Here is a 56,237-nt window from a genome sequence, read left to right on the forward strand (position 1 = left end):
CGCTGGCCAGGACCGGGAACATCACTCCCCAGGCGAGCACGGCGAGCAGCGGGTAGGCGGCGGCGCGGGATCGCATCGTCAGCTCCAATGTTCGAGTATCGTCGAACCAACGGAACCGACAGTAGGAGCTTGTTCGATAATTGTCGAACAAGGGTTACACTGGTCACATGGAGCCGCACGAACCCGAACTGACCGCCGTACCGGTCACCGCCGTGCTGGCCGCACTCGCCGACGATGTGCGGTTGCAGATCGTCCGGGCGCTCGCCGAGGGCGGCGAGGCCGCCTGCGGCAGCTTCGACTTCGGCGTCTCCAAGGCGACCCGCAGCCACCACCTCAGGGTGCTGCGCGAGGCCGGCCTGACCCGCACCCGCGCCGCCGGCACCAGCCGCCTGGTCCGACTCCGCCGCGACGAGCTGAACAAGCTCTACCCCGGCCTCCTGGACGCGGTCCTCAGCCCTCGCCCGCCGGCCTGACCCCCGCCACCACCGTCGCCGAGCGCGTCGCCGGAGCCGCCTCGTCGAGGCCCCGGCGACGCGCGGCACACGTGCGGTCAGACAGCCACCGAGCTGGGTTCGACCGCCGAGGCGGGCGCTGGTGCCGACGGGGAGTCGGTGCGACGCCGGGCGAACAACGTGTCGAGCGCCCAGGCGCCGGGGCCGAGGGCCGCTATCAGCAGGAACGACCAGCAGAAGAGGGCGGACAGCTCGCCCCCGTTCTGCATGGGCAGCAGGTGATCCGGCTGGTGCACCACGAAGTAGGCGTACGCCATCGAGCCGGATGCCAGCAGAGCGGCGGGTCGGGTGAAGAGCCCGGCCAGCACCAGCACGCCGCAGACCAACTGGATCAGGGCGGCCCACCAGCCCGGCCAGGTGCCGAGCGGTACCGCCTTGCCGGTCATCGGGTTGCCGCCGAACAACCCGAAGACCGAGGTCAGGCCGTGCAACGTGAACAGCAGGCCGATCACGATGCGGAACAGGGACAGGGTCGGCCCGCCGAGCCGAGAGACGTTCATGGGACCTCCATTGAGGTGAATGGATGGATCCCGTCCATCGTGACGCATGGTTACATCGAAGTTAATAAATTCCTTGCTGGTGGGAAGATCCCCGGTTGAAATATGTCGGGGCCACGCCCGCCGGTGACGAGCAGGCGGGGCGGCGAACGCGTAGTGCCGAGGCTCTGAGCTGCGGCTGCGCGGGAAAACCGACCTCAGCACGGCGCTGGTCGCGCCATGGGAGCGCTCCCGAATGACGGTACAGCCCACCAGGCGGTGCGCGCAGCCCGCCGACCCTGCCGCCGTTGCAGACAACCGGCCGACCCCGATGATCGACTCGGCTTCCTTGAAGGCGCGGTATCCCGAGGCCAGGATGCCCGGGGTTCAGGGAAACCGAGTCGATCAAAGCGGCTCGGCGGCCGGGACGGGCAGGGTGGGCAGCGACGGGACGCCTCCGTGCGCGAGGATCGGTGGATGATCTCCCGGAAGATGGCAGCACGACGGGCCGGCCGGTCGCTCGCGGTGGTCGCGTCAGCGCTGGCGCTCGGCGCCTGCGTACCCGGCGATCATCGCGGCCAGTCCGGGGACCCCCCGAGCCCGCCGCCGAGCGCACCCGGTGTGTCGACGAGCCCGTCCGCGAGCACCGACCCGCTGGCCGAGTGCCCGGCGTCCGGCGTCCGGATCCGGTCGACCGGGTCGGACGCCGCGATGGGGCTTCGCGCCCTCGGCCTGGAGCTGGTCAACTGCGGCGACCGCCCCTACCAGCTCAACGGTTACCCGGTGCTGCACGTCTACGACGAGCAGCGCGAGCCGATCATGCTGCGCGTGGTCAACGGCGCCAAGGAGATCACCTCGGGCTTCGACCAGCCGCCCCGGAAGGTCGCTCTCGCCCCCGACGAGCGGGCCACCGCCGTGGTGCTCTGGCGCAACCTGGTCACCGACTCGACAGTGGTGGCCACCAACGGAGAGTTCCTGACGGTGGCCCCCGCGGCCGGCCAACCTCCCCACGAGGTCGACCCGGACGGGCCGGTCGACCTGGGCAACACCGGCCGGATCGGCGTCAGCGCCTGGAAGAAGGCCGACCCGTCCGCGCCGGTGCCGTCCCGGCCGGCCCCGCCGCCGGCACCGAGCGCGGTGCCGTCGTCGGTGAGTCCACCCGACAGTCGGCTGTGACCCCGGCCCGTCAGCTGGTGATGTCCTTGCGGGTGAAGCGCCAGAACGCCAACCCCCAGAACAGCGTCGCGTAGCTGATCGCCGAGATGCAGCCGCGTACCACGTCGTCGGTCTGCACCGGGGTCGAGAGCAACCCCAGCCAGGCGGTGCTGAAGTGGGTGGGCAGGAAGTCGCGTACCGCGCCCAGGGCGGTGATCTGGTCCAGGATGCTGGACAGGATCCACAGCAGCACCGCACCACCCACCGCGCCCAACGCGGCGTCCGTGGTCACCGACAGCAGGAACGCCAGCCCGGCCACCACCAGGAGTACGACCGCCAGATAGCCGAGCACCGCCAGCAACCGGAGCAGCCCCTCGGTGGGTTCCAGCTCGGCGGCGACAGTGCTGCGCAGCGGCGACCAGCCGTAGCGCAGGGTCCCTGCCAGCAGCGCGGTGCCGGCCAGCAGGATCAGGGCCAGCCCCGAGTACGCGAGCGCGACCACCAGCTTCACCGTCAGCAACCTGGCCCGGGGCACCGGGATCGCCAGCAGGTAGCGCAGGCTGCCCCAGCTCGCCTCACTGGCGACGGTGTCGCCGCAGAACAGCGCGACCACCACCACCAGCAGGAACGACGCCGAGACGAAGATCGAGAACAGGGTGAAGTTGAGGCCACCCGAGGTGGCCAGCTCGACCAGGCTGGAGAACTCGTTGCGACCGTTGTCGTCGTCGCCGCCCGAGTCGAACTGGAACGCGATCAGGATGATCAGCGGCAGCAGCACCATGAACCCGAGCGCCAGCTGGGTGCGCCGCCGGGACGCCTGCCGCCGGAACTCCGCCGCGAAGGGCATGGTGGCCGACGGCCGGTAACCGCGGGCCGCACCGGCCGGGTCGGTCACGCCCAGCGGCGTCTCGACGGAAGAGCCTGCCATCACCGGTCACCGCTTCCCCGAGAGTTCTCGCCCACCAGGGCGAGGAACGCGTCCTCCAGGCGCCGCCGGGGCACCACCCGGTCCACTCCGATGCCGGCGCGCACCAGCTCGGCCACCACCTCGCTGCGGGCCGTGCCGTTGGTGTCGACCACCAACTGGCCGTCGCTCTCCGGCAGGACCCGGACCCCGTGCAGCCGGTCCAGCACCGCGCGCGCCGCCACCGGGTCGGTGACGTCGAACAGCACGCTCGGCGACTCGCCCACGATCTCCTCCACCGGCCCGGACGCCACGATCCGGCCCTTGTTGACCACCACCGCGTGCGTGCAGGTCTGCTCCACCTCGGCCAGCAGGTGGCTGGAGACCAGCACCGCGCGCCCGTCCGTGGCGTAGCGCTGGAGCACCCGGCGCATCTCGGCGATCTGCGGCGGGTCGAGCCCGTCGGTCGGCTCGTCCAACACCAGCAGCTCGGGAAGACCGAGCATGGCCTGGGCGATGGCGAGGCGCTGACGCATCCCGTGGCTGTAGTTCTTGATCTTCCGGTGCACCGAGTCGCCCAGTCCGGCGATCTCCAACGCCGCGTCGAACTGCGCGTCCTCCCACGGCCGTCCGGTGGCCCGCCAGTACGCCTTGAGGTTGTCCAGACCCGACAGGTGCGGCAGGAAGCCGGGGCCCTCCACCAGCGCGCCGATCCGGGACAGCACCGGCGAGCCGGGCACCAACCGGCGACCGAAGACGTAGATCTCCCCGGCGGTCGGCTGGGTCAGCCCCATCAGCACCCGCAGGGTGGTGGTCTTGCCGGCGCCGTTCGGCCCGAGCAGACCCACCACCTGACCTGGGTGCACCTCGAAGTCCACGTTCGACACCGCGACGAAGCCGTCCGCGTACTCCTTGCGCAGTGCGCGCACGGCCAGCGGGGTGTCCGCGTACTCCGGGTGCACCGAGCGGTCCTGGCGACGGTGCCGGCGGCGGACCACGGCGACGACCACGACGAGCCCGACCGCGATGGCGGCGAGCAGGCCGGCGAGCACCCAGCGCCAGAGCGTCGCGGCGGTGGGGATCGGCTCGCCGCTGACCGTGGGCAGGGTGACAGCGCCGTCCACCGCCACCGTGTAGACGGTGGGCTGGGCGGGCGTGGTGTACGCCTGGTCGGAGGTGGCCACGACGAGGCGCAGCCGGTGGCCGGCCTCCACCCGTCGGACGATCCCGGGCAGCGTCACGGTGACCGGGCGGGCGTCCTGCACCTGCTGCGGCAGGCCGGTGAGCCGGATCGGGGCGACCAGCCCGTTCGGCAGGGTGGCCGCGCCGTCCGGGTCGACGTCGTAGAGCTTGACGAAGAGCACCGCCTCGCCGGTGGGCGACGCGGCCCGCACGGTGACGGTCGGCGCACCGGCAACGTCCACCGCCTCGGTCAGCGGCGTCGACTCGAACCGGGCGTGCTGGCCGGGCACGTCACCGGCCACGCCGTCCAGCAGCGAGGCGAGCCCGCCGGCGAACGGGATCGAGGAGATCGCGGCCGGGTTGCCGTTGGGCGGGTTGGCGATCGGCTGGGCCGGGCCGGCGACCGGGATCTCCCGGCGGGCGTTGCCGGTCAGGCCCGGGTAGTCGGCGCGGCGGAAGCCGGTGGCGACGAGACCCCTGTCGAGCGCGTCGAAGCCGGCGATCCGCGACCAGGTGAAGTCGTCGCCGGGCGCGTCGCCCTCGCCCTTGACGTAGTGGTCGAGCCACTGGACGGTCAGGAACTTCACCCGGTCTTCGTCCGAGCGGGGTCCACTGCCACCGTCGTGCCCGCCGGTGAACCAGGCGACCCGCACCGGGGTGCCGGCGGCGGCGATGCCGCGCGCGTTGGCGTCCGCCTCAGCGAGCGGGAAGAGGGTGTCCGCCTCACCCTGCACCAGCAGGGTGGGCGCCTTGATCCGGTCCAGGACACCCGCCGGGCTGGATCGGCGCAGCAGGTCCACGGCGGCCTGGTCGGCCTGACCGGTGGTGGCGATCCGCAGGTACGCGGCGCACACGGCGGCGGCGAACCGGCCGCAGGACGGGTCGGCGGCACCGGCCGGGGCGCCACCGGGACCGGTGCCCGGGCCAGCGCCCGGCCCGGGGCTGGGCGGACCGGCCGACTCCGGGGCTCCCTGCGGCTGGGCGGCGGTCGCACCGGACAGCCCGGCCGGCCCGGAACCCACGTTGCCGCCGCCACCGAAGAACAGACCGGCCCAGCCCTTCTTGAACACGCCCTCGGTCGGCGCTCCACCGGTGCTCTCCGGCAGGAAGGCACGCGACAGGTCATTCCAGGTGATCATGGGGACGATCGCGTCGACCCGACTGTCCTGGGCGGCCAGCAGCAGTGCCAACCCGCCGCCGTACGAGCCGCCGACCACACCGACCTGCGGGTCACCGGCGGCGTTGGTGCGCACCTCCGGCCGAGCCGCCAACCAGTCCAGCAGCCGCTGAGCGTCGCGCACCTCGTGGTCCGGGCTGTCCAGGTGGATCTCACCGCCGCTGCGGCCGAAGCCCCGGGCCGTCCAGGTGAGCACCGCATAGCCGCGCCCGGCGAACTCCTCCGCGTCGGAGCGCACCGACTCCTTCGTGCCGCCGAACCCGTGTGCCAACAGCACCGCCGGCACCTTCCGCCCGGACGACGCGTCGTCGGGCAGGTAGAAGGTCGTGTCCAGGTCCACCGGCTGGTCGCCGGACGGTCCGGAGCGGACGGTGAGCATCGCGCTTTCGGTGCGTACGCCCGGCCCCTGCGGCCACACCGCCCAGGTCACGGCGGCGGCCAGCAGGACGACGACCGCCGCTGCGGCGATCGCGCGACGGCGGGTGGGCAGGGCACGCCGGAACCACGCGGCCGGCGACGGCGATGTCATGCGGCACACGGTACGGCCCGCAGCCTGAGCGTTGGCTGAGATCCGCCGTACGTCCGTCCGGTTGCCCCGATCGGTGTCGAGATGGGTGCGAGCGCGCAACGTCGGACGCGGCACAGTGAGTTGACTTCGGATTCCGTGAATTCCGATCTATGCCGGATATCCACCTCGATCCCTCCATGTCACACCCATCGACGAAACAAAGTGGGCCGGAGGCGCGGACAAATGCTGACATTGCTCGAACTGACGCGAACCTGACTCGCCGACTGAGGTCTGACTGGTAGGCGGTTCGATTAGTTTTCCGGTCCGGTGCACGGGACTTTTCGGCTGACCCGAGACCGCGCCAATTCGCGCTTCCCCGCCGGAGGAGACACACATGACAGTCCCCGCGCCGCGGGCCCGTCGACGGCCGTCCACGCTGGGCCGACTGCTGCCGCTGCTGCTCGTCGGGGCACTACTGGCGCCCGTGGGTCTGCTCGTCACGTCTGCCTGGCAGCAGACCAGCGACGACCGGACCCTGGCCGCCCGCGAACGACTCGGCGTGCAGTACCTCGGTGCCCTGGCCGGGGTCACCGACGCCCTGGTCGAGGCCCAGTCGGCCGCGGTCAACGGTCGCCCCGTCGCCCGGGAGGCGTTGGACCAGGCGGTCGAGAAGGCCGCCGCCGTGGACGCCCGCATCGGCGTCGAGCTACTCAGCCAGGAGCGCTGGGCAGGGGTACGCGCCAAGCTGGAAGCACTGCGCGGCCGCAGCCCCGCCGACCCGGAGTCCGCCTACACCGCGTACGGCGAGGCCGCCGACCTGCTGCTGGCCCTGCACCGCAAGGTCCGGGAAAGCTCCGGGCTGGTACGCGACCCCGCAGTGGACTCCTTCTTCCTCCAGGACAGCGTCGGCGAGGAGCTGCCCGAGGCGGTGGTGGCCGCCGGCCGGCTCGCCGACCTGGGCACTCTGATCTCCCGCCGCCCCGCCGCCGAGCAACCCCGTGGCCTGATGGAGCTGACCGGCCTGCGGGTCACCGCCCTGGCGCCGGCCAACGACGTCGTGGACAACCTGCGCTCCGCCGTGGACGGCTCGGAGAGCACCGATCTCGGCGCGAACGTGCTGACCCCGCTCGACACCTACCAGCGCTCGGTGGAGGCGCTGGCTGCGTTCTCCACCCCCGGCCGCGGAGGCGTGGACCAGGGTCAGTTGGCTGCCGCCGGGCTCAACACGCACCGCGCGGCGCGCCAACTTCAGCCGGTCATCCTCGCCGAACTGGACGCCCTGCTGGTCGAGCGCATCGACGGGCTGGACCGGGACCGCTGGCTGACCATCGCCTCGGGGGTCGTCGCCGTGCTGTTGCTGGGCTGGCTCGCCGCACTGCTGATCGGTGCGGGTCGCCGGGCCCGACGCCGGGCCGCCCTGGCCACGACCCACACGGAAGCCCCCGACACCCCGTCCCGGGCAGACCCCTGGCAACCGGCCGCCTCCGAACCGCGAGAGCTGCAACCGACCGGCGCGCTCCGGGCCCCGGAGACCGCGCAGTGGGGGGCGTTCGATGCTGCTCGGTAGGCTCCGCATCCGCGGCAAGCTCGCGCTGCTCGTGGTGATCCCACTGCTCAGCATGGTCGGCCTGGCCGTGCCCGTGATGCTCGACCGGGTGGCCGCGGCACAGCGGGCCGGCGACACCGCCGACCGGGTACGACTCGCCAGTCGCGTCGGCAGCCTGGTCCAGGACCTCCAGCAGGAACGCATCCTCTCCGTCGGTTTCCTGCTCGGCCGGGTCGACCGGAGTGAGCTGATCCGCAAGTCCGCCGACGTGGACGACCGGGTGGCCGACCTGCGGGCCGACGGGAGTGACGCGCTGACCGACCGCGTCGACCGTGCCCTGGACGGTGTGTCCAGCCTCAGCGACCTGCGCACGGCAGTGCTGGCCCGGGCCGCGAACCCCGGGCAGGTGATGAACGCGTTCGGCCCGGTCAACGTGGGCATGATCGACTCGCTGCGGCTGGCGTTCGGTGTGGACACCGAGACGCAGGCGGGCCGTCAGGTGCTCGCCCTCGACGGGCTGCTCCGCGCCGACGAGGGCCTGGGCGCCTGCGCCACCCTGAGCGTGCTCGTCAAGGTCATCGGCAGCCCGGACACCAGCGCCGCCTACGTGGCGTGCATCGCCGCGCTCCAGGTCGACAGTCGGCGCTTCCGCGCCCTGATCACGCCCGAGCAGCTCGCGGTGGCCCAGCTCAACGACGCGGCGGTGGCCGCGCGTACCAGCCCCGACTTCCTGGTCACCAGCGCCCGGGACCCGGCCGGCGCGGTCCGCGACGTGCCGATCGAGGCGCTCTTCCCGGCCGTCCGCACGATGATCCGACTCGGCCAGTTCGTCGAGAAGAAACTGGTCGCCGACGTGCTCACCGAGGTGACCGCCGAGCAGCGCCGGGCGCTGACCGCCGCGTACCTGGTCGGTGCCGCGACGGTGCTGATCCTGATGCTGGTGGTGATGCTCAGTGCGGCGGTCGCACGGACGGTGGCCCGACCGCTGACCCGCCTCACCCGCTCGGCCGACCGCGTCGCCCGGGTCGCCGAGGCCGAGCTGGTCCGGGTCACCGACGACGAGACGGAGAGCCCACAAGCGGTCCGGCTGGAGCCGGTGGACGTCCGGGCCAACGACGAGATCGGCGACCTGGCGCGGGCCTTCGACCGGGTGCAGACCACCGCCGCGCGGCTGGTCGAGCGGCAGGTCGCCGGCCGACGCAACGTGGCGCAGATGTTCGGTCACGTCGGGCGGCGCACCCAGAACCTGGTGGGCCGGCAGATCGCCCTCATCGACCGGCTGGAGCAGCAGGAGGCCGACCCGGGCCGGCTGGAGCACCTGTACCGCCTCGACCACATCTCCAGCCGGCTGCGGCGCAACGCCGGCAGCCTGGTGGTGCTCTCCGGCGCGGCCGGGGCCGACGCGCACACCGCGCCGGTGCCGCTGGCCGACGTCGTCCGGTTGGCGCTGGGCGAGATCGAGGACTACACCCGGGTGGAGGTGCGGGTGCCGGCGGGCATCTCGGCCGCGCCGGCGGTGGTCGGTGACCTCATCCTGGCGCTGGCCGAGCTGATGGAGAACGCCACAGTCTTCTCCCCGCCGCACACCCGGGTGCTGGTTGCCGCCGAGGCGTCCGGCCTCGGCGCCCGGATCACCGTGGTGGACCACGGCATCGGCATGGGCGAGCAACGGCTGGCCGAGGAGAACGCCCGGCTCACCCGCCGGGAACGGCTCGACCTGGCACCGACCGAGGTGCTGGGCCTGTTCGTGGTGGGCCGGCTTGCCCGTCGCCACGGCTGGGAGGTGGGCCTGACCGCCACCGGCGGCGGTGGGGTGACCGCACACCTGGAGATCCCGTCGGCGTCACTGGTGCTGCGCCGCGCCGACCGGGCCGGGGCCGCCGTGGCCCGGGCTGCCGTGCCGGCACGGGACCGACGTACGGCCACCCCGGCGGTCGACGACCACGACACGCGGTCCCTCGCGACGGCCGTCGCCGCGCCGGCCCGCTTCGACTCGGACCTGCTCAGCCGAGCCACCCGCAGCCTGGAGGCCGGCCCGTCCTGGAACGCGTTCGGCCCCGGCCAGACGGAGCAGGTCGCTCCCGCACCCCAGGCGCCGGAGCCGTCGGGCACGCCGGCCGGGCCACGGGTCCGGCAGCGGGTGCCCGGGGCCAGCCTGCACGCCACCGCCGCGCCGACCCGGCCGGTGGACGCCACCGCCGCGGACCCCGCCGCCGCCCGCGCCCTGGTCGAGGCGTTCCAGGCCGGGGTACGCCGGGCCGAGGCCGCAGCCGGTGTCCGGTCGACCATGGCGGACCCGAGTGTGACCGTCGACCTGCCGAGCACACCGGGTGGCGCCGGCCCGACGGTGACGGACAACGCGGGACCGTCGGATGGCACGCCGGGTCGGGGCCGGCTGAGCCGGCGGGTGCCGGGGGCGAACCTGACCGCCATCCCGGCCTGCCAGCCGCCCAGTACGCACCTCGGTGACCCGGCCGAGGTCCGAGATCAGATCAGCGAGTTCGAGGAGGGCGTCGCCCGCGCTCTCCGCGAAGTCAGCCCAGACCACCGGAACGAAGAGGGATCATCACGGTGACCAGCCCCTTCCTGCACGACAACGTCGACCAGAGCCCGACCGGCGCCATCGGGGACCTCAGCCCGGAGGCTCGCACGTTCAACTGGCTGCTGGACTCCTTCACCTCCAGCACCGCCGGGGTCCTGGAGGCGATCGCGGTCTCCTCGGACGGCCTGCTGATGGCCATGTCGGCGATCAAGGATCGGTCCAACGCCGAGCGGTTGGCCGCCGTGGTCTCCGGAATGACCAGCCTCGCCGGTGGGGCGGCCAGTTGGTACGCGCTCGGCGGCCTGAACCGGGTGATCGTCGACATGGCCGACGGCTATCTGCTGATCAGCGCGATCAGCAGCGGTTCCGTGCTCGGGGTCGTCGCAGACCGGTCGGCCAACCTGGGCACCGTCGCGTACGAGATGACGCTCTTCGCCGGGCGGGCCGGTGGCGCCCTGACCCCGCGGTTGATCGTCGAGTTGAAGAACGCCGTCCAACAATGACCCCCGAGGTCGCCGGCGAGGATCCGGACCCGGACCCCCGGGTCCGGATCCGCCCGTACCTGCGCGCGTTCTCCCCGACCGGGGAGAGCGTGGCGGCCCCGGCGCTGCCCGAGCCGGAGGAGGGCGGCGGTGGGCCGGCCGGTCCCCGTCCATTCGTGCTCACCTCAGGGCGGGTGGCGGGTGCCGATCCGGCGATCGGGCTGGAGACGCAGGTGACGGTCCGCCCGGACAGCGGCTGGTGGAGCAGCCCTCCCGGGGTCCTGATGGCACCGGAGATCCAGGCGATCATCGCGCTCTGCGCCGAGCCGATCTCGGTGGCCGAGATCTCGGCCCGCACCCGGCTGCACTTCGGGGTGACGCGGGTCCTGGTCGGTGACCTCCGGGCGGCCGGGCACCTGGACGTGCACGTCACCGACACCGACGACGCTCTCGACCCCAACCTCATCCTGCGAGTGATTGATGGACTCCGTGCGATCTCCTGAATGGCCGGTCGCCCCGCTCGGCGGGGTCGCCGCGAACAGCGCCGCCGCCCGGTACGGCATGTCATCGGGCACCGGGCCGATCGTCGGGCGGGCCGGGCCGCCGTCGAGCGCACCGCCGCCGCCGTACCAGCCTCCGTCCGCTACGCGGGCGTCATCGCCGCCGGTCGGAAGACCCGCCGCGCCGCCGGTCCCGGTCAAGATTCTGGTTGCCGGCGGCTTCGGGGTGGGCAAAACGACCACAGTGGGCGCGATCTCGGAGATCGCGCCCCTGACCACCGAGGCCGAGATGACCACCGCCGGGATCGGCGTGGACGACCCGGGCGCCCGATCATCCAAGACCACCACCACGGTGGCCATGGACTTCGGCTGCGTGACCATCGACCGCAGCCTCAAGCTCTACCTGTTCGGCACGCCGGGGCAGTCCCGTTTCGGCTTCATGTGGGACGACCTCGCCCGGGGTGCGCTCGGCGCCCTGGTGGTGGTGGACAGCGCCCGGCTGGACGACTGCTTCCCTGCGATCGACTTCTTCGAGCGGGCCGGGTTGCCGTTCGTCGTCGGGGTCAACGCCTTCGACGGGCGGCTGGCCCTGGAACTCGGCGAGATCCGCTGGGCGCTGGCCATCGGCGACCACGTTCCCCTGGTGCAGTTCGACGCCCGGGACCGGCTCTCGGTGCGGGACGCCCTGCTGGTCGTCCTGGACCGTGCGCTGGACAGGGCTACGCGGGACCGGAGGGCCTGAGCTGACCGGCTCCGGCCGTGGCGGGAAGGAGGTCTGTGGTGAGGGGTGACCTGGACGAGACGCTGGCCCGACTGGCCCGGCGCGAGGAGGCACTACGCCGACGGGTCAACGACCGTGCCGACACCACACCGCCCTCGGGTCAGCCCGAGCTCGCGCGCGGCGACGAGCGCGATGCGGTGCCGGGCGGCCACGGTCCCCGCCACGCGGGGGCGGACCCCTCGGCCGACGTGACCGGTTGGGGGCCGGTCGAGGAGGTGGCCGAGGCGGTGCGTCAGATCGTCGGCGCCCACCCGGGGCTGGCGGTGACCGTGCACGTGGAGCACGCCGGGCGGACGTACCCGTTGCGGGTTTCCTGGGACGGGCCGGACGTCACGGTCGGGCCGGTGCCCCCGGCGGCACCGCCGGTGGCACCGGTGACACCTCCACCGACCTGGCCGCTGTCCGGCCGGACCGTTCCCGGCTGGGCACCCGGCCCGAACGGGTTGGCCCCGGACCCGGCGGCACGGCTGGCCGAGCTGATCCGACGGGACCCGTCGCTGTTGGACGAGCTGGATCCGCGGCGCTGACCGGCAAGGCTGGCTGTCGGCGGCTACGGTCGGGCAGTGGCGCAACCCGACCTGACCTTGACCGCGAGCCTTCGGCCGGCCGCGCTGGACGCCCGACGGGGCATCGTCCGGCTGCACCCGGAGGCGCTGACCGCGCTGGGGCTGCGCCCCGGCGACCCGGTCCGGCTTGTCGGCCGCCGAGAGACAGCCGGGATCGTGGCGGCGGCTGCGCCGGGCGCGAGCAGCGCCCTGCTGTACGCCGACGACCTGATCCTGGGCAACCTGGGCCTGCGCGACGGCGGTCAGGTGCTCCTCACTCCGGTGCCGCTGACCCCGGCGGGCCGGGTCGTCCTGGCCGGCCCGGTGGAGGTGGTCGCGGCGGTCAGCCCGGAGATGCTCCGGCTCGCCCTGCTGGGCAAGGTGCTCACCGCGGGCGACGACGTGTCGCTGCTGCCGCAGGACGTGCTGCCGGACGCGTCGGTGCGCAGCCTGGTCGAGGCGGCTCGACGCAGCCTGGCCAACACGGTCGGCTTCGCCTGGACCAGCACCCTGCTCACCGTGGTCGCGATCGAACCTTCGGCCGGCGCTCTGGTCACCATGAACACGGTGATCGCCTGGGAGCATGGCGCGACCACCCACGGCGGGCCCACCCCGGTCGACACCGAGCCTGGCCGGCCGCGCGGGGCGACCGACGCGACGCCGGCGGCCGACATGCCGGACGACGCGCCGGACGTGGACGAGCTGCCCGGGCTGCGGGCCCAGGCCGAGGAGCTGACCGAGCTGCTCGACCTCGGTTTCCACCACCGGGAGGTGCTGGGCCGGCTGGGCACCACCATCTCGTTGGGCGTGCTGCTCGTCGGCCCGGCGGGCTCGGGAAAGTCGGCGCTCGTCCACGCCGTTGCCGCCCGGGTGGGTGCCCGCGTCCATCCGCTCTGGGCGCCCGAGGTGGCCGCGTTGACCAACCAGGCCGCAGCCGACCGGTTGCGCGGCGCGGCGGCGAAAGCCCGGGACGGCGGGCCGGCGGTGCTGCTGGTCAGCGACGTCGAGGCGCTCGCGCCAGCGGAGAGTCCCGGCCCGGTGGCGACGGTGTTCCGCCAGGTGCTCACCGAGTGCATTCGAGCCGGCGTCGCCGTGGTCTGCACCACCAGCCGACCGGAGGCGGCCGATCCCGCACTGCGCGCGCCTGACCTGCTGTCGCTGCGGATCAGCATCCCGCTCCCCGATCAGGCGCTGCGCCGCGAACAACTCACAGTGCTCACCCGGCAGGTGCCGTTGGCCGACGACGTCCGGCTGGACGAGGTGGCCGCGCGTACCCCCGGGTTCGTCGCGGCGGACCTGGCCGCGCTGGTCCGGGAGGCCGGGGTACGCGCGGCGCTGCGGCAGAAGTCCGCCGAGACGCCCACGGTGTCGATGGCCGACTTCAGCGCTGCACTGGAGGTGGTCCGGCCGACCACGATGGCCGCGTCCACACTGGATCTGGCCTCGGTGACCCTCGACGACGTGGGCGGCCTGGACGAGGTCAAGCAGACCTTGACCGAGTCGGTGCTGTGGCCGTTGACCTACCCGGACACGTTCGCCCGGCTCGGGGTGCAGCCGCCACGCGGCGTGCTGCTCTACGGGCCGCCGGGCTGCGGCAAGACCTATCTGGTGACCGCGCTGGCCGGGTCGGGGCGGGCCAACGTGCTGTCGGTGAAGGGCGCGGAGCTGCTCTCCAAGTGGGTCGGCGAGAGCGAGCGCGCGGTCCGGGAGCTGTTCCGCCGTGCTCGCGAGGCGGCTCCCACCCTGATCTTCCTGGACGAGGTGGACGCGCTGGCCCCGGTACGCGGCCAGGCCACCGACGGTGGCACCACGGACCGGGTGGTCGCCGCGCTGCTCACCGAACTGGACGGGGTGGAGACGCTGCGCAACGTGGTGGTGGTCGGTGCGACGAACCGGCCGGACCTGGTCGACCCGGCGCTGCTGCGACCAGGCCGGTTGGGACGGCTGGTCTACGTGCCACCGCCGGACGGGCCGGCCCGCTCGGAGATCCTGCGGGCCGCGTCCCGACAGGTGCCACTGGCCCCGGACGTCGACCTGGCCGCCCTCGGCGACGAGCTGACCGGCTTCTCCGCGGCGGACTGCGCGGCGCTGGTCCGGGAGGCGGCGCTGGCCGCGATGCGTGAGTCGCTCGCCGCCGCCACGGTGACCGCCGAACACGTCGCGGTCGCGCGAGCGCGGGTACGCCCGTCACTCGACCCGGCCCAGGTCGCCTGGTTGGCCGCGTACGCCGCCAACCGGGAGTGATCAGAGAAGGACAACCTTTCGTAACACCCCGAGCGTTCCTAGGACGTCATTTTCCTCAGTGGAGTCATCCACTGCGACGTCAGGCGGTGTTCCTTGCGCAAGTTGTCCTCTCTCCTCCTCGTCCCCCTGGTGGCGGCGGCGACCCTGGTCACGGTTGGTGCACCGGCGACCGCTCATCCGGCGAAGCCATTCCCGGCCCGGATCGCCCTGCCGAACGGATTCACCCCCGAAGGGCTGACGATCGGTCGCGGGACGACCGTGTACGTGGGATCTATTTTGGACGGAGCGGTGTGGCGGGGCGACTTACGCACCGGCCGCGGGTCGGTGCTGATCCCCGGCACACCGGGCACCGACAAGGCGGGCCTCAAGCTCGACCCACAGGGCCGACTCTGGACAGCCGACTTCTCCGGAGGCGGCGCCAGCGTGTACGACGCGGGCACCGGCGCCAAGCTGGCCCACTACCAGTTCACCGATGAGCCGGGCAGCTACGTCAACGACCTGGTGATCACGGACCGGGCGGTCTACTTCACCGACTCGGGCCGGCAGGTCCTGTACGTCGTACCGCTGGGTCCGGGTGGTCGCCTGCCGGCCCCCACCGCGTTCCGGGTCCTCCAGCTCACCGGCCCGGCCGCGACGCCGGACGTCTACCACAATGGGATCGTGGCGCTGCCGGACGGGGATCTGCTGGTCGCGCAGATGCTCAGCGGTCAGCTCGTGCGGGTCGACCCGCGCACCGGCGGCAGCCGCGTCGTCGACCTCGGTGGCTACTCGGTGGAGCGGGCCGACGGGCTGGTGCTGCGGGGGCGCACCCTCTATGTGATCCGCAACCTGACCAACGTCATCGCCGTGGTCCGGATGAACGCCGGCTACACCGCCGGGGTGGTCCAGCGGGAGATCACCGGCTCGCAACTGCGGTCGCCAGCCACCGGCGACCTGCTCGGCTCGGCGTTGTACGTGGTCAACGGCCGGTTCGACGTGGAGTCGACGCCGAGCACCGACTACGACATCGTCCGCGTGCCAGCCTGATTCAGGTGGTCGGCGGTGGCCCACCGCGGTCGCCGCCGACCAACCGGGGTCACCGTCGACCGGCCTCGCTCAGAGCGCGGGCGGCGTCGAGTCGAGGCAGATTTCCGCGTGCACCTTTCCGCCGTCCTCGCGCAGTTTCGCGCCGCATTTTTCGAGTACGGAGACCGCGCCGAAATTGTCCCGGGTCGTCTCCGCCACGACGGCCCGCATGCCGGCCCGTGCGGCCTCGTTCAGCAGCTCGCGCAGGGCGACGACGCCGATCCCCTGGCCCCGGGCCGAGCGCCCGAGCCACATGCCGGTCTCCACCGTGCCGGGCTCGTCACAGCGAGTCATCCGGACCATGCCCATGACCTCGCCGCCGACGAGGATCGCGTACATCTGGGAACCGGTAGGGCCGTCCAGGCCACCGAAACTGGCCCGGTGAAAGTCCCGGAACGCCTCCCGGCGGGCGAGCGACCAACCTGCGGGCGCCTCGACCGGAGGCATCACGTCATCCGGCTCGGCCTCGGCAGCCGCTACGGAGAGCAACGGCTCCAGGTTCTGCTCGTCCACCGGCTCCAGCCGGACCGCACCCGCCACGTGCCGCAGTCTGCCGGCCTCAATGGTCGAAGTCCACCCCATTGGACATCCAGTGGCGGTCCGGTCAGTCGTACCGGCCGGTCGGGCGGCGTGGGTGTTCCTCCTCACGCTCCGTTGTCACCCGTCGGGGTAGAAAATTTCTGATCCGCCTACTCGAACTCGCAGAACACCACCGAGGCGTCGTCGGTGGGCTTGTGCCGGCGCAGCCGATCCGGGTGGTCGCGCTCGGCGGCCCGGACCCGGTCGATCAACCCGCCCGGCCCGTCGGTGCTCAGCAGGTCCAGCAGACCGGCCCAGTCGGTCAACCCGAACTGCTCGACCGCGCTGGACGCGCCGTCACTGAGCAGCGCCGCCCGGCGTACCGCCGCCGGGCCGTGCCGTGGCAGGGTCCCGGTCACCGCGTGGAAGGCCGCGTCGGGGTCCGCCGCCGCGACCCAGTAGCCGTGGGTGCGGTTCATCCGCTCCCGCTGGACGCTCACGGCGTGCCGGAACCGGGTGACCGGGTCCGCCCCACCACCCGGCACGGCCGCGACCGTCTCCCGCAGCTCCGCCATGGCCGTGTCCAGCCGGTTGTCGGTCACCACGCTGACCTGGCCGCCGGTGTCCAGGACCAGTGGACTGTCGCAGAGCACCAGGTAGTCCACCTGGTCGCCGCAGTCACGCAGCAGGCAGACCGTGCTGGACGGGGTGCCCGGATGGTCGAGGTCGCACTGCCCGCCGTGGTCGGCGCGTACGGCGAGGATGGCCGCGGCCAGGTTGCTGGTCAGCCGGGCCGCCGGGCGGACCGCTTCCGCCACACCGATCCGGGCGGCCAGGTGCCGGACGTACCACTCCGGCCCGTGAACGCAGCCGGTGTCGAAGCCGTCCGGCACTGTCGCGCCGTCCAGGACGCCGACCAGCGGACCGAACCGGAAGACCAGGTCCTCGTTGACCGGCCGGGCCGGGGCCGGCGCGGACGCGGAGTGAACCCGCATCGCCCGCCCCGGCCCCGACGCGCCCATCGGGTCAGCGCTGCCGAAGGTCGTCGGCGGCCCCATGGGCCTCTCCCTGCACCTGACGGGCGGCCGAGCGGCCCTGGTCGCCTACCGCGGACATCCCGTGCTGTGCGCTGGCGCGCACCGACTGTGCCGCCTGCTGTGCGGGCTCCCGCAGGTTGTCCTGCACCTGGTGGCCGACCTGACTCGCCTGCTCACGCAGCTGATCGGAGTGCTCGCTGACCATGTCGCGGGCCCGTCCGGCGAGTTGCCGCTCGCGCCCGCTCGGCGGGATGAGCGAGGCAGCCAGCAGGCCGACGCCGAAGGCGACCAGGCCAGCGGCCATCGGGTTGCCCTGAGCCCGCTCGCGGGACTGCTGCCCGAGAGAACGGGTCTCGTCGCGGACCGAGCCAGCCGCGTGGGACACCCGCTGGCCGGTCTCCTGCCCCATGTGACTCGAGCTGCCCATCATCTTCTCCTTCGCTCGGGTGAACGCATCCCGGGCCTGCCCGGCACGGTCACCGGCGATCCGACGCGGGTTGACCTTGTCAGTCAGCGCGTCGACGTCATAGCTCAACTCGGTGCGGGTGGTCTCGATCTCCCGCCGGATCCGATCCGGATCACTGGACACGATCTGTCTCCTCCCGACTCGTTCACCGACCCCGCAGGGCGTCCGGCAACTCCCGAGCAGTCTGCTTCGTCCGGGGCAGAACCGCACGCGCCCGCTTCAGCTGGGTCCGGGCGTTGATGAAGAGACCACCGGCAACGGCGGCCCAGAGGACCGCGACGATCAACGCCGCCCACCCCTGGTCCATCGTGTTGGACAGCCCCCACCAGAGGGCGTACGACACGAAGAGCACCGCCAGGAACCCGGCCAGCCCGGCGCCGCCGAACATGCCGCCAGCCTTGCCGGCCTGGCTGACCTCTTCGCGGAGTTCGGCCTTGGCCAGCTCGACCTCCTTGCGCACCAGGGTGGACATGTCCCGGGTCACATCGCCCAGCAGCTCACCGACCGAGGCCTGGGTCCGTTCCTTCTCGGGGGCGCTCACGGGGCCACCCCACCCGGCAGGTCGGACGACTGTCGGCCGGCGGGCGAGACGTTCTGCGCCCGTGCCGTACCCACGTAGGGCTGACCAGTCTCCGCCGGCGCGCCCTGCGGTTGCGACGGCCCGCCGGCTGCGCTGCCCGTTCCACCGTTGCCGGAGGCCGACGCCGTCAGGCCACGGGTGAGCCGCCCGACCAGCAATCCAGCCACCGCCGCGCCCGCGAGGAATGTCCCCGGGTGGCGCCGCGCGTACGTGCGGACATCATCGAGCACCTCGCCGGGCTCGCGCTCGTCGAGCCACCCGGCGGCCTGCTGGGCGGCGTCGGCGGCCTTGCGCACCACCTGACCGGCCAGTCCGGAATCGCCGTCCCGTTCGGCCATCGAGCTGAGGTTCTGCCCCAGGTCGCGAAGTCCCTCAGCCGCTCGCCGCTGCTGCGTCTGCGCCTGGTCACGAAGCTGCCCACCGGCCTCGCCGGTCAACTGCCGGGCCTGGTGCCGCGCCTCGGCGGCCACCTGCCCGCCCTGTTCGGCAGCGGCATGGGCGACCTGACCCCCGGCCTGGGTGGCCTGCTGGCCGACCCGGGAGGCCTCCTGTCGAGCCTGCTGCGCTCTGCCGCTCTGGTTCGTAGCCGTCATCCTCCGCTCCCTTCCTGAGTCCGGGGTCGCGTGGCGACCTCGGAACGCCTCCCGCCTACCCGCCTGGTCAGCCGGCATGCGGTTCTGCCGTCCGGCCCGGTCGCGAGGATCGGCGACGGAGGCGGCAACGGGAGAAAACCGAGGAATCAGACGCCAGGGCGCGAAGGGAGCAACGCGGTCAGCGGCGCCGGTTGCGGGCGCGCGACGAGCGCAGGCGGCGCAGCCGGCCGATCAGCAGCGGCTCGGCGGCGAGCGCGGCCGGGTTGTCCAGCAACCCGTTGAGCAGTTGGTAGTAACGGGTCGAGGAGATCCCGAAGGTGTCCCGGACGGCCTGCTCCTTGGCGCCGGCGTGCCGCCACCACTGCTGTTCGAAGGCGAGGATGGCCCGCTCCCGCTCGGTCAGCCCGGGCGGCGGATCAGCGGGCGGCGCAGGCTCGTCGATGGTCTCGGCGGACAGCACCGACTCGTCCGTGGTCTCGATGGACGGCGCCGGCCGGGGAGTCGGGACGATCGGCCCGGCCGGCGCCGCCGCGTCACCCGGACGAGCGTCGGTGGACGGCTCGGGAGTGGCGGGGGTGGCGTCGGCGGACATGTCGCTCAGCCTAGTCAGCGGCGACCAGGGACGCAGCAAGCGGCGCGGCCGCTCCGCACCGTCGGGAACCCCGACGGCCGGGCCGGCCGCGCCGCGTCACTTCGGTCAGGTCAGGAGATGTCGCGGCGACGCATCGCCCAGAGCGCCGCCCCGAGGATCACCACCACCCCGACCGAGAGCAGGACGGAGGACTGCTGCCAGGTGATGTCCAGAGTGTCCGGCTTGCACTCTCCGTAGTAGGTCGCGTTGCAGGAGTTCCAGTCCTGGAGGGTGACGGTCTTCGTCATCCAGGCCAGCGCGTACGTGGGCAGCAGGAACGCCTCGGCCCAGCGCACGTTCGCCATCGCCAGCAGGATGCCCAGGCCGAACTGGCCGACCACCATCAACGCCACGACACCGCCGAGTGCCATCGCGGTGTGCCGGCCCAGCGACGCCAGGGCGAAGCCGATCGTGGTGAGGACCAGCACCAGCACCACGCCGCGCAGCCCGGTCAGCATGAACGACTGCCAGGCACCGGAGGTCATCTTCTCGGTGCTGCCCCGGAAGGACGCGACCGCCCAGAACCCGGCGAACCAGAGCACCGCGGCGGGCAGCGTGACCGCCAGGATGCCGGTCAGCAGCGCGGCCAGCTTGGTGAGCAGCACGGTGAGCCGCTTGGGTCGCCAGAGCAGCAGGTTCATCATGCCGCCGGTGCTCCACTCGGCACCGACGAAGGACGCGCCGATCACGAACCCGACCAGGGCGAGGATCGCCGCGAACGGGATCAGCGTCTCGTCGAACGTCTCCCGGAAGTCGAACGTCGAGGGCAGGAACCACTGCGCCTCGATCTGGTCCCGCGACGGCGCCGTGATCATCGAGCAGTCGTCCGGGTAGCGGCCGTCGTTCGGCGTGCCGGCCGTCTTGGCCTGCTCGCACGCGACGCGCTCCTGCTCGATGTAGCGCACCTGCTCCTGGTACTGCTGGTCGGCCTGACGCTCAGCCCGGGCGAGCTGCTCGGCGCCGAGCTTCTGGTTGCTGAAGAAGACCCCGATCACCACCGCGGCCAGCACCAGCAGACCGAGCAGTGTCATGTACCGGCTGAAACGCCGCTTGGTGAGCCGGCGCAACTCCGTCCGAAAGAGGCTCACGCGCCCCACCCTCCTCCGGCGGGGCCGGGCTGACCCGCCCCGCCGACCTTCATGGACTCGTCGACCTGCCGGTGCTGACCGGGGACCGGCGCGGTGGCGGTCAGTTCGAGGAAGACGCTCTCCAGATCGACGGCGATCGGCGCCAACTCGCTGACATAGAGGTTCTGCTCGGCGAGCAGCCGTGTCACCGAGGCCGGCTTGTCGACGCCGGCGAGCATCAGGTGGTCGGGGTGCCCGGTGACCTGGATCCCCGCCCGGGTGAGCGCCTCGGTGGCCGCCGGCAGGTCGCTGACCGCTTCCAGCCGGATCCGGACCGCACTGGACGAGTGCTGCGCGAGCACCTCGTCGACCGGGCCGAAGGCGACCCGCCGACCCAGCGAGATGATGGTGACCGAGTCGCAGATCAGCTGGATCTCGCCGAGGATGTGGCTGGACAGCACCACTGTCATGCCGGATTCGGCGAGGGTACGCATCAGCGTGCGCATCTCCCGGATGCCGCCCGGGTCGAGGCCGTTGGCCGGCTCGTCGAGGATGAGCAGCTTCGGGTTCTTCAGCAGGGCCGAGGCCACGGCGAGCCGCTGCTTCATGCCCAACGAGTACGTCTTGACCCGCTCACCGGACCGGTCGCGCAGCCCGACGAGTTCCAGCACCTCGTCGACCCGGGTGGCCGGCACCTCGCCGGCACCGGCCAGCAGGGACAGCGTGTCCCGTGCCGAGAAGTGCGGGAAGAACTGCGGGCTCTCCACGATCGCGCCGACCTGGCCGGCGACGGCGGGCAGCGCGTCGGGCACCTCGTGCCCGAGCAGTGACATCCGCCCTCCGTCGGGCCGGATCAGGCCGAGCAGAGTACGCAGAGTGGTCGTCTTGCCGGATCCGTTGGGGCCGAGGAAGCCGTGCACCTGCCCCGCGTCGACCCGCATGTCGAAGCCGTCGAGCGCGTTGCGGGTGCCGCGTCGACGACTCTTGTACGTCTTACGTAGACCTTCGATCTCCAGGACAGCTGGCAAGCTGCACCTCCCCCGATGGGTGGGCGTGACAGCCGACACCATACGCGGTATGCAGACGCCCGCAATACGCGGTATGCATCGACGCGCCGATCGGGCTACTTCATCGACGGAACGTGACGGCTCAGGCGCAGATGACCTGTACGCCGGCGGCGCGGAACCCCTCCACCACCGTCGGGTCGGCACCGGAGTCGGTCACCAGCGTCTCCACCCGTTCGACCGGGCAGATCCGGGCGAAGGCGTGCCCGCCCAGTTTGGACGAGTCCGCGATGATGACCACGCGCTTGGCCCGGGCCACCATCAGGTTGTTCATCGCCGCCTCACCCTCGTGGTGTGCTGCGGCGCCGAGCTGCGGGTCGATCGCGTCCACGCCGAGCAAAGCGACGTCCAGGGTGACCTCGCGCAGCAGCGCCCCGCCCAGCGGGCCGACGAGTTCGAACGACTTCGGGCGCACCACCCCGCCGGCCACCACGACCTTCATCCGGGACCGGACCAGCAGCTCGTTGGCGATGTTGAGCGCGTTGGTCACCACGGTGAGCTGGGCGCCCTCGGCACTGGTGTTGAGGTCCGGCCGGACGGCGAGCGCCCTCGCGACCTCGGTGCTGGTGGTGCCGCCGTTCAGGCCGACCACCGTGCCCGGCGTGACGAGCGCGGCGGCGGCAGCCCCGATGCGCTGCTTCTCCGCCGAGTGCTTGGCCGTCTTGTAGCGCAGGGGCAGGTCGTACGAGACGCCGTTGGCGACCGCGCCGCCCCGGGTCCTCGTGATCATCTGCTGCTGGGCGAGCTGGTCGAAGTCACGCCGGATGGTGGCCTGGGAGACGTCGAGCCGCTCGGCTGCCGCCTCCACGCTGACCCGGCCGTTGTCGGTCAGCATTTCGAGCAGGGCGTTCCATCTGGCGTACCGGTCCACCGCGGAGGCCCTCCCAGTAACTGCACGGACGGTGATTGATTGCGTGCACACTAGTGCGCGAAACTAGGCTGGCGCAAAAGACTGACCTGCGCGATCGGCTGGTCGGTTGCCACGGCCACCCGCGTTCGCGCAGAATAACGCGCGAAATGCGGGTCTAACGAGCCGTATTGCGCACCGGTCGCCCCTGCGAGGAGTTTCCCATGGCGTACGTGGACGCGGAGATCGCGAGCCAACCCGACTGTTGGCGGGAGGCCGCCGAGCTGGCCGACGTCGTACGCGGTGACCTGCCGCGCCGCGGTGAGCGGGTCGCCGTCGTCGGTTGCGGCACGTCGTGGTTCATGGCGATGGCGTACGCGGCCCGCCGCGAGCAGGCCGGCCAGGGCGAGACCGACGCGTTCCAGGCATCCGAGTTCCCCGCCGGCCGCCAGTACGACCGGCTGATCGCGATCACCCGCTCGGGCTGCACGACGGAGGTGCTGGACCTGCTCGCCGCGCTGCGCGGGCGTACACCCACCACCGTCATCGTCGGCGACCCGGCGTCCCCGGCGGTCGATTTGGCCACCGCCACGGTCGCCATGCCCTTCGCCGACGAGCGGTCGGTGGTGCAGACCCGCTTCCCGACCACGGCCCTGGCCCTGCTCCGGGCCCACCTGGGCGACCCGGTGACCGCGCTCGCCGCCGACGCCGAGGTGGCCGTGCGCTCCCCGCTGCCGATCGACCCGGCCACCATCGGGCAGGTCACCTTCCTCGGTCGGGGGTGGACGGTCGGGTTGGCCCAGGAGGCAGCGCTGAAGTGTCGCGAGACGGCCACCTTCTGGGCCGAGGCGTACCCGGCGATGGACTACCGGCACGGCCCCATCTCGGTCGCCGCGCCCGGCCGGCTGGTCTGGGCGTTCGGCGAGCTGCCCGAGGGTCTCCCCGAGGACGTGGCCGCCACCGGCGCCGCCTTCGTGCACAGCCGCACCCACGGTTGGCGCACGGTGCTGGGCAGTTGGTCCGCCGGTCGCACCCCGGTCGACCCGATGGCCGACCTGATCCTGGCGCAACGCTTCGCTGTCGCGCTCGCCACCAGCCGGGGTCTCGACCCGGACGCGCCCCGGCACCTGAGCCGGTCCGTGGTGTTGGCGTGAGCGCGAGGAGTGAGCCGGGTTTGCGAGCCCCGCAGTCGCGAACCGAGCTGGCCCAGTGAGCGACGCCGTGGACGCCGACCAGGTGGTCGTCGCGCTGGACGTGGGCGGCACCGGCATGAAGTGCGCCCTGGTCCGGCCGGACGGCGTCACGGTACGCACCGAGCGGCACCCCACCAACGCCAGCCGCGGCCCGACGGCAGTGGTCGGCACGATCCTGGACGTGGCCGAAGGGCTTGCCGAGAAGGCCCGCGCCGACGGCCTCACCCCGATCGCTGTCGGCATCGCCGTGCCCGGGGTGGTGGACGAGGCACGCGGAGTCGCGGTCTGGTCGGCGAACGTGGGCTTCCGGGACGTACCCCTGCGGGACCTGGCGGTCAGGCGGCTCGGCCTGCCCACGACGCTCGGCCACGACGTGCGCGTCGGTGGTCTCGCCGAGGCCCGGCTCGGCGCCGGGCGTGGCACCGGACACGTGCTGTTCGTGGCGATCGGCACCGGCATCGCCGCCGCGCACGTCGTCGACGGCAGAGCCGCCGTGGGTGCCCACGACGCCGCCGGGGAGATCGGCCACATCCTGGTCCGACCCGACGGCCCGCGCTGCGGCTGCGGTCGACCCGGCTGCCTGGAGGCGATCGCTTCGGCCTCCGCGATCGGACGCCGCTACGCCGAACTCTCCGGTGCGACAGCCGACGCCCCGGTGACAGCCGCCGAGGTGGCCGAGCGGGCCGCGGCCGGCGAGCCACTCGCCGGCGAGGTCTGGCAGGAGGCCGTCGAGGCGCTCGCCGACGGCCTTGCCACCGGGCAGGCGCTGTACGACGTGGCGACGATCGTGCTCGGCGGCGGCCTGGCCCAGGCCGGCGACCGGCTGCTGACCCCCCTGCGGGCAGCGCTGCACGAGCGAATGACCTTCCACCGGGAGCCGCGGCTGGTCGCGGCTGCCCTCGGCGACGAGGCCGGCTGCCTCGGTGCCGCCCTGCTCGCCCTGGACGCCGTTCGCGTCCGTGACCACCAGGAGAAACGATGACCGTACGGGTGAACGGCCGCGTGGTGACCCCGACCGGTGTCATCCGACAGGGCTGCGTCGAGTGGGACGGGGATCGGATCACCGCGGTGGCCGAATATCCCTCGGTCCGCGACGGGCACTGGATCCTGCCGGGCTTCGTCGACATGCACACCCACGGCGGTGGTGGGCACACCTTCACCACGGGGGATGCCGCCGAGGCTCGGGCGGCGGCCGACTTCCACCTCGCGCACGGCACGACCACCCTGCTGGCGAGCCTGGTCAGCTCGCCATTTCCGCTGATGCGCGCGGCCACCGAGGCGTTCGCTCCCCTGGTCGACGAGGGTGTGCTGGCGGGCGTCCACTTCGAAGGGCCCTACCTCTCCTCAGCACGGTGTGGCGCGCAGAACCCGGAGTACCTGCGCGACCCGTCGACCGACGAGCTGGCCGAGCTGATCGAGCTGGGCCGGGGCGCGGTGCGGATGGTCACCCTCGCCCCGGAACGCGACGGCGCACTGGAGGCGATCAAGCTCCTCACCGCGCAGCGGGTGGTGGCGGCGGTCGGCCACACCGACGCCACGTACGAGCAGACTCGCGCGGCGGTCGCCGCCGGCGCCAGCGTCGGCACCCACCTGTTCAACGGCATGCGTCCCGTGCACCACCGCGAACCGGGTCCGGTGGTGGCCCTGCTCGACGAGCCGACCGTGATCTGCGAACTGGTCGCCGACGGGGTGCACCTGCACGACGGCATGTTGACCTTCGCGACCGCGACCGCAGGCCCGGACCGGGCCGCGCTGATCACCGACGCGATGGCCGCTGCGGGGATGGCAGACGGCGAGTACGAGCTGGGCGGCCAGGCCGTCACCGTGACCGACGGGGTGGCGCGACTGGCCCGTGACGGGTCGATCGCCGGCAGCACTTTGACCATGGACGCCGCCCTGCGGCACGCCGTGGACGCCGGGATCCCGATCTCGGACGCCGCGCGGATGGTGGCCACCACCCCGGCACGGGCCATCGGCCTGGGCGACCAGGTGGGTGCCCTCCAGGTGGGCCTCCGCGCCGACCTGGTGGTGCTGGACGCCGACCTGAAGGTGGTCCGGGTGCTGCGCCGAGGCTCCTGGGTGGAGTGACGCCGCGCCCCTCGACCTCGCTCGTAGCGGTGGGGAGGTGACCGGCCCCTGTTGCGGCCGTCCACTGCGGCCACCTGTTGCGCAGCCTGTAGAGCTGCCCCGGATATGGGGCAGGCGGCGCCGAAAGCCCCGGCGATCGTGGAGAACCGTCCGCGCGGACCGCGCGGACGATCGATGTCGGCACATGGCGCATCACAATTGCCCCATATCTGGGGCAGCTCTACAGGACGTCAGCACCAAGCTGCCGACTCCGGCGTTACGGAAGCGAGCGCAGGTCGGGCCGGTCCGGGGCGAAGCTCAGTTGAGGCTGGGGACTTCCACGCCGAGGATGGCCTGCTCGTCGGGACGGTGCACCAGCACGTCGGCCAGGTACGACTGGACCGCGTGGCGCATCCCGACGTCCCGGCCGGCCTGCTCGGAGAGCAGCCACTTGTGCTCGATGATCTGCGCGAACAGCTCCTGCGGCTCCAGCTTGCGGCGCAGGTGAGCGGGAACGGCCCGGACCACCGGCTCGAAGACCTCGGTGAGCCAGCGGTGCGCGGCCTGCTGCTCGTCGGTCAGGTCGCTCTCCGCCCGATAGGCGTCCAGGTCGTTGAGCAGCTTGCGCGCCTGGTTCTCCTCGGCGTCCAGACCGGTCAGCCGCAGCAGCCGGCGGGTGTGGTAGCCGGCGTCGACCACCTTCGGCCGAACCAGGTAACGCCCGTCGTCGATGGAGGACATGGCCACCTCGGCCACGTCGAAGCCCAGCTCGTTGAGGCGGCGGATTCGGCCCTCGATGTCGTGCCGGGCCTCCCGCTCGACGGCCTGCTCGTAGGTGATCTCGTGCCACAGTCGCTCGTAGCGCTGCACGACCTCCTCGCAGACCACCTCGGGGTCGATGGACTCGTGCAGCAGGCCGGCGGCCTGGAGGTCCAGCGCCTCACCGAAGATGTTCACCCGGGCGATCTCCAGGTCCTCACCGCGCTGACCGTTGGAGAGTGAGTTGTGCAACGCGCCCGTCTCCGCGTCCACCAGGTAGGCGGCGAACGCGCCCGCGTCCCGGCGGAACAGCGTGTTCGACAGCGAGCAGTCACCCCAGAAGAAGCCAGTGAGGTGCATCCGCACGATCAGGGCGGCGAGCGCGTCGAGCAGCCGGCTCATCGTCTCCGGCCGCAGGGTGTGCGAGAACAGCGCCCGGTACGGCAGGGAGAACTGGAGGTGCCGGGTGATCAGGACCGATTCGAGAGGTTCCCCGTCCTCGGTCTGCCGGTCGGCGACGACCGCCACCGCCTCGACCGAGGGAAAGTCGATCCTCTCCAGGGCCCTGAGCAGGTCGTACTCCCGCTCAGCGATCCGCTCGCGAGTCTCCTTGAACGCGTACACGTAGTCACCGAGTCGGACGAACCGGACGATGTGTCGGGAGATGCCCTGCGGCAGGGCCACCAGGTGTTGGGCAGGCCACTCCTCCAGCGGTGTCGACCAGGGCAGGTCGAGCAGCGCCGGGTCCACGAGGGCAGACGTGATCCGCACGGGCACAAGCATGACGCCTCGCCCCCCGCATCCGCCTCACATCGTGGTTGGGCCCACAGCGCCGAACACCCCGGCCTGGCGCCGGGCCGGTAGCGTGGTCGCGTGCTCAAACCCACGGCGGTACGACGTGACCTGCGGCTACGGCCCGTCCGCCCGGCCGGCTGGTGGTTCGACGCGCTGCTGCTGGTCGGGTTCGGCGCGTTGACCCTCGCCCTCGCCGGAGGTGCGTTGCTCGGTCTGGACCTCGCGGTCCGGGAGTGGGCCTACGCCCATCACCCCGCGCCAATCTACTGGACGGCCCGGGTGTTCAACTTCCTCGGGCAGGGTGGATGGCTGCTGATGCCGCTCTCCGGGGCGCTCGCCGTCGCGGTGGCCTGGCGGAGCCGCACCGTCCGGCCACTGCTGCTGCTGGCGGGGGCGTTCGTCCTCCTGTATCTGACGGTCGGGCCACTCAAGGTCCTGACCGACCGGGCCGCGCCCAGCTCCGACCTGCCGCCGACCCAGTCGGTTCGGATCTTCAACGACCTGCCGCCCACCGAGTACGACCTGTCCTACCCGTCCGGGCACGTTGCCAACGCGATCGTCTGGTACGGGGTGATGGCCGTCCTGCTGACCGCGCTCACGGCGGGGCGACTGCACCCGAGCGTGCACCGACTGATCCGATTCGCTCCCCCGGCGATCCTGCTGGTCACGACGACCTACCTGAACTTCCACTGGCTCACCGACGGCGTGGCGGCCCTGCTGCTCGGGGTCTTCCTGGACCGGCTGCTGCACCGGGTGCCCTGGGACGACATCCCGCTCCCCCGCCGGCTACGCGATTGGGACCGGCCGTTCACCTCGTACCCCTAGGGTTTCGGTCCGTGGACCAACTGTCGCGGCGGCTTGGCGTACCCGATGCGGTTGTCATCGGGTTGGGCTCGATGCTCGGCGCGGGCGTCTTCGTGGTCTTCGGCCCGGCCGCGGCGGAGGCCGGCGGCTCCGGGTTGCTGCCCGCGCTGGTGCTGGCCGGTTTCATCGCCTTCTGCAACGCGACCAGCTCGGCGCGGCTGGCGGCCCGCTACCCGGAGTCCGGCGGCACGTACGTCTACGGCCGGGAACGCCTCGGGCCGTTCGCCGGGTTCCTGGCCGGCTGGGGCTTCGTGGTCGGCAAGACGGCGAGCTGCGCGGCGATGGCGTTGACCATCGGGGCGTACCTGTGGCCGGGCCAGGCCCGGTTGGTCGCGGTCGGCGCGGTGCTCGCGGTGACCGGGGTGAACCTGCGCGGCATCGGCAAGACGGCCACCGTCACGAAACTGCTGGTGGCGCTGGTGCTCGCGGTGCTGGCCCTGGTCGCGGTCGTCGGAGTGGCGGGCGGGCCGGTGCACCTGGATCGGCTCGGTGAGCCCGGCGGCTCCGCCCGAGGTGTGCTCACCGCCGCCGGGCTGCTCTTCTTCGCCTTCGCCGGGTACGCCCGGATCGCCACGCTCGGCGAGGAGGTCCGCGATCCGCAGCGGACCATTCCCCGCGCGGTGCCGTTGGCGCTCGGGGCGGTGCTCGCGATCTACGTGGTGTTGGCCGTGGTCACGCTCGGCGTACTCGGCGCCGACCGGCTGGCCGGGTCCGCCGCGCCCCTGGTCGACGTGGTGACCGCCGCCGGGCTGCCCGGCCTGGCCTGGGTGGTCCGCGCCGGGGCCACGATCGCGGTCGTCGGGGTGCTGCTGTCCCTGGTCACCGGGGTCGGCCGGACCACCCTCGCGATGGCCCGCCGCCGCGACCTGCCCGGCGCGCTGGCCGCCGTGCACCCCGTGCACCGGGTGCCGCACCGCGCGGAGCTGGCGGTCGCCGCCGTGGTGATCGTGGTCGTGCTCCTCGGCGACGTACGGGGGGCCATCGGCTTCTCCAGCTGCACGGTGCTGGTCTACTACGCGATCACCAACGCGGCGGCGCTCACACTGGGGCGGGAACCCGGTCGGCGGCTGCCGGTGCAGGTGCTCGCCGGCCTGGGGCTGGTCGGGTGTCTGCTGCTCGCGGTCAACCTGCCCGTGACCAGCGTCCTCGCGGGCTTCGGTGTGCTCGCCGCTGGCGCCGCCTGGTACGCGCTGCGCCTCGCGCGCCGGTGACCTGAGCGGGCCACCGGCGCGCGGGGGTCAACGGCTCAGGCGTCGGTAGCGGCGCACCGCCAGCGGAGCGAACGTCGCGATCAGCAGCATCGGCCACAGCACCGCCAACAGCATGGCGTGCTCCGCCGGCCAGGAGTCGCCACCCAGACCCGGGTTGCCGAACAGTTCGCGGATCGCCGCGACGGTGGCCGACAACGGGTTCCACTCCGAGATCGTCCCGATGACCGGGGGCATCAGCTCCGGCGACACGAAGACATTGGAGATCGCGGTGAGCGGAAACGCCGCCGGGAAGACGATGACGCCGACGGTGTCCGGGCTGCGGACCAGCAGCGCCAGGTAGATCCCCATCCAGGTGATCGCGACCCGCAGCAGCAGGAGCAGCCCGACGGCCAGCAACGCCTTGCCCACACCCTCTCGCCACTGCCAACCGACGAGCAGGCCGCAGACCAGCAGTGTGGACATCTCCAGCAGGGCGCGCAGCAGATCGGCGGCGCTGCGGCCGGTCATCAGGGCGGACCGTGCCATCGGCATCGACCGGAACCGGTCGACCACACCCCGGCTGAGGTCCAGCGCCACGCCGGTCGCGGTAGCGCCGAGGCCGTACAGCATCGTCATCACGAAGACCCCGGGCAGCAGGAACTCGCGATAGTTGCCACCACCGGGCACCTGCATGCCGCTGCCGAACACGTACCCGAAGACCAGCACGAACATGATCGGCAGTGAGAAGTACAGGATCACCTCCTCCGGCTGACGGACGACATGGATCATGTTGCGCCTGGTCATCGTCCAACCGTCGGCTACCGCAGTGGTCATGCCACGTCCGCCTTTCGTCCAGCGCCAACGGGTTCGCGGGCCTCGTCGGGACGATGCCCGGTCAGGTGCAGGAACGCCTCGTCCAACGTGGCGCGTCGCAAGCCGATGTCCTCGACCGCGATCCCCGCGTCGTCCAACGCCCGCACGACGTCGACCAGCCCGGCGACCCGGTCGGCCACCGGCACGCTGAGTTGCCGGATCTCCGGGTCGCGCTCGGGCTCCGCGCCGCAGATCGGCGCGACGATGCCGGCGGCCAGGTCCAGGTCGGCCGCATCGCGCACCACCACCTCGATCCGGTCGCCGCCGGTCATCGACTTCAGTTCGTCCGGTGACCCCTCGGCCACCACCCGACCGGCGTCGATCACCGAGATCCGGTTGGCGAGCTGGTCGGCCTCCTCCAGGTACTGGGTGGTGAGCAGCACCGTCGTCCCCTCGGTGACCAGGGCGCGGACCAGGTCCCACACCTGGTTGCGGCTGCGCGGGTCCAGGCCGGTCGTCGGCTCGTCGAGGAAGAGCACGCGCGGCGTACGGATCAGGCTGGCGGCGAGGTCCAGCCGACGGCGCATCCCACCCGAGTACTCACCGGCGGAGCGGCTCGCCGCCTCGGCAAGCCCGAACCGTTCCAGCAGTTCGGTGGCGCGTTGCCGGGCCTCCCGCCGGCCCAGCCGGAACAGGCGGCCGAACAGTTCCAGGTTCTGCCGACCACTGAGGGTTTCGTCGACTGCAGCGTATTGCCCGGTCAACCCGATCCGGGCCCGCACCTCGTCCGGCTGACGCAGCACGTCGAACCCGGCCACGGTGGCCCTGCCCGCGTCGAAGCGCAGCAGAGTGGTGAGGATCCGTACGGCCGTCGTCTTTCCCGCGCCGTTGGGCCCCAGCAGCCCGTACACAGTGCCGGTCGGTACGGCCAGGTCGAACCTGTCGAGCGCGCGGGTGGGGCCGTACCGTTTGCCCAGACCCTCGGCGACCACCTCGTATGTCGTCATGACCCCACGGTGCGGTCAGGCGCTGACGGGTCACGCACCGTCCGCTGACGGCAGCGCACCAGGCCTGCTCGCGGCTTCGGCCTTCTCCTGCTCGGTGATCTCGTCGAGCACGAGGATGATCTCCGACCGGGTGGCCTCGCCGACGTACCAGCCGGTTAGCCCGCCGACCAACGCCTCCTCGCAGAGCCGTCTCGCCTCGACCAGATCGCCGCGCAACCGGGCCACCTGGGCGAGGCCGAGGCGGGCGCTGGCCACGAACTCGGGCGCGCCGCTGCGCTGCGCCAGGAGCAGCGCACCGGCGAAGTCGTCCCGTGCCGCGGCGAGGTCACCGGCACGCAGCCGGATCTCGCCCCTGGTCCGCAGCATGTCGGCCTGGTCGACGGCCGACCCGAGCGCCTCGACCAGTCCCATGGCCTCGTCCATGTGGGCGCCCGCCGTCTCCGGATCGCCCTGCCAGGCAGCCAGTTCGCCGAGCGCACCGAGTGTGATCATGCAGCCCCACCGGTCCCCCGTGCTCCGGAAGCCGTCCAGCGCGGTGGCCAGCGCGCTCCTGGCCCGGTCCCACTCGCCACTCCACATCAGCGCCGAGCCGCTTCCCATCGCGCCGAGCGCGTTGATCCACACGTCCGGACCAACCAGTCGCCGCAGCTCCCGCATCAACTCCTCGACGTGCTCGGCGCCGCCGGACGGCGGCCCGGTCGAGATCCCCGACAGATACAGCAGGAACGGTTGTCGAGGTGCCCGATCGAGGCTGCGGATCACGGACCGCTGATTTCCGAGCGAGGGCAGGTGGCCGGCACCGGCGAGCGAGCTGTTGTAGACGCAGAGGGCGAACTCCTCGCTCAGCCCCGGCGGCGCTTCGGCCCCCAGCAGGTCGAGGACGTTGGCGGCCAACCGGGCCGCTTCGCCGCGCATGCCGCGCAGCCACCAGTAGAACGACAGGGCCGCGACCAACCCGGCCGCGTCGGGCGCGTCACCGGCCGCGGTGGCACGGCGCAGGGCTGCGTGCAGGTTGTCCCGCTCGGCGTCGAGCCGCCGCAACCAGTGCAGCTGCTCCGCGCAGCGGAGGTGGTCGCTGGCGGTCCAGGCGAATTCCAGGAAGTACGCGGTGTGCGCACGACGTAGCTGGTCGGCCTCGCCGGCTTCGGCGAGACGCTCGGCGCAGAAGGCACGCACCGTCTCCAGCATCCGGTAACGGCCGCCAGTCATCTCCACGAAGGACTTGTCGACAAGACCGGTCAGCGCGTCGACGAACTCTGCCGCGGGAAGGCCGGAGACCCGCCCGGCGGCCTCCAGCGTGGCGCCGCCAGCGAAAACGGTCAGCCGGCGGGCCAGCGTGCGTTCGGCATCGTCGAGAAGGTCCCAGCTCCACTCGACCACAGCCCGGAGCGTGCGGTGTCGGGGCGACGCGGCCCGGCTGCCCATGGACAGCAGCCGGAACCGGTCGTCCAGACGGGCGGCCACCTCCGCGACGGGCAACGCCCGCAGCCGCGCGGCGGCCAGCTCGATCGCCAACGGCAGGCCGTCGAGGGTGCGGCAGATCCGCAGCACCACGTCGACGTTGGCCTGTGTGACGGTGAAGTCGGGTGCGACGTCGGCGGCCCGTTGGACGAAGAGGCTGACCGCGGCGTAGTCGTCGGCATTCTCCGTCGACGCGTCGGGTGGCGGCAGGGTGAGCCCGGACAACGGGCACAACGCCTCGCCGGCCAGCCCGAGCGGCTCGCGGCTCGTGGCCAGCACCCGCAGCGCCGGGCACGCGCCCAGCAGTCGTGCGGCGAGCCGGGCCACGTCGGCGATGACGTGCTCGCAGTTGTCGAGCACCAGCAGCAGCCGCCGCTCGGCCAACGCCTCGACCAGTCGGTCGGTGGACTGTCGGCCCGGCTCGGCCGGGGCCCGCAGACCCGCGCCACGCAGACCGAGCGCGCTCAGCACCGCCTGTGGCACGTCCGACCCGTCGGCCAGCCCGGCCAGTTCGACGAAACAGACCCCGCCGTCCGAGCGGCCCGCCGCCTCGATGGCCAACCGGGTCTTGCCCGCTCCCCCGGGGCCGGTGAGGGTGACAAGCCTGCGCTGGCCGAGCAGCTCCCCAACGCGCCTGAGCTCCTCCTCCCGCCCGACGAACGTGGTGAGCTGGCTCGGCAGCGCCTGCTCGGCCGCCTCGCGTTCCTCACCACGCAGCACCGCCAGGTGAACGGCAGCCAGCTCCGCCGATGGGTCGACACCGAGCTGATCGGCCAGCGTGTGCCGCGCGTCCTCGAACTCGGCCAGCGCCTCCGCAGGCCGACCCAGTGCCGCCAGGGCACGCATGAGCTGGCCTCGCGAGCGCTCCCGCAGGGGATGCGCGACGACCAACTCCCGCAGCTCCGCGATCAGCGCGCTCTGTGCGCCCAACGCCAGGTCCGCCTCGACCCGATCCTCGATGGCGGCCAACCGCAGCTCGTCCAGCCGGGCCGCCTGCGCGGGCGCGCCGGCTACGCCGACGGCATCGGCCAGGGCGGGACCCCGCCACAACTCCAGCGCCTCGCGCAACACCGCCGCCGCCCGGGGCCAGTCGCCGTCGACGAGCGCGCGTCGCCCCGCCTCGGCGAGGCGCTCGAACCGGTACGCGTCGACATCGTCGGGATCCACTGCCAGGCGATAACCGGCCGGGTGAAACTCGACCGGGTCGTGCTCGGCGGGCAGGGCCTGACGCAGCCGCGACACCTGGGACTGGAGCGCGTTGGCCGCTCCTCGGGGCGGATGCTCCCCGTACAGGCCGTCGATCAGCCGCTCGGCGGAGACCACCCGACCCGCGTCGAGCAGGAGGAGTGCCAGCAGTGCGCGCAGCCGCGGACCGCCCACGGGGACCTCTCGCCCGTCGGCCAGCACCACCTGGGTCGGACCCAGGATGCGGAAACGCATGCCGTCCATTGTCGCTCAGCTCCGGCCGGTTCCGGCTGACCGATCCGCCGAGCTTGCGGGTCGGAGGGTGAACCGCAATTTCGGTGCCCCGCACAGGAAGGAGAAGTCCCTATTCACGCTCGCTTTGGTGTCGGAATCTAGCGTAGACAGGGGTGTACTCAGGTGCATTATCGGGAACATTCGGGTAGCGAATGCTGCCCTCAGTCTCCCACCAAGAGCTTATGTACTCGCCTGGATTCTTGTATTCAAATCTGTCGTACCAAATCGAGAATCGCTTATTTCGAGGACTGTGATTGCGTTGTGTAGACATTTATGTGTTCGCTCAGCGCTGCCATACCGACTCCTTTCCGCGTCGTACGATTGTCTCATCGGCCCCCGCTCAATCAAGTCGTGCGCATACCACCCACAACTCGTACTCCTCTGCCGTTACCCCGCATACGGCATCGCCGGCCAGTGACATCGCGACAAACTCCGGCTCGCCAGGATTCGGACCGAGCGCGTCGAGCGCCAACGGCCCGTCCGGCAGCCGCACCGCCACCCAACGCCTTTCGTCACTGTGCCCTGTGAGGCCGATTAGCAGGGTGCCATCGCCGCTCGTCAACCCGCGCTCATGCACCAAACGGCGCCATCGTCGCTCCACCTGTTCCACTGCATCGACCGCGGCCAGTGCGACCGACCATCCGGGGCTTGCCGGCGAACTGACGACCGGCTTCCAGGCTTCCTGTTCGGACGGCAGCCCTTCCGCCATGTCATACGCCTCGAGCACGTGGAAGCCGGCCACCCTCAACCGATCTTTAATCACTTACGAAGCGGCCGAGAAGCTGCCCAGGGTCTGACAGGGAGCGTCCGTGTCGCCATTAAGAACACCGTCGTCCCACGGCAGTTGCCGCACACCACCGACCGGAATTCGTCGAGCAACGGCGCGAAGCTCTGCGACGGCTGACCGGTCACCGGCGGAGTCTCCGAGAATTGTGAGAGCCTCCGCCTGCCGCCGCAGCTCAACCTGGACTGACGGCGACCCAAGCAGAGCCTCACGGTCATCGGCGTCGAGCACCCCAAGGCCCTGCTCCCGAGCCGAGAGCTCGTCGGCCGCCGCATATGCCCGCTCGGCTGCGTAGACGGCGTAGGTGACGTCATCGCTGCCCACCAGCTCAAGCAGGTAGATGAGCGACGCGACCGCATCCTCCGCCTGAGGTGCCCAGTCATTCCAGTCATCCTCCGAGGGCAGCAACTCCTTCACTGCGTCCGGCGAGGGCAACTCGGGACAGTGCACAGCCGGCTGATGACCGGCCGAGGCCGACCAGACAGCATCGACGCTGGCTCGCACGAGGTCAGCGTCACCGATCTGGTCCGGCTCGCTGAACTTGACATAGGACGGCACCAGAACCTCGACACAACTGACCGCGAACGCAACACGCTGCCACGGTTCGAGTGCGGCAAGGACCGTGCGCAGCCGCTGACCGTTGAAGCTCTCGGTAGACGCTGCTCCAGCTTCAGGACGGCAAGAGGGCTCAGTTTCCTTGCTCAAGGAACACCTCCGCGTCGAATGGTCGGCCCGCCAGGCGAGCAGCCTCTCGAACCTCTTCGGAGGTCATCCGTGAGACCAGCTGATGGGCCTCGTGCACTCCGTCGCCGCTGCCCTCATTGAGCATCGCAATGAACCACCGCAGACCCTGCACCAGATCCACGCTCGTCCCAATGCCGTCCCGGTACCAACTGCCCACGACGAACATACAGTTGGACTGACCCGCCTCGGCGCCGAAGAGATACCACTCGAACGCTTCTTCATCAAGGTCAAGGGCAGCCAGATGGTTTCCCAGGAACGGGTACGCCTCAGTGACTTCCGCCTTCGCAGCTACCCTCAACCATCGCACGGCGTTAGGGATGTCGACCGCAAGGAATTCGCCATTGGCGTAATGCAGGCCAAGGTTGAAGGCAGCTATCCCGTCTCCACCCTCGGCTGCCGCACGATAGAGCCGCATCGCCCTTTCCTTGTCAGAGGCGACCCCCTGCCCTCGCTCCAGCAGGTACGCCAGAGTCCGCTGAGCGACCACGTCGCCCTCGGCGGCGGACTGACTCAGGAGGTCGACAGTCTCCTCCGGAGCGTCGACATACAGCATGAAAATGACGCCCAACATCGTACGTGCACGAGTGTTTCCGAGGTCAGCCTGCGCCTTCAGCACAGGGCACAGGCGAAGCAGTTCAGCGACAGCCGAGTCATCGCCTGCGGCAGCAGACCTGAGGCACGAGTCCGCCACTTCAACCGGATCCTGGCGGTCCCAACTCCCCCGGTCATAGATCGAATGCAGCATCATCCAACTCCACCTCCATGACCAACCCGGTGACGTCGACGTAGGTCACGTATTCCGGGTCGTCCGAGAGAATCCCTGCGTGGGAGAACGAATCAAGCAGTTCCAGACCGCCGGGCTGCCTGGACCCCACTCGCACCGCTCGAGCCAGGCCATCAGCACGATAGAGCCCGTTCTTGATCGGCAGGCAACCCGATGACCACGAGTCGGTGATTGACAACCACTTACGCTGCCCTTCTTCCCTGACCAGGTGGATAGCGCAGCGGCCGCGCCGCCGGGTGATGTCAGCTCACCTCGCCGCTCTCGTCATGTCGGCGGGTCAGCGCGAAGTCGTCCGGTGGGCCGCCAGCGATTGTCGAGGAAGCGCCTGCGGCGGGGGCAACGGGGTGGGCCACGCCGGCCCCCGAGTCCGTCTGGCCCGGCACCGAGGGAGACGCCGCCGCTGGAGTGGGCACTCCGCCGTGGACCGCTCCGGCCGGCCGGGAGACCGGGCCCGGGCGGGCTGGCGGGGCACACTGCCGCGTCAGCCAGTCCAGTCCGCGCCGCCGGGCGACCACTGTCAACCGGTCGCCCGCGAAGATCACCTGGCGAGGGTCGAGGTCCTTCCACCAGATCGTCTTGCCGCCACCGGCCGGGGTCCGGGCGATCAGCCGGACCTGCCCGTCCCGGTTGACCATGCCCAGGGGCCGGCCGTCCAACTCGGAGCCGGCGGCGACCGGCACCTCGGCGACCGGCAGCGCGTGCCGGTCGACCGGGATGGTGGTGATCACCGCCCGTTCGGTGAGGGCACCGATGAAGGCCGGGGCGGCCAGGTAGGAGACCGACCGGGAGACGCCGAGGGCGAAGGTCTCCTCCACCCGCTCGGCGAAGTCACCGTCGAAGAACCGCAGCACCACCCGCAGGTCGCCACGAAGATCACGGGCCGCGAGCGCCGCCTCCAGGTTGGCCACGTCGTCGGTGGACGCCACCACCAGCGCCTGACAGTCGGCCACCGACGCGGCGACCAGCGTCTCCGGCAGCGCGGCGTCACCGACGATCAGCGGCACCTCCAGCTGACGGGCCAGGGCGGCGCCGCGCGGCTCCGGGTCCTTGTCGATCGCCACCACCTCGACGTCGTACTCGCGAAGCTGCGCCATCACCCGGGTGCCGACGTTGCCCAGGCCGATCAGCACGACGTGCCCGACCCGCGCGGGTTGCAACTGGCCCGTGTGCAGGGCCAGTCGTGCGTTGACGATGCCGTCCACCACGACGGCGGTGATCAGCGGAATCAGCGCCAGCCCGGCCAGGTTGAGCACCACCTGCATGATCTGCGCGCCGGCTGGTTTGGTGGTGTCCGGGTCGGCGCCGCTGAGCGTGGTCACCAGCGTCAGATACAGGGCTTCCAGTGGGGAGGCGCCCTCGGTGCGGGAGATCAGCGCCCCCAGCACCGCGATCACCGCGAGCACCAGCATCACCGCAACGCCGATCTTGCGGGTCGCGAAGCCGCGTACCGCGCCCAGCAGCACCGCGACCGGACGGCGTCGCCGACGGGCCCGGACCAGTCGACGGGCGGCGACCTCGGTGCCGGGTGGCTGCCCCGTCGCCTCGGCGAGCACCAGGTCCGCGCCAGCCTGCTCGGCCGGAAGCAGCTCCACCCCCTGCGCCTCGGTGAGGTGGGCCAGTGCGCAGACCACGTCCTGCGGCCGGACGTCGGCCCGGCGGGCCACCCGCAGCGTCTTGTCCCGGTGTTGGAAGGAACTCGGGTCGACCTCGCCGAGCGCGGCTGCCACGAAGGCCGGCGCGGCCATCTCGGCGTCGGAGAGCACCTCGACCGATGCCTTGAGGAGCTTGCGCACACCGTCGGCGAGGGTGCCGTTGAACATTCGCAGCACCTGGCGGACCCGCTGGTCGACGGCTTGGGCGCAGAGCGCTGCGTGCAGGTTGCCCACGTCGTCCTGGTGGAGCAGGGCCAGCCCGGACGCCCCGGCCAGACCGGCGGCCTCGAAGGTGGCCACGTCCAGCCGATCCGAGCGGACCACCCGGACCCCCCGCAGTGCCGCCACGTCCGGGCCGTTGCTGCGGTAACGCTCCGGCACCACGACGGTCACCCGGGCGCCGCCCGTCGGCAGCTCGGATTCGAGCATCGCCCTGGCCACGTAGTAGGCGAGCGCGTCCTTCCCGCAGATCACATAGTGCGGTCGTGGATCACCGGCGGAGCGCAGCCGCCAGTTCCACTCGACCGCCCGTCGCGCCCGGTCCCGCCACGGCTCCGCCATGCCCGGATCGTAATCAGCACGGCCAGGGTGGGCGACCCCGTCCGGATCATCCCCCCGGCCAGGCATGCCCGCCCTGGCGACGGGTAGAGCAGCGACATGCAGACGTTCCTCCCGTACCCGGACTTTCTGGCCAGCGCCCGGACGCTGGACCAGAAGCGGCTGGGCAAGCAACGGGTGGAGGCCATCCAGGTGCTGCGCGGGCTCACCCGACCCGGGTACGGCTGGCGCAACCACCCGGCGGTGAAGATGTGGGCCGGGTACGAGGAGGCGCTCACCCGCTACGGGCTGGACATGTGCGCGGTGTGGACCGAACCGGGGCGGGCGGACACCTGTGCCACCACGATGACCGTCGACCTCGCCGCCGCCTGCGGGGCCGGTGTCGTACGGACCCAGGACGAGCTGGCCCGGGACGGCGAACTACCACCGTGGCTGGGCCGCGACGACCTGCACCTGAGCCACCGCTCGTCGCTGGTCCGCAAGGACCCGGCGCACTACCGGCCCCTCTTCGGTGACGACGTTCCAGCAGACCTGGAGTACGTCTGGCCTGCCTCCGACCGCGCGCGCCGATGCCTGGAGTAGGGGAGACTGGGGCCCGAGAGAGGTAGGTGCCCATGGCGCTGTCGCAAGTGGTGGGTCGGCTCATCGGCGTACGCCAGCACCTGGTGGACCCGGGCGGCGGTGGCGCGGACCGCGTGCTGCGACCGGCCACGGCGGTGGTGGTTGGTGGTGGCATCGCCGGCATGTCGGCGGCGGTGGTGCTGGCCGAGCGGGGTGTGGCGGTGACGGTGCTGGAGGCTGCGCCGACGCTCGGTGGTCGACTGGGCGCCTGGCCGGAGGCGCTCGCCGACGGCAGCCAGCAGAACGAGCACGGCTTCCATGCGTTCTTCCGGCAGTACTACAACTGGCGGTCGATTCTCCGCCGGGTCGACAAAGACCTGGGTTTCCTCAAGCCCATCCCGGGCTACCCGATCCTCAGCGAGCAGTGGCCGACCGAGGAGTTCGGCAAGCTGCCGCCGGCACCGCCGACGAACCTTCTCGCGTTGCTGTTGCGCAGCCCCAGCCTGCGCCTGGCCGACCTGCGACTGATGGATCGGGACGCCGCACTGCCGCTGCTCAGCTACGACCCGGTACGCACCTACGCCGAGTTGGACGGCACCACCGCCGACGAGCTGCTGGCGTCGCTACGACTGCCGGACCGGGCGCGGGCCATGCTGTTCGAGGTCTTCTCGCACTCGTTCTTCAACCACGAGGCGGAGATGTCGGCCGCCGAGATGGTCGCCCAGTTCCACTTCTACCTGCTCGGCAACCCGGAGGGGCTGGCGTTCGACTGCCCCGACGAGGACTACGCCACGGCGATCTGGGAGCCCCTGACCCGGCACGTCGAGAAGCACGGCGGCCGGGTGCTGACCAGCTCCGCCGCGACCGGTGTGCACCGCGACGGCGACGGCTGGCGGGTGACGACCACCGACGACGGCAGCCACCCGGCCGGTCACGTCGTGCTCGCCGTCGACCCGCCGGCGCTCGCCGCGCTGGTCGCGGCCTCCCCGGACCTGACCGGGCAGGCACCGGAGCTGGCGGCGCGGATGCCCGCCTTCGGCCAGCCCGGCCCGCCGTACGCGGTGGCGCGGTTCTGGTGTGACGGGGACGTGGCCGCCGAGCGGGCGGTGTTCAACGGCGTGTCCCGGCAGCCCACTCTGGACTCGGTGACCCTCTACCACCGGTTGGAGAACGAGCCGCGGCGCTGGGCGCGGCAGACCGGCGGGTCGGTCATCGAGCTGCACGCGTACGCCTGCGAGCCCGGCGTGCCGGCGGAGGAGCTGGCCGAGCGGATGCGCCGCGAGCTGGTCGCGCTCTGGCCGGAGGCCGGCGACCTGCGGGTCCGCGAGCTGCGGGCCCGGGTCGAGGCGCAGGCGCCGGCGTTCACGCCGGGCAGCCACGCCTGGCGACCCGGGGTACGCACCGACGCGACCGGCGTCTACCTGGCCGGGGACGGCATCGCCACGGACTTCCCGAGCGCGTTGATGGAACGCTCGGCGGCGACCGGGATCATCGCCGCGAACCACATCCTGCGCGCCGAGGGCGCCTCGGCCGAGCCGGTGCGCTCGATCCGACCACGTGGACTGCTCGCCCGGAAGCCCTGACCTGCGTGGAAGACCTGGCGCGGGAGTGCGGGTGCGTGCCCGCACCCCCGCGTCGGATCAGTTGACAGTGACCGAGAACGACCGGTAACTGGACAAGCTGCCGTCGGCGTACTCGACGGTGAACCAGAAGTAGGTCCAGCCGGCCGTCGTGGGCGTCCAGGTGATCGTGGCCTTGCCGTCGGTGGCCAGCGGAACCACTCTGGGGTTGTTGTCGACACTGTCGAACCACCGCACCGAGGTGGCGCCCTTGGTCACCGCCGGAGAGACCGTGAAGACCCCGGGGACGCCGACGCCACCGCCGGAGCCGTCGATCGGATAGACACCGTCCGAGGTGATGGTGGGCCCATCGTCGACGAAGAAGGTCGTCTCCTGCTGATACCCCGGCTCGCCAGAGGCGCTCCGGCCGACGTAGCTGAGCTGGTGCTCACCGCCCTTGAGGGGCGCCAGGACCGGCTCGGCGACCCCGTCGGCTCCCACGGTCGCCAACTGCTCCGACCCACCGTCCACCCGATAGGCGATGGTGGTGATGCCGTTGCCGGGCTGGGTGCTGAACCGCATCGTGACCGCCATTCCGTTACCGGAAGGGTCGGGCTGTTGGGCCGTCGACCACGCGTTGACGGCCAGGTCGCGCACGTTGAACGTGTAGGCCCGCACCGGAGAGCTGTTGCCGGCGCGATCCATGCTCGCCACGTACAGCGTCTGTTCGCCCGCGTCGCGAGGTCGCCACCGAATGGTGGCCGCGCCGCCGAGCTGGTCGGCTGGCACCTGGTTGTAGAGAGCTCCCTGGCTGTCGCCGTACCGGAAGCTCACCACGTCCGCGACGCCATGCGACGTGAACAGGAAGGTGCCCTCGGTCTCACGGCTGCCGGTCGGGTTCGCCGGGTTCTCCGGATATTCCGGAGAGGCGACGGTCGGCGAGACGGCAGGCTTGGTGCGATCCACAGTGAAATGGCACGGATCGCTCCAGGGTGACCAGGCCCGCTGGTCGAATGTCCGGGCGTGCCAGGCGTACTCCCCGTCCGCGAGCGAGGCCACCGGCATCTGGCCGACCGCGTCGAGACCGTCGGGGCCGCTGGAAATGCCGGGGTCGACAGGCGTGACAGCGGACGGGTCGGCGAGCGGCCAGTACTCGATCTCGGCGGTCAGCGCGTCGTACGGGTCCCGATCCCGGTCCGTCATGTTGGCGTATGCGGCAAATTCCGATCCGGCGAAGTATTCCGGACCGCAGGGGGTGTCGGTGTTCGCGTTGAAGAGCTTGGTCGGCTTGAGCGGGGCGGTGTTCGTCAGCTCCACCTCGAACCGGAACTCGTTGCTCTCCAGCCAGCGGCCGTAGGAGACATCCCCCTCGTTCCGCTTGGGCACCCGAAGCTCGGTGGTGAGTTGGTGCTCGCCCCGGCCCAGCGCCCTGGTCAACGCGGCGGTCAAGTCCCATTTGGTCCGCCAGGAGGCGCAATCAGCGCCCTCGGCGGTCGCGGCGACCGCCTTGCCGACCGTGGCCGGCGGGTTCGACCAACTGTTCTCAGCCGTGAAGGAGGCCGTGGCCTGGGCGACGGTGGCACGCGCGCGTGCGCAGTCGTTGGCGCGGCTTTCCCGCCCGACGAGGGTCGCCTGGCTCAGCCGACCGACGTAGATCCCGCCGATGTCGAACGTTACGTAGATGCGGGAGGAGTGCGTGCTGCCGGCGTCATCCCGCCACGACCCGACCGGGATCTCTCCCCCGCTGGGGTAGAAGACCGCGGTGTCCGGGGTGGTGGAGTCGGTGTAGGCGAGGAGCGACGGTGTGAACACGTGGTGGGGTTCGGCGGCGGCGGCCGGACCGGGCGAGAGGACGACAGCTCCCAGCGCCAGCGTGGCGACGGCGGCCAGCACCGGCATATGCCCGCCCGGCCGGACACCGCGACTTGTGAATCTCAAGTGGAGTTCCTCCTGTACGGTCGCCAGCAGAGCGGCGGCGACCGCTCGGATCGTAGTGACTTGGACCGACGGCGGCGGCCCCGTTTTCGATCGACGCGGAGCATCAGCCAGAATCCGACGGCTGCGCCACACCCTCCGCCTGAACGGGGAACGATGAACAGACCCGCCCGCAGAATCTTCATGCTCGCCTCGGCGACCGCGCTCACCCTCGCCGCCACTCTGGCCGCAACTCCGGCGCAGGCCGTGGAGCCCGACAGCGGCGCCATCACCGGCCACGTGGTGACCGAGAAGCCCGGCAACGTCACGGTCAACCTCTTCACCACAGATGGTGCCAGCGGTGGGCAGGTCGTGTCCGACGCTGACGGCAACTTCCGGTTCGCCTCCGTCCCGGTTGGCACCTACAAGATCCAGTATGGCTTCCTCGGCCGGTTCCAGTGGTCGCACCAAAAGCTCGGCTACTCCACGGCCGACGTGGTCACCGTCGCGTCCGGCGTCACCACGACGGTGCCGGAGGAGCAGATGCTCCTGCCCGGCGTCGTCGAGGTGCTCGCGACCGACGCGGTCAGCGGCGGCCCGGTGAACGCGTACTGCGCGGGCGTCCGCCCGTACGACCAGCAGTGCGGCGCCACCGACGGCAGGATTCGCCTGGCGAACCTGGAGTCGGGAACGTTCACCCTGGAGCTGCGCTCCTCGGACGGCCTGCATGCCGCGCAGGAGGTCAAGAACGTCAAGGTGACCCTCGGTCAGACCACCACGGTCGAGGTCGCCCTCCGCCCAACCACCGCAATCACCACCACCGTCGTCGACCGGGCCAGTGGGGATCCGGTCCCGAACGTCTGTGTCGCGGCACTGTCACTGACCTTCGGCTCGGTGGACAGCGACACGTGCGAATGGGGCGTCAACTACACCGACGAGCAGGGCCGGATCACCATCGGAGAGTTGCAGCCGGGTGAGTACACCCTGCTGGCGCTACCGGCCGACGAGGTGCACGGCATGCAGTGGGTGGGACGCCGTGGGGGCGTCGGCCGGCAGTATGACGCGCTGCGGGTCGATGGTCATGCCGGGCTGCTCAGCACCGTGCCCACCGTCAAGCTGGACCCGGCGGCCCGGATCACCGGCACGATTCGGGACACCGAAACCGGTCAGCCCCTCACCAACGGCTGCGCGTCGGTGCTGCCGACACGTCAGGGCTCCGGCGCGCCCGGGATCGGCCCGTTCTGCACCGACTCCGACGGCACCTACACGGTGCCGAACCTCGGGCCGTACGACTGGCCGCTGGAGTTCTCGCACTTCTACGACTACACCGAGCCGTATGCGGCGGTGTGGACGGGCAACGCGTCGGACCGCAAGACCGCCGCGACGACCAGGGCCGGAACCGACCAACCGGGCGTCGCCGACATCTCGCTCGGCAAGAACGGCCCCCGGTTGAGCATCGGCGTGACGTCGGCGGACGGCCAGCCGTACAACGGCTGGCTCGCGGGCGAGGTCTACAACGCCCGCACCGGGGACCTGGTCAAGGAGTACTCGTTCTACGGCCAGCGGGTCATCGAGGGGATGACCGACCAGTCGGTCAAGATCCGGTACGTGCCGAATCCGCCGTGGGTCGGCGGCTGGTACGGGGGGTCCGACCTCGCCTCCGCACGTGGCGTCGCCCTTCGTGACGGCGCCAACAAGCAGATCAGGATCGTCCTGTCAGATCCCTCCTGACCTGGGCAGATTCAGAACGAGGGGCCGCGCCGGTACGCCTGGCGCGGCCCTTCGCTCACTACGGCCGCTAAAACCACCAAAGCTGCTATAAGCGACTATTTGCTGTCGTACGCTCGATTGATCAACCGTCGATCGACCGGGCGGGAGGGCAGCGGCAGATGTCACCACTGCACCGCGTCGGCGCGGAAAGCGGCCCGCCGAACGACGAGATCGGCCGCGACGACGCGTACCCCCTGATCCGCGACGAACGCGCGTGCATCGTCACCGCGCTGCGGCTGGGCTGGTGGATGGCGGACGCCTACCACCACGGGCAGCACGCGGAGCTCGGCGCTCCCGTCGAGGCCCGACCGGCCGTACCCCCGGCCAAGCTCTCCAACCTCACCGAGATGTCCGCCCACCGCCGGATGCGGATGTACCTCGACGGGGTGGACGTCGCCCTGGCCCAGATCGCCGACCTCACCCGGCACAACGGGCCGGTGCCCGACACCGCCTCCGCCCGGGCCCTGCTCCCCGACCTGGACCGGGCCGACCCCGCAGACCCGGTACCCCTGCTGCTCGCCCTCGACGACCTCAACGTGGACGTGCTCCGCTGGACGATGGCCACCAACCACCGGGTCGGCCTGGCCTACCGGCTGGGCCGATCGGTGGCCGACACCGTCCGAGCCGGCGACGCCGCCCAGTTGCTGAGGCAGTTCGGTGGGCGGCAGATCCAGATCCGCCGGTGGTTGGACGAGCTGGCCACCGTCCTGCCGCCGTACTCGGCCGCGGTGGTGCGCCGGTCACTCGCCGCCTGGTCGAGCGCTGTCGGCCGGGCCGGCCTCGGGGACCCGGCCGTGCCGGCGCCAGCCGAGCTGAGCCGGGCCCTGCGCGGCCAGGGCGACCTCTGGCGCGACGTGCTCACCGGCGGCCTGCATCCGCGCGACCTGCTCGACGAGGAGGACTACGCGGTGATCGCCAGGAACCTGATGATCCGGGACCGGCGGCTGGTGGCGCAGGCGGCACGCGGCATCTTCTGGCCGGTGCTCGTACCCGTGCTGCTGGTGCTCTTCGCCGTGGTCGGGGTGAGTGCCGCCGCGGCCGCCGGCTCACCGGCCACCCGGGCCACCGTCGCCCTGGTGGGCCTCGGCGCCGGTCTGGCCGCGATCTGGCGGTCGGTGTCGGGCCCGGCGCTGGCGGTCGCCGGTGAGGTCAACCGACCCCTGCTGGACAGCGAACTCACAGTGCGGATGGCCCTGCGACTGAACCGCCCGCTGACCACCGCCCACATCTCGACGGACGCCACCACCCCCACCCGCCGCCAACGACGTTCCGACGAGACCAGCCGATCGAAATCCGTTGCCCGTCTGTCCCGTCCCGGCCTACCGTGAGCGCGCAAGGTCAACCACCACCGCGGGAGCAGCTCATGGCGATGTCGCACGTCACCATCGTGCCGTCGACGCTGCCCGGCGGCGGTTGCCGAGCGGAAGGTCCCCGGGCGGGCCGGCCCGACTGACGCGTATCCGTACGCGGTGAGCCGCCCCGTCCGACAGCCGGACCGGGCGGCTCTTCGCTGTCCGTCAGCCTCTGGAAAGGAGTCCCGGTGGACGCCGTCCTCGTCATCAACGCCGACCTCGGCCCGCTGCACCGGGTCACCGTCCAACACGCCGTACGGATGCTCTGCCGTCGGGTGGCCGAGATCCACGAGGCCGAGCCGGACCGGGTGATCGGGGTCTTCCCGATGCCCCGGGTGGTGCGGCTGGTCCGTTTCGTGGTCACCCGGTGGAGGTTCAACTCCGGGCCGGCCTGGTCCCGTGCCGGGGTGCTGCGCCGCGACGACAGGTGCTGCGCGTACTGCGGTGGGTCCGCCTCCACGATCGACCACATCCTGCCCCGCTCGCGCGGCGGTCGGAACACCTGGCGGAACACCACCGCCGCCTGCTACGCCTGCAACCAGCGCAAGGGTGACCGGACGCCGTCGGAAGCGGGCATGCCGCTGCGCCGGGAGCCGGTCAACCCCGGGTGGGGGGCGCTGGCCGGGCGGTGACGGACCGGCCGGCGGGAACGGGGGGCCGCGTTCCGGGTACGTCCCGGGCGCGGCACCCGCCGGCCCCCGGTCAGACGGCGCGTTCCCTGACCCTCGATTTCGGGCTGCCGCCGGGGCAGCGCACCCGGATCTCACTGCGGTACTCGGAGGAGACCAGCTCGACCTGGATCTGCTTCGCCGGGCCCGGGTCGTACGCCTCGACCCGGAACCCGGGCGCGAGCGTCACCGCGAGCACCTCGACGGACTTCCCGACGCAGCGAATGGTGACCGTCCCGCCTCGCGCGTCCACGGACGCACCCGAGCCAGGGGTGGGCGTGGGTGTGGGCGTCGGTGCATCCCTGGTCGGGGTCGGCCCGGGGGTGGTGACGGTCGGGCTCGGCCTGGCCCGAGGGGCAGACCGGGAAGCGGGCGCGGTGCTCCCGGCCGGCGGGACGGCGGCCGGTCCGGTGTCGGCCGGCTCCTCACTGCGCGGCATTCCCACAGTGGTGGTGCCCGGGCCGATCCCCGTCGGCCCCTTCTGCCCGAGCCGACGGTTGTGCGAGTCACCGAGCGACCCGGCAATCGCCAGCGCGGCGATCACCGCGCAGCTGACCGCCAGCACGGCCCGCCCCCGACGCCACGCTCCTCGCCGGGGCGTGGACCCGGCAGCCGCCTCGCCCGTCTCGACCTTCGGCCCGGTCGGCTCGCTCGTCGGCCCGGTCGGCTCGCTCGCATCGGCGGGCGTGTCGCCGGACTGCTCGGTCCCGTCGGCCGCCGGGTCGACAGCGCCGGCCGCCTCGACCACGGCAGTCGCTGCGCTGGCGGCGGCGAGCAGGATGCGGGCCGCCTCGACGGCCGGCGGCCGGTCGGCGGGGTCGCGGGCCAGGCACCAGCGGTAGAGCCGGTGCACCTCGGGCGGTACGCCGTCGACCGGGGGCAGCGGATCCGGCTCGACGTGCGTGTGGGCGCGGAGCATCCCGGTCTGCGCCTCGGCGGGCCACGGCAGCCGGCCGGTGAGCACCCGGTGCAGCAGCAGGCCGAGGGCGTACACGTCGCAGGCCGGCAACACCTCGCCGGCCTCCAGTCGCTCCGGAGCCAGGTAGGCCGGCGTGCCCAGCAGCCGCCCCTCGAAGTCGATCTCCGACTCACCGGCGGCCGCAGCGATGCCGAAGTCGAGCACCTTGGCGCCGGTGGGCGTGAGCATCACGTTGGCCGGCTTGATGTCGCGGTGCACCAGATCCTGGCCGTGCGCGCAGGCCAGCGCGGAGGCCACCTGGGCGCAGACCCGCAGACCCTCGCGGGGCGGCAACGGCCCGGCCGCCAGCCGTTGTTCGAGGGTGTGACCGCCGAGCATCTCCATCACCACGAACGGGACCTGGGCACCGTCGACCAACGACTCGCCGAAGTCGTAGACGCTGGTGACATGCGGGTGCGACAGACGGGCCGCGGCCTTGGCCTCAGCCCGGATCCGCTGCCGCGCGTTGTGGTCGGTGGCGACGAGCACCTTCACCGCGACGTCCCGTTCGAGCACTTCGTCGTACGCCCGGTGCACCGCCGACATGCCACCACTGCCGAGGCGTTCCAGGAGCCGGTAGCGCCCCGCAAGCAACTGATCACGCTGCACGACCGACAGCCTGCCGTACCGACCGGCGGCGGGCCACCCCGGATCGAGGTGTTGCGATGGGTGGGACGGAGCTTCGGCTACCGCTCGCTCAGATCCGGGTGGTTCCGGAGGAACGCCTCACCCCGTCGGGCGTTTCGCAGGACCGACACGATCAGCACCACCCAGATCACCAGCAGCAAGCCGCCGATCAATGCGTGGAACGGCGCGAACCCCACGAAGACCTGGCCGACGCTCGTCATCACCAGCCCAGCGCACAGCACCGCGAGATAGCGCTGACTGACGAACTGTCTGGCGGTCTCCACGAGCAGAGCCGGGTCTTCGTCGGCCTCGGGTGCGTCGCGTCGCACCTGCCGATCCAGCCGGCGACGATGCGACCAGCTGAGCCCGATCAGGGGCGACTGTCGTCCCGACCGGTAGCGGCCGGTGGCGACCAGCCAGATGGCTGCGGCCACCTCGATGACGACTCCGACGATCACCAGGACGAGGCCGAGGTTGCTCGCCCAGTGCGGCGGGTCGCCGTCGAAGATGCCGGTGTTCTCACCACCGGTCGCGACACCCACCGCGAGACCGCCGACCACGGCGGGCAGCAGCACGAAGAGAAGAATCAGACGGAGTCGCCGTTGGCCCCGCTCGGTCTGCCCCCGATTCGATGCTGCCGCGTCCATAGTGGTCCCCCGATCACCGTGTGGAGCGGGGACTACCCATCGACGTCGACGGCTCAAACCGGTCAGTCGTCGGCCGGTGCCCGCCAGGCGAAGCGGGGCGTACGCCGCTCGGCCATCGCCGCGACCCCCTCGCGGGCCTCGCCGGTGGTCGCGACCTTCCGGTGCCACCAGGCGATCCGCGCGGGCCCGGCACGGTCGTCGATGATCTCCTTGGCGGCGGCGACGCTCAGTGGTGACCGCTGGGCGATCGTCATCACCAGTTCGTCCACCCGCCCGGCGAGCCGATCGGCAGGCAGCACCTCGTCGACCAGGCCGATCCGCAGGGCGCGCTCGGAGTCGATCAGCTCGGCGGTGAACAGCAGATGCTTGGCGGCGGACGGGCCGACCAGCCGGGCCAGCCGCAGCGTCGTCGGTGCCGGATAGACCAGACCGAGCCGGGCCGGCGGTACGCCGAACCTGGCGCCGTCCGCAGCGATCCGCAGGTCGCAGGCGACCGCGAGCTGAGCGCCACCCCCGACGCAGGCGCCTCGGATGGCTGCGACGGTCGGCTTGGCGAAACTGGCCAGCCGTTCCTCGGCGGCCACCGCGATGCTGGCGTCGCCGGCGTCCAACAGCTCGGCCAGGTCGCCGAGGTCGGCACCCGCGCAGAAGGCGTCGCCCGCGCCGGTGAGCACCAACGCTCGTACGCCCGGGTCGGGTTCGAGCCGGTCGAGCAGTTCGGGGAGCTGACGCCACATGGCTGCGGTCATCGCGTTGCGCCGGGCCGGGTTGTGGATCACCACGGTTGCGACCGGTCCGGTCACCTCGACGGTCAACTCCGCGTCCGACATACGGCGACCATAACGGCGCGGGCCCAGCGGCCACCCCGAGGGGCGGTCGCTGGGCCCGCGGTCAGGTCAGGAGACGGTCAGCGCGGTGTCGTCGACCACGAAGGACGTCTGCAGCGAGGAGTCCTCGGTGCCGGTGAACTTCAGGTTGACGGTCTGGCCGGCGTACGCCGCCAGGGAGAAGGACTTCTGGCTGTAGCCGGTGGCCTTGTTCAGGTTCGAGTAGGTCGCCAGCGTGGCCAGAACGGTTCCGCTCGAGTTCAGCACCTGCACGTTGAGCTTGTCGTAAGCGACGCTGGTGGTGGTCTCGGCCGAGTCGATGTGCAGCCAGAAGCTGAGCGCGTACGACGAGCAGCCGGCCGGCAGGCTCACCGACTGGGCGAGCGTCTCGGTGCGGGTGCTGCCGTACCCGTTCAGCCATGCCTTGTACGACCCGGTGCGGGCGGCCTGGCTGCTGGAGGTGGTGATGACGCCGGAGCTGGCGGTCCAACCGGTCGCGCCGGACTCGAAGCCCGGGTTGGCCAGCTTCTGCCCCGGCGCGGTGCAGCCACCGCCGGTGCCGTTCACGGTGAGTCGGTAGGTGGCGCTGCGGGTGACCGCGCCCGCACCGTTCACGGTGATCGAGTAGGTGCCGGGCGGGGTGCTCGCCGAGGTGCTGATGGTGAGGGTGGACGAGCCGCCCGAGGTCACCGAGGCGGGGCTGAACGCGGCGCTGGCCCCGCTGGGCAGGCCGGACGCTGAGAACGTCACCGTCTGCGCCGAGCCACTGGTGGTGGCGGTGGACACGGTGGTGGAGACCGCGCTGCCCGGGTTGACCGAGCCGGCGGTCGGCGAGAGCGCGACCGAGAAGTCGTTGCCGGTCGAGCAGGCCGAGTCACTGCCGGCCACGTTCACCGCGGTCCAGGCGGCCTGCACGGCCTTGTACTCGGTGGAGCAGCTTCCGTACAGGTCGGTGGCTGCCCGCAGGCTGTACGCGCGGGAGGTGTTCGCCGGGTTGCTGGTGCTGACGTACGCCGTGTTGGAGGTGAAGTAGACGTCCAGCGCCCGGTACCAGATCTTCTCGGCCTTGGCCCGGCCGATGCCGGTCACCGCGGGGGCGGAACCGCAGACCGGGGAGGTGCCGTACGAGGTGGCGCCGGTGCCCTCGGCCAGGTTGAAGAAGAAGTGGTTGGCCACGCCGGAGGAGTAGTGCACGTCCTTGTTCTTGGTGCTGGTGGACCAGCAGCTGTCGGACGAGCCGTCCAGCGACGGGTTGTACATGTAGCGCAGCGGCGTGCCGTTGTTGTTGATGTTGATCTTCTCGCCGACCTGGTAGTCGCCCGGGTCGCTCGGCGCGGCGGCGTAGAACTCCACCATGTTGCCGAAGATGTCACTGGTGGCCTCGTTGAGGCCGCCGGATTCGCCGGAGTAGACCAGGCCGGCCAGCGCTTCGGTGACACCGTGGCTCATCTCGTGCCCAGCCACGTCCAGCGAGACGAGGGGGCGGGAGTTGCTGGAGCCGTCACCGTAGGTCATCTGGGCGCCGTCCCAGAAGGCGTTGACGTAGTTGTTGCCGTAGTGCACCCGGCTCGGCACGCCGGAGCCGTTGCCGAAGATGCCGTTGCGGGCGTGGACGTTCTTGAAGTAGTCGAACGTCTTCGCCGCGCCGAAGTGCGCGTCCACGCCGGCGGACTGCCGGTTGGAGTTGGCCCCGGTGCCCCACGCGTTGTCGGCGTCGGTGAAGGTGGTGCAGGTCGACGTGCCGTTGTTCATGTCGCAGGTACGGCCGTTGCCGTGCGACGGATCGATCATCTGGTACGTGCTGCCGGAGAGCGTCGTGTCGATGCTGACCGAGCCGGTGTAGATGCCCTGGCCGCTGCCGACCACCGACTCGATCTCGTCGTACGACCCGACGGTCGCGCCGGTGGCGGCGTCGGTGATCACGTGCAGCCGGGACGGGGTCTGCCCGTCGGGCTGCCATCCGCTGACCACGGTCTCCCAGGCCAGTCGACCCTGCCCGGAACTGGCGTCCACGAACAGCTCCGGCGTGCCCACCGCCTCGGCCTTACCGACGAACCGGGCGCTGGCGGCCTTCTTCGCGGCCGCCGCGGTGGTCCTGGCCGAGGTGGCGAGGGTCAGCGGCGCGGCCAGCCCGACCGAACTGCCGGCGTACGTGCCGTTCGGCGCGGTGTGGATGACGAAGTCACCGCCGTACACCCGTAGGCCCTGGTAGGTCCTGGTGTAGCGGGTGTGGGCAGCGCCGCTGGGGTCCACCTTGGTGCTGCGCACCTGGTAGGACTCGGCGCTCGAACCCTGGACGGCGCCGGGGTTCGCTCGTAGGACGGTTGCCGCTCGGGCCGCAGCGGAGGCGTCCGGCGCGGGAGAGGTGGGCGGGGCCGCGTGCGCCGGGGTGACGACGCAGGTCAGCAGGCCGCTGGTGAGCAGCACTGCACTGACGGCGGCAAGAGCTCTTTTCAAGTGCGCTCCTGAGAGGAGAAGGATGTGACGGAGGTAGTCACGCATGTAGATATAGCTATGTATTGAAGAAAAGAGAAGCCCTGAACTGATGTCAGGCATCGACATTGACCGAACGGATGAGGGGCTTGACGAGGGAACCAATACCTGCCCCAGCACGTCCGACGGACATGAGACCCGTCTCGACAGCCGGCGTCACGTTCGCCCTACTGGTCGCGCTCCTGGCCGGCTGCACCAGCACCGACCGCACCGGCGACGCTCGTGACCAGCCGCCGACCAGCGCCGACCCCGTCCCGACCGGGCCGGCCACCGACGCCCCGCGGACGCCAACCGCGGGCCCCGCCTCCACGTTGCCGACCGGGCCGCCGGCCACCGATAGCGCGTCGACGCGGGTGATGCTGTTTCGCTCCGGCGGCTTCGCCGGCCGCGCTGACACCGTGACCGTCGAGCCGGACGGCCGGTGGACGGCCGTGGACCGCGCCGGCGGGCGGCGTACCGGCCAACTCACTCCCGCCGACCTCGGCCGGCTGCGCGGGCTTACCGCCGACGCCCGGCTGGCCGCCGAGGCCCGCCAGACGGCCGGCGCGACCATCTGCACAGACGTGTTCAGCTACCGGCTGACCGTCGGCACCATCGAGGTCGGGTACGACGACTGCCCCAGCGACGACACGCAACAGCTGCCGGCCACCCGCGCGCTGGTCGAGCTGCTGCTGCGGGCCACCGGCACTCAGGCCACGTAGTCCGGAGGCAGGCCGGTGCCACGCAGCTCCGGCGGCAGGTGGGCCACGTCGTTGAGGGCGATCAGGTTGGGTGGGCCACCGGAGCTGTACCGGATCACTGTCAACCCCGCGTTGTGCAGGTTCAAGCCCAGCCATCGCCGCTCCGGCGCGTCGAGGGCGTGCCGCACCAGCCAGGCGATCAGGAAAGTGTGCGTCACGACCAGCTCGCGGACCGGCTCGCCATCGGGAGCTTCCTCCGGGACCGGGCCGGTGAACCGCCGCACGGCCTCCGCCGTCACCCGCGGCCCGTCGGCCCGCTCGGCAGCCGAGAACTGCGCCAGGAATGTGGCGTACGCGGGCGGCAGGCCGGCCGGGTCCGTGTCGTGTGGGAGGTGGTCGCCGGCCAGCTCCGTCGCGTACACCGGAGCTTCGGGCAGCGACCTGGCGATCAGCTCGGCGGTCTGCGCGGCCCGGCGCAGCGGTCCGTGGTGGACGGCGGCGAACCGGCGGCCTCGCAGGCGCTCGCCGAGCAGCGTGGCCTGCTGCTGGCCGCGCTCCGTCAGGCCGGTGTCCGGTTCACCGGCATCCGACTCCCGCAGCGCGGTCAGGTCCTGCTCGGCGTGTCGGGCAAGGTACAGCAGGCGAGTCACCATGCCGCCCACCTCAACACACCGGGAGGTGCGGGCTCCACCCCGCACCTCCCGGGCCTGCGGCCGTCAGCTCAGTCGGCCTGGCCGGACGCCGCTCGCGCGAAGGTGACCGACACCCACAGCCAACCGGCCGTCACCGCCAGACCGAACGCCACCATCACGGCCGGAGCCGGTCGGACGATCAGGGCGACCCAGGCCACCGCGAAGAAGACCCCGATCACCAGGCTGTACGCGGCTCGACCACGTGCCCCCTGCCGTGCGGCCCGACGGCCCGCCACCACGGTCGCCGCGATCAGCGACACGAAGGCGACCGCCGCCACCAGGAAGTGCAGGCCGCCGTGCCAGCTGATCTGACCGGCGCCCCGGGGCGTGCCGACCGGGAACCCGTCGGCCGGGTCGGCGCTGAAGATCGCCGCGCCGATCAGGCCCAGCCCATACAGCGCGAGCAGCCGGGGAAGCCAGACCGACCCGCCGCCTCCGCCGGTACGGCGGCGCAGCGCGTCGGCGGCCAGCGCGCAGAGCGCGCCGGTGACCAGGAACGTGACGATCTGGATCCAGCCCAGCTCGCCGGTGCTCAACACGCTGACCGGATGCCGGCGAAAGTCGAAGCCGTCCCGGGTCGACGCCTGCACGATCGCCGAGCCGACGAAGATCGGGCCGGCCAGCACACCGCCGATCAGCAGTGCGCGGTCCCGACCGACAGCGGCCGGTCCTACCAGCGGGAAAGGTGCAGCCTGGCTCATCGTCGGCTCCCCTACGCCCGTGGGAACATCTGGCCGATGCGGATCCGGTTGCCGAACGGGTCCCGGATGCCGAAGTCGATCCCATACGGGCGTTCGGTCGGCTCGTCGGTGATCTCTACGCCCTTCGCCACAAGATCCTCGTGCGTCTTGCGGGCGTCGTCGGTGGTCATGAAGAGGTACCCGCCGAGGGCACCCTTGGTGAGCAGCTCCCGGACCTGCTCGGCGGTGGCCGGGTCCAGTGCGGGCGGGCCCGGCTTCTCCAGCAGGATCTCGCGCTCCGGGTCGCCGGGCAGGTTGACCGTCAACCACCGCATGAAACCGAGGTCCTGGTCGGTGTTGACCTCCATGCCGAGCTTGTTGACATAGAAGTCAAGCGCGGCGTCCTGGTCGAGGACGTAGATCTGGGAGCGGCTGATCGCGTTCATCGTCATGCCCATGACGCTAGAGGTAGACCGTGACCTGCGGCTTATCCAAAACTGCTGGGTCGGGTCCACGCTTTGGCGAAGCACGACGGCACATTGGCCGCCGCGACGCGGTGCCGCCGGAAATCCGAGGGCGACTCCCCGACGATCTGCCGGAACGTACGGCTGAACGTGCCCAGGCTGCCGAAGCCGACGGCATAGCAGATGTCCGTAACATCCCGGTTCGACTCCACGAGCAGTGCCATCGCGCGCTCCACCCTGCGGCGTTGCAGGTAGCGGTGCGGGGTCTCACCGAACGTGGCCCGGAAGGTCCGGATGAAGTGCGCCTCAGAGACGAGCGCGATCCGGGCCAGCGCCGGGATGTCCAGCGGCTCGGCGTACGCCCGGTCCATCGCGTCCCGGGCGCGCAGCATCGCCCGGTTCGACTCCTCCACCGCGCGGCTCATCGGCCCCCGTCCGCCCTGCTCGTTGCCCGGCCCCAGGCTACCGCCGACCCCGGTGACCCGGCTTTCAAACCCGTCTCCGCTGTGACATCGGCCTATGGCCGGGACGGACCGACCACGCCAGCATGGAGGGCATGACTCGTGCACTCATCGCCCTGACCAGTCACTCCGAGCTGGGCCGCACCGGCCGCTCGACCGGCTACTACGTCGGCGAGGCCGCCGAGCCGTGGGAGGTGTTCCGGGCCGCTGGCTACGACGTAGACCTGGTGTCCGTGGCCGGCGGCGAGCCGCCGGTAGACGGCCGGGACGAGAACGACAGCACCCAGAACGACTTCCTCGCCACCGCCGGCGTAACGGACACCCCGAGGGCCGCCGACGTCGACCCGGCCGGGTACGACGTGATCCTCTTCGCCGGAGGTCACGGCACCATGTGGGACTTCCCCGACGACCCCGACCTGGCCCGCATCGCCCGCTCGGTCCACGAGCGCGGCGGCGTGGTGGCCGCCGTCTGCCACGGTCCGGCGGCGCTGGTGAACCTGACCCTCACCGACGGCTCCCGGCTCGTCGCCGGCAAGCGGGTGGCCGGCTTCACGAACAGCGAGGAGGCCTCCGTCGGCCTCACCGACGAGGTGCCTTTCCTGCTCGCCGACAAGCTCACCGAGGCTGGCGCGCAGCACGTACCGGCGCCGGACTTCACCGAGCACGCGGTGGTCGACGGCCGCCTGGTGACCGGTCAGAACCCGCAGTCCGCCCGCGCCGTGGCCGACGCCGTGGTGAAGCTGCTCAGCTGAGCGCCGGTCGGATCCGGTAGTCGTCTGGCGGGCCGGTGGCACGCAGCTCGGGCGGCAGGTCGGTGACGTCGTCCAGCGCGACGAGCGTCGACGGGCCGTCCGAGCTGCGACGGATCACGGTCACCCCGCCTCACCTCACATCGTCAACAGTCCCCCGTTCCAGGTCTCGTCCTTGATCGCGACCAGGTTCGCCACCACGTAGGGTCCGGGACGAAGCGCGCGTACTGCTGATCGGTGAAGTACCAGAAAAAGTTCTCGTTGTAGAACGCGACGTGTGTCGGGTCCTGGAACGCACCCCGACCGTCGGTACTCGGCGTTAGGGAGAGGCCCGGAAGGTCCGGATGAAGTGCGCCTCGGAGACGAGCGCGATCCGGGCCAGCGCCGGGATGTCCAGCGGCTCGGCGTACGCCCGGTCCATCGCGTCCCGGGCACGCAGCATCGCCCGGTTCGACTCCTCCACCGCGCGACTCATCGGCCCCCGTCCACTCCGCTCGTCGCCCGGCCCCAGGCTACCGCCGGTGCCTTCGCCGGTCGGGTAGCGCGCCGCCGCCCGGTGAAA

Annotated in this window: 55 protein-coding genes and 1 pseudogene (2 of these 56 cut by a window edge); 22 read left to right on the forward strand and 34 right to left on the reverse strand. The window is 71.7% G+C overall.

Annotation, left to right across the window (positions count from 1 at the left end; genetic code table 11):
* On the reverse strand, positions 1-76 hold the start of the coding sequence (locus KBX46_RS04830; RefSeq protein ID WP_210791153.1) for a DMT family transporter. 893 nt of this gene lie to the left of the window's left edge; only the first 76 of its 969 coding nucleotides appear in the window; its start codon is at positions 74-76; the stop codon falls past the left edge of the window.
* A 91-nt stretch (positions 77-167) separates the two neighbouring features.
* On the opposite strand from KBX46_RS04830, the gene KBX46_RS04835 reads away from it, so the two are divergent.
* Positions 168-473: a helix-turn-helix transcriptional regulator gene (locus tag KBX46_RS04835; protein ID WP_088950428.1), complete on the forward strand. Its 306-nt coding sequence runs from the start codon at positions 168-170 to the stop codon at positions 471-473.
* Between the two features lie 77 nt (positions 474-550).
* Here KBX46_RS04835 and KBX46_RS04840 read toward each other — a convergent pair whose 3' ends face one another.
* Positions 551-1,012, reverse strand: coding sequence for a DoxX family protein (locus KBX46_RS04840; RefSeq protein ID WP_210791155.1), 462 nt, complete (start codon positions 1,010-1,012; stop codon positions 551-553).
* Between the two features lie 453 nt (positions 1,013-1,465).
* Here KBX46_RS04840 and KBX46_RS04845 point away from each other — a divergent pair, with 453 nt between their 5' ends.
* Positions 1,466-2,164 carry a DUF4232 domain-containing protein gene (locus KBX46_RS04845; protein WP_247666971.1) on the forward strand — a complete coding sequence of 233 codons (699 nt, stop codon included), beginning with the start codon at positions 1,466-1,468 and terminating at the stop codon, positions 2,162-2,164.
* Positions 2,165-2,174: 10 nt separating this feature from the next.
* Here the strand turns inward: KBX46_RS04845 and KBX46_RS04850 are convergent, their stop codons facing one another.
* Complete coding sequence (locus KBX46_RS04850; protein ID WP_088950431.1) at positions 2,175-3,071, reverse strand: ABC transporter permease; 897 nt, start codon at positions 3,069-3,071, stop codon at positions 2,175-2,177.
* Positions 3,071-5,935 carry an alpha/beta fold hydrolase gene (locus KBX46_RS04855; RefSeq protein WP_210791165.1) on the reverse strand — a complete coding sequence of 955 codons (2,865 nt, stop codon included), beginning with the start codon at positions 5,933-5,935 and terminating at the stop codon, positions 3,071-3,073. The genes KBX46_RS04850 and KBX46_RS04855 overlap by 1 nt, the downstream gene beginning before the upstream one ends.
* 373 nt (positions 5,936-6,308) lie before the next feature.
* On the opposite strand from KBX46_RS04855, the gene KBX46_RS04860 reads away from it, so the two are divergent.
* From KBX46_RS04860 to KBX46_RS04895, 8 genes are all read left to right on the forward strand, one after another.
* The gene (locus KBX46_RS04860; protein ID WP_210791167.1) at positions 6,309-7,481 is read left to right on the forward strand and encodes a hypothetical protein; all 1,173 of its coding nucleotides are present in this window, start codon (positions 6,309-6,311) and stop codon (positions 7,479-7,481) included.
* Complete coding sequence (locus KBX46_RS04865; RefSeq protein ID WP_210791169.1) at positions 7,468-10,035, forward strand: nitrate- and nitrite sensing domain-containing protein; 2,568 nt, start codon at positions 7,468-7,470, stop codon at positions 10,033-10,035. The genes KBX46_RS04860 and KBX46_RS04865 overlap by 14 nt, the downstream gene beginning before the upstream one ends.
* On the forward strand, positions 10,032-10,505 hold the full coding sequence (locus KBX46_RS04870; RefSeq protein ID WP_088950435.1) for a roadblock/LC7 domain-containing protein: 474 nt from the start codon (positions 10,032-10,034) through the stop codon (positions 10,503-10,505). The genes KBX46_RS04865 and KBX46_RS04870 overlap by 4 nt, the downstream gene beginning before the upstream one ends.
* The gene (locus KBX46_RS04875) at positions 10,502-10,987 is read left to right on the forward strand and encodes a DUF742 domain-containing protein (protein WP_088950436.1); all 486 of its coding nucleotides are present in this window, start codon (positions 10,502-10,504) and stop codon (positions 10,985-10,987) included. The genes KBX46_RS04870 and KBX46_RS04875 overlap by 4 nt, the downstream gene beginning before the upstream one ends.
* Positions 10,965-11,726, forward strand: a complete 762-nt coding sequence (locus KBX46_RS04880) for an ATP/GTP-binding protein (RefSeq protein WP_172862120.1) — start codon at positions 10,965-10,967, stop codon at positions 11,724-11,726. Before KBX46_RS04875 ends, KBX46_RS04880 begins: the two co-directional genes overlap by 23 nt.
* Positions 11,727-11,764: 38 nt before the next feature.
* Entirely contained in the window at positions 11,765-12,292 is a 528-nt protein-coding gene (locus KBX46_RS04885) for a hypothetical protein (RefSeq protein ID WP_210791171.1), read from the forward strand.
* A gap of 36 nt (positions 12,293-12,328) precedes the next feature.
* Complete coding sequence (locus KBX46_RS04890) at positions 12,329-14,554, forward strand: AAA family ATPase (protein ID WP_210791173.1); 2,226 nt, start codon at positions 12,329-12,331, stop codon at positions 14,552-14,554.
* Positions 14,555-14,656: 102 nt separating this feature from the next.
* Positions 14,657-15,580: an SMP-30/gluconolactonase/LRE family protein gene (locus tag KBX46_RS04895; RefSeq protein WP_210791175.1), complete on the forward strand. Its 924-nt coding sequence runs from the start codon at positions 14,657-14,659 to the stop codon at positions 15,578-15,580.
* A gap of 69 nt (positions 15,581-15,649) precedes the next feature.
* Here KBX46_RS04895 and KBX46_RS04900 read toward each other — a convergent pair whose 3' ends face one another.
* From KBX46_RS04900 to KBX46_RS04940, 9 genes are all read right to left on the reverse strand, one after another.
* Positions 15,650-16,159, reverse strand: coding sequence for a GNAT family N-acetyltransferase (locus KBX46_RS04900; RefSeq protein WP_210791176.1), 510 nt, complete (start codon positions 16,157-16,159; stop codon positions 15,650-15,652).
* 149 nt (positions 16,160-16,308) lie between these two features.
* A complete protein-coding gene (locus KBX46_RS04905) occupies positions 16,309-17,196 on the reverse strand; it encodes a hypothetical protein (protein WP_210791178.1) in 888 nt (295 codons plus the stop codon).
* Complete coding sequence (locus KBX46_RS04910) at positions 17,165-17,764, reverse strand: DUF3618 domain-containing protein (RefSeq protein WP_210791180.1); 600 nt, start codon at positions 17,762-17,764, stop codon at positions 17,165-17,167. The genes KBX46_RS04905 and KBX46_RS04910 overlap by 32 nt, the downstream gene beginning before the upstream one ends.
* Before the next feature lie 22 nt (positions 17,765-17,786).
* The gene (locus KBX46_RS04915; RefSeq protein WP_088950443.1) at positions 17,787-18,182 is read right to left on the reverse strand and encodes a phage holin family protein; all 396 of its coding nucleotides are present in this window, start codon (positions 18,180-18,182) and stop codon (positions 17,787-17,789) included.
* Complete coding sequence (locus tag KBX46_RS04920) at positions 18,179-18,814, reverse strand: hypothetical protein (protein ID WP_210791182.1); 636 nt, start codon at positions 18,812-18,814, stop codon at positions 18,179-18,181. The genes KBX46_RS04915 and KBX46_RS04920 overlap by 4 nt, the downstream gene beginning before the upstream one ends.
* A 178-nt stretch (positions 18,815-18,992) precedes the next feature.
* Complete coding sequence (locus KBX46_RS04925; RefSeq protein ID WP_210791184.1) at positions 18,993-19,406, reverse strand: DUF3263 domain-containing protein; 414 nt, start codon at positions 19,404-19,406, stop codon at positions 18,993-18,995.
* A gap of 110 nt (positions 19,407-19,516) precedes the next feature.
* Positions 19,517-20,533 carry an ABC transporter permease subunit gene (locus KBX46_RS04930; RefSeq protein WP_210791185.1) on the reverse strand — a complete coding sequence of 339 codons (1,017 nt, stop codon included), beginning with the start codon at positions 20,531-20,533 and terminating at the stop codon, positions 19,517-19,519.
* The gene (locus tag KBX46_RS04935; RefSeq protein WP_099848990.1) at positions 20,530-21,540 is read right to left on the reverse strand and encodes an ABC transporter ATP-binding protein; all 1,011 of its coding nucleotides are present in this window, start codon (positions 21,538-21,540) and stop codon (positions 20,530-20,532) included. Before KBX46_RS04935 ends, KBX46_RS04930 begins: the two co-directional genes overlap by 4 nt.
* A gap of 121 nt (positions 21,541-21,661) precedes the next feature.
* Positions 21,662-22,447 (reverse strand): DeoR/GlpR family DNA-binding transcription regulator, encoded by a 786-nt coding sequence (locus KBX46_RS04940; protein ID WP_088950447.1) that lies wholly within the window; start codon positions 22,445-22,447, stop codon positions 21,662-21,664.
* A gap of 200 nt (positions 22,448-22,647) precedes the next feature.
* Between KBX46_RS04940 and KBX46_RS04945 the strand changes: the two genes are divergently transcribed.
* Genes KBX46_RS04945 through nagA form a run of 3 tightly spaced genes read left to right on the forward strand, consistent with a single transcriptional unit; the run spans position 22,648 to position 25,704 of the window.
* On the forward strand, positions 22,648-23,577 hold the full coding sequence (locus KBX46_RS04945; protein WP_210791187.1) for an SIS domain-containing protein: 930 nt from the start codon (positions 22,648-22,650) through the stop codon (positions 23,575-23,577).
* A gap of 55 nt (positions 23,578-23,632) precedes the next feature.
* The gene (locus tag KBX46_RS04950) at positions 23,633-24,598 is read left to right on the forward strand and encodes an ROK family protein (protein ID WP_255509063.1); all 966 of its coding nucleotides are present in this window, start codon (positions 23,633-23,635) and stop codon (positions 24,596-24,598) included.
* A complete protein-coding gene (gene nagA / locus KBX46_RS04955; RefSeq protein WP_099848996.1) occupies positions 24,595-25,704 on the forward strand; it encodes an N-acetylglucosamine-6-phosphate deacetylase in 1,110 nt (369 codons plus the stop codon). The genes KBX46_RS04950 and nagA overlap by 4 nt, the downstream gene beginning before the upstream one ends.
* Before the next feature lie 297 nt (positions 25,705-26,001).
* Here the strand turns inward: nagA and KBX46_RS04960 are convergent, their stop codons facing one another.
* Complete coding sequence (locus KBX46_RS04960; RefSeq protein ID WP_371409795.1) at positions 26,002-27,213, reverse strand: DUF4032 domain-containing protein; 1,212 nt, start codon at positions 27,211-27,213, stop codon at positions 26,002-26,004.
* A 102-nt stretch (positions 27,214-27,315) separates the two neighbouring features.
* Between KBX46_RS04960 and KBX46_RS04965 the strand changes: the two genes are divergently transcribed.
* Both KBX46_RS04965 and KBX46_RS04970 read left to right on the forward strand, forming a co-directional pair.
* Positions 27,316-28,062: a phosphatase PAP2 family protein gene (locus KBX46_RS04965; protein WP_088950451.1), complete on the forward strand. Its 747-nt coding sequence runs from the start codon at positions 27,316-27,318 to the stop codon at positions 28,060-28,062.
* An 11-nt stretch (positions 28,063-28,073) separates the two neighbouring features.
* Positions 28,074-29,312 carry an APC family permease gene (locus KBX46_RS04970; RefSeq protein WP_210791190.1) on the forward strand — a complete coding sequence of 413 codons (1,239 nt, stop codon included), beginning with the start codon at positions 28,074-28,076 and terminating at the stop codon, positions 29,310-29,312.
* A 27-nt stretch (positions 29,313-29,339) separates the two neighbouring features.
* Here KBX46_RS04970 and KBX46_RS04975 read toward each other — a convergent pair whose 3' ends face one another.
* From KBX46_RS04975 to KBX46_RS05010, 8 genes are all read right to left on the reverse strand, one after another.
* Positions 29,340-30,125 carry an ABC transporter permease gene (locus tag KBX46_RS04975; protein WP_210791192.1) on the reverse strand — a complete coding sequence of 262 codons (786 nt, stop codon included), beginning with the start codon at positions 30,123-30,125 and terminating at the stop codon, positions 29,340-29,342.
* Positions 30,122-31,111 carry an ATP-binding cassette domain-containing protein gene (locus tag KBX46_RS04980; protein WP_088950454.1) on the reverse strand — a complete coding sequence of 330 codons (990 nt, stop codon included), beginning with the start codon at positions 31,109-31,111 and terminating at the stop codon, positions 30,122-30,124. Before KBX46_RS04980 ends, KBX46_RS04975 begins: the two co-directional genes overlap by 4 nt.
* Before the next feature lie 30 nt (positions 31,112-31,141).
* Positions 31,142-34,012, reverse strand: coding sequence for a BTAD domain-containing putative transcriptional regulator (locus KBX46_RS04985; RefSeq protein WP_247666973.1), 2,871 nt, complete (start codon positions 34,010-34,012; stop codon positions 31,142-31,144).
* A 379-nt stretch (positions 34,013-34,391) separates the two neighbouring features.
* A complete protein-coding gene (locus tag KBX46_RS04990) occupies positions 34,392-34,793 on the reverse strand; it encodes a hypothetical protein (RefSeq protein WP_141911466.1) in 402 nt (133 codons plus the stop codon).
* 21 nt (positions 34,794-34,814) lie between these two features.
* Positions 34,815-35,540 carry a DUF416 family protein gene (locus KBX46_RS04995; protein WP_210791197.1) on the reverse strand — a complete coding sequence of 242 codons (726 nt, stop codon included), beginning with the start codon at positions 35,538-35,540 and terminating at the stop codon, positions 34,815-34,817.
* Positions 35,524-36,327: a tetratricopeptide repeat protein gene (locus KBX46_RS05000; protein WP_210791199.1), complete on the reverse strand. Its 804-nt coding sequence runs from the start codon at positions 36,325-36,327 to the stop codon at positions 35,524-35,526. The genes KBX46_RS04995 and KBX46_RS05000 overlap by 17 nt, the downstream gene beginning before the upstream one ends.
* Positions 36,305-36,541, reverse strand: coding sequence for a hypothetical protein (locus KBX46_RS05005; protein WP_141911471.1), 237 nt, complete (start codon positions 36,539-36,541; stop codon positions 36,305-36,307). Before KBX46_RS05005 ends, KBX46_RS05000 begins: the two co-directional genes overlap by 23 nt.
* A gap of 64 nt (positions 36,542-36,605) precedes the next feature.
* Complete coding sequence (locus KBX46_RS05010) at positions 36,606-38,576, reverse strand: NAD-binding protein (RefSeq protein ID WP_247666974.1); 1,971 nt, start codon at positions 38,574-38,576, stop codon at positions 36,606-36,608.
* Between the two features lie 96 nt (positions 38,577-38,672).
* Between KBX46_RS05010 and KBX46_RS05015 the strand changes: the two genes are divergently transcribed.
* Positions 38,673-39,155 carry an MSMEG_6728 family protein gene (locus tag KBX46_RS05015; protein WP_088950458.1) on the forward strand — a complete coding sequence of 161 codons (483 nt, stop codon included), beginning with the start codon at positions 38,673-38,675 and terminating at the stop codon, positions 39,153-39,155.
* 32 nt (positions 39,156-39,187) lie between these two features.
* Positions 39,188-40,717: an FAD-dependent oxidoreductase gene (locus KBX46_RS05020; RefSeq protein WP_210791202.1), complete on the forward strand. Its 1,530-nt coding sequence runs from the start codon at positions 39,188-39,190 to the stop codon at positions 40,715-40,717.
* A 57-nt stretch (positions 40,718-40,774) separates the two neighbouring features.
* On the opposite strand, the gene KBX46_RS05025 is transcribed toward KBX46_RS05020, so the two are convergent.
* Positions 40,775-42,631 carry a hypothetical protein gene (locus KBX46_RS05025; protein WP_210791204.1) on the reverse strand — a complete coding sequence of 619 codons (1,857 nt, stop codon included), beginning with the start codon at positions 42,629-42,631 and terminating at the stop codon, positions 40,775-40,777.
* Between the two features lie 153 nt (positions 42,632-42,784).
* Between KBX46_RS05025 and KBX46_RS05030 the strand changes: the two genes are divergently transcribed.
* The 3 genes from KBX46_RS05030 to KBX46_RS05040 all read left to right on the forward strand — a co-directional run bounded on the left by KBX46_RS05030 (position 42,785) and on the right by KBX46_RS05040 (position 46,361).
* Positions 42,785-44,338: a carboxypeptidase regulatory-like domain-containing protein gene (locus KBX46_RS05030; RefSeq protein WP_210791205.1), complete on the forward strand. Its 1,554-nt coding sequence runs from the start codon at positions 42,785-42,787 to the stop codon at positions 44,336-44,338.
* A 158-nt stretch (positions 44,339-44,496) separates the two neighbouring features.
* Positions 44,497-45,705: a hypothetical protein gene (locus tag KBX46_RS05035; RefSeq protein ID WP_210791207.1), complete on the forward strand. Its 1,209-nt coding sequence runs from the start codon at positions 44,497-44,499 to the stop codon at positions 45,703-45,705.
* Between the two features lie 212 nt (positions 45,706-45,917).
* Positions 45,918-46,361, forward strand: coding sequence for an HNH endonuclease (locus tag KBX46_RS05040; RefSeq protein ID WP_099849021.1), 444 nt, complete (start codon positions 45,918-45,920; stop codon positions 46,359-46,361).
* Between the two features lie 70 nt (positions 46,362-46,431).
* Here the strand turns inward: KBX46_RS05040 and KBX46_RS32335 are convergent, their stop codons facing one another.
* From KBX46_RS32335 to KBX46_RS05060, 4 genes are all read right to left on the reverse strand, one after another.
* Positions 46,432-47,964 carry a serine/threonine-protein kinase gene (locus tag KBX46_RS32335; RefSeq protein WP_308159379.1) on the reverse strand — a complete coding sequence of 511 codons (1,533 nt, stop codon included), beginning with the start codon at positions 47,962-47,964 and terminating at the stop codon, positions 46,432-46,434.
* Positions 47,965-48,041: 77 nt separating this feature from the next.
* On the reverse strand, positions 48,042-48,629 hold the full coding sequence (locus tag KBX46_RS05050; RefSeq protein ID WP_210791209.1) for a hypothetical protein: 588 nt from the start codon (positions 48,627-48,629) through the stop codon (positions 48,042-48,044).
* 62 nt (positions 48,630-48,691) lie between these two features.
* On the reverse strand, positions 48,692-49,459 hold the full coding sequence (locus KBX46_RS05055) for an enoyl-CoA hydratase/isomerase family protein (RefSeq protein ID WP_210791210.1): 768 nt from the start codon (positions 49,457-49,459) through the stop codon (positions 48,692-48,694).
* A 66-nt stretch (positions 49,460-49,525) separates the two neighbouring features.
* Complete coding sequence (locus tag KBX46_RS05060; RefSeq protein WP_210791212.1) at positions 49,526-51,913, reverse strand: M4 family metallopeptidase; 2,388 nt, start codon at positions 51,911-51,913, stop codon at positions 49,526-49,528.
* 167 nt (positions 51,914-52,080) lie between these two features.
* Here KBX46_RS05060 and KBX46_RS05065 point away from each other — a divergent pair, with 167 nt between their 5' ends.
* Positions 52,081-52,650, forward strand: a complete 570-nt coding sequence (locus KBX46_RS05065) for a hypothetical protein (RefSeq protein WP_210791214.1) — start codon at positions 52,081-52,083, stop codon at positions 52,648-52,650.
* On the opposite strand, the gene KBX46_RS05070 is transcribed toward KBX46_RS05065, so the two are convergent.
* The 4 genes from KBX46_RS05070 to KBX46_RS05085 form a co-directional block, all read right to left on the reverse strand.
* Positions 52,638-53,282, reverse strand: a complete 645-nt coding sequence (locus KBX46_RS05070; protein WP_210791222.1) for a histidine phosphatase family protein — start codon at positions 53,280-53,282, stop codon at positions 52,638-52,640. The genes KBX46_RS05065 and KBX46_RS05070 overlap by 13 nt on opposite strands.
* Before the next feature lie 68 nt (positions 53,283-53,350).
* Entirely contained in the window at positions 53,351-54,022 is a 672-nt protein-coding gene (locus tag KBX46_RS05075; protein WP_088950467.1) for a DUF998 domain-containing protein, read from the reverse strand.
* 11 nt (positions 54,023-54,033) lie between these two features.
* Positions 54,034-54,453 carry a VOC family protein gene (locus KBX46_RS05080; protein ID WP_088952055.1) on the reverse strand — a complete coding sequence of 140 codons (420 nt, stop codon included), beginning with the start codon at positions 54,451-54,453 and terminating at the stop codon, positions 54,034-54,036.
* A gap of 35 nt (positions 54,454-54,488) precedes the next feature.
* Positions 54,489-54,890, reverse strand: a complete 402-nt coding sequence (locus tag KBX46_RS05085) for a helix-turn-helix domain-containing protein (protein ID WP_088950468.1) — start codon at positions 54,888-54,890, stop codon at positions 54,489-54,491.
* Positions 54,891-55,021: 131 nt separating this feature from the next.
* Between KBX46_RS05085 and KBX46_RS05090 the strand changes: the two genes are divergently transcribed.
* Positions 55,022-55,678, forward strand: a complete 657-nt coding sequence (locus KBX46_RS05090; RefSeq protein WP_231927158.1) for a type 1 glutamine amidotransferase domain-containing protein — start codon at positions 55,022-55,024, stop codon at positions 55,676-55,678.
* On the opposite strand, the gene KBX46_RS32845 is transcribed toward KBX46_RS05090, so the two are convergent.
* From KBX46_RS32845 to KBX46_RS05100, 3 genes and pseudogenes are all read right to left on the reverse strand, one after another.
* A complete protein-coding gene (locus KBX46_RS32845; RefSeq protein WP_256439979.1) occupies positions 55,671-55,802 on the reverse strand; it encodes a hypothetical protein in 132 nt (43 codons plus the stop codon). The two genes, KBX46_RS05090 and KBX46_RS32845, sit on opposite strands and share 8 nt — an antisense overlap.
* A gap of 198 nt (positions 55,803-56,000) precedes the next feature.
* Positions 56,001-56,150, reverse strand: a pseudogene (locus KBX46_RS05095) (AraC family transcriptional regulator); the annotation flags it as partial.
* Positions 56,147-56,237, reverse strand: the 3' end of a protein-coding gene (locus KBX46_RS05100; RefSeq protein ID WP_210791224.1) for an MFS transporter. 1,127 nt of this gene lie beyond the right edge of the window; only the last 91 of its 1,218 coding nucleotides appear in the window; its start codon lies beyond the right edge, outside the window; the stop codon is at positions 56,147-56,149. The gene KBX46_RS05100 and the pseudogene KBX46_RS05095, both read right to left, overlap by 4 nt.

Origin of the sequence: Micromonospora sp. C81 (genome assembly GCF_018070425.1) — a bacterium.
In the GTDB taxonomy this organism is placed as follows: domain Bacteria; phylum Actinomycetota; class Actinomycetes; order Mycobacteriales; family Micromonosporaceae; genus Micromonospora; species Micromonospora zamorensis.

Coding starts and splice junctions, on each gene's coding strand:
- KBX46_RS05030 (WP_210791205.1), top strand. CDS start 42,785: ATGAACAGACCCGCCCGCAGAATCTTCATGCTCGCCTCGGCGACCGCG.
- KBX46_RS05080 (WP_088952055.1), bottom strand. CDS start 54,453: ATGACGATGAACGCGATCAGCCGCTCCCAGATCTACGTCCTCGACCAG.
- KBX46_RS04880 (WP_172862120.1), top strand. CDS start 10,965: ATGGACTCCGTGCGATCTCCTGAATGGCCGGTCGCCCCGCTCGGCGGG.
- KBX46_RS04975 (WP_210791192.1), bottom strand. CDS start 30,125: ATGACCACTGCGGTAGCCGACGGTTGGACGATGACCAGGCGCAACATG.
- KBX46_RS04845 (WP_247666971.1), top strand. CDS start 1,466: ATGATCTCCCGGAAGATGGCAGCACGACGGGCCGGCCGGTCGCTCGCG.
- KBX46_RS05015 (WP_088950458.1), top strand. CDS start 38,673: ATGCAGACGTTCCTCCCGTACCCGGACTTTCTGGCCAGCGCCCGGACG.
- KBX46_RS04865 (WP_210791169.1), top strand. CDS start 7,468: ATGCTGCTCGGTAGGCTCCGCATCCGCGGCAAGCTCGCGCTGCTCGTG.
- KBX46_RS04945 (WP_210791187.1), top strand. CDS start 22,648: ATGGCGTACGTGGACGCGGAGATCGCGAGCCAACCCGACTGTTGGCGG.
- KBX46_RS05090 (WP_231927158.1), top strand. CDS start 55,022: ATGACTCGTGCACTCATCGCCCTGACCAGTCACTCCGAGCTGGGCCGC.
- KBX46_RS04985 (WP_247666973.1), bottom strand. CDS start 34,012: ATGCGTTTCCGCATCCTGGGTCCGACCCAGGTGGTGCTGGCCGACGGG.
- KBX46_RS04855 (WP_210791165.1), bottom strand. CDS start 5,935: ATGACATCGCCGTCGCCGGCCGCGTGGTTCCGGCGTGCCCTGCCCACC.
- KBX46_RS04850 (WP_088950431.1), bottom strand. CDS start 3,071: ATGGCAGGCTCTTCCGTCGAGACGCCGCTGGGCGTGACCGACCCGGCC.
- KBX46_RS05085 (WP_088950468.1), bottom strand. CDS start 54,890: ATGAGCCGCGCGGTGGAGGAGTCGAACCGGGCGATGCTGCGCGCCCGG.
- KBX46_RS04920 (WP_210791182.1), bottom strand. CDS start 18,814: ATGACGGCTACGAACCAGAGCGGCAGAGCGCAGCAGGCTCGACAGGAG.
- KBX46_RS04840 (WP_210791155.1), bottom strand. CDS start 1,012: ATGAACGTCTCTCGGCTCGGCGGGCCGACCCTGTCCCTGTTCCGCATC.
- nagA (WP_099848996.1), top strand. CDS start 24,595: ATGACCGTACGGGTGAACGGCCGCGTGGTGACCCCGACCGGTGTCATC.
- KBX46_RS05035 (WP_210791207.1), top strand. CDS start 44,497: ATGTCACCACTGCACCGCGTCGGCGCGGAAAGCGGCCCGCCGAACGAC.
- KBX46_RS05075 (WP_088950467.1), bottom strand. CDS start 54,022: ATGAGCCAGGCTGCACCTTTCCCGCTGGTAGGACCGGCCGCTGTCGGT.
- KBX46_RS04860 (WP_210791167.1), top strand. CDS start 6,309: ATGACAGTCCCCGCGCCGCGGGCCCGTCGACGGCCGTCCACGCTGGGC.
- KBX46_RS05050 (WP_210791209.1), bottom strand. CDS start 48,629: ATGGACGCGGCAGCATCGAATCGGGGGCAGACCGAGCGGGGCCAACGG.
- KBX46_RS04905 (WP_210791178.1), bottom strand. CDS start 17,196: ATGGGGCCGCCGACGACCTTCGGCAGCGCTGACCCGATGGGCGCGTCG.
- KBX46_RS04925 (WP_210791184.1), bottom strand. CDS start 19,406: ATGTCCGCCGACGCCACCCCCGCCACTCCCGAGCCGTCCACCGACGCT.
- KBX46_RS05020 (WP_210791202.1), top strand. CDS start 39,188: ATGGCGCTGTCGCAAGTGGTGGGTCGGCTCATCGGCGTACGCCAGCAC.
- KBX46_RS05010 (WP_247666974.1), bottom strand. CDS start 38,576: ATGGCGGAGCCGTGGCGGGACCGGGCGCGACGGGCGGTCGAGTGGAAC.
- KBX46_RS04980 (WP_088950454.1), bottom strand. CDS start 31,111: ATGACGACATACGAGGTGGTCGCCGAGGGTCTGGGCAAACGGTACGGC.
- KBX46_RS05000 (WP_210791199.1), bottom strand. CDS start 36,327: ATGATGCTGCATTCGATCTATGACCGGGGGAGTTGGGACCGCCAGGAT.
- KBX46_RS04875 (WP_088950436.1), top strand. CDS start 10,502: ATGACCCCCGAGGTCGCCGGCGAGGATCCGGACCCGGACCCCCGGGTC.
- KBX46_RS05065 (WP_210791214.1), top strand. CDS start 52,081: ATGAGACCCGTCTCGACAGCCGGCGTCACGTTCGCCCTACTGGTCGCG.
- KBX46_RS04835 (WP_088950428.1), top strand. CDS start 168: ATGGAGCCGCACGAACCCGAACTGACCGCCGTACCGGTCACCGCCGTG.
- KBX46_RS05070 (WP_210791222.1), bottom strand. CDS start 53,282: ATGGTGACTCGCCTGCTGTACCTTGCCCGACACGCCGAGCAGGACCTG.
- KBX46_RS05055 (WP_210791210.1), bottom strand. CDS start 49,459: ATGTCGGACGCGGAGTTGACCGTCGAGGTGACCGGACCGGTCGCAACC.